General features: G+C 61.6%; 39 protein-coding genes, 1 pseudogene and 1 riboswitch (1 of these 41 only partly in view). Of the genes and pseudogenes, 24 read left to right on the top strand and 16 right to left on the bottom strand.

Annotated features, from left to right (window positions below; all coding sequences use genetic code 11):
- Positions 1-121: 121 nt before the first annotated feature.
- Positions 122-913 (top strand): annotated as a pseudogene (locus FME68_RS10185) (IS3 family transposase); the annotation flags it as partial.
- 262 nt (positions 914-1,175) lie between these two features.
- Here the strand turns inward: FME68_RS10185 and FME68_RS10180 are convergent.
- The 4 genes from FME68_RS10180 to FME68_RS10165 form a co-directional block, all read right to left on the bottom strand.
- The gene (locus tag FME68_RS10180) at positions 1,176-2,411 is read right to left on the bottom strand and encodes an MFS transporter (RefSeq protein ID WP_158397473.1); all 1,236 of its coding nucleotides are present in this window, start codon (positions 2,409-2,411) and stop codon (positions 1,176-1,178) included.
- Positions 2,412-2,432: 21 nt separating this feature from the next.
- Positions 2,433-3,494 carry a HesA/MoeB/ThiF family protein gene (locus FME68_RS10175; protein WP_083280739.1) on the bottom strand — a complete coding sequence of 354 codons (1,062 nt, stop codon included), beginning with the start codon at positions 3,492-3,494 and terminating at the stop codon, positions 2,433-2,435.
- Positions 3,495-4,978: 1,484 nt separating this feature from the next.
- Positions 4,979-13,945 carry a type I polyketide synthase gene (locus FME68_RS10170; RefSeq protein WP_158397472.1) on the bottom strand — a complete coding sequence of 2,989 codons (8,967 nt, stop codon included), beginning with the start codon at positions 13,943-13,945 and terminating at the stop codon, positions 4,979-4,981.
- A 448-nt stretch (positions 13,946-14,393) separates the two neighbouring features.
- Entirely contained in the window at positions 14,394-14,567 is a 174-nt protein-coding gene (locus FME68_RS10165) for a hypothetical protein (RefSeq protein ID WP_158397471.1), read from the bottom strand.
- Between the two features lie 227 nt (positions 14,568-14,794).
- On the opposite strand from FME68_RS10165, the gene FME68_RS10160 reads away from it, so the two are divergent.
- Positions 14,795-15,244, top strand: coding sequence for a hypothetical protein (locus FME68_RS10160; protein ID WP_158397470.1), 450 nt, complete (start codon positions 14,795-14,797; stop codon positions 15,242-15,244).
- Here the strand turns inward: FME68_RS10160 and FME68_RS10155 are convergent.
- A complete protein-coding gene (locus tag FME68_RS10155) occupies positions 15,241-16,980 on the bottom strand; it encodes a long-chain-fatty-acid--CoA ligase (RefSeq protein ID WP_049154639.1) in 1,740 nt (579 codons plus the stop codon). The genes FME68_RS10160 and FME68_RS10155 overlap by 4 nt on opposite strands.
- Before the next feature lie 178 nt (positions 16,981-17,158).
- Positions 17,159-18,871 carry a long-chain-fatty-acid--CoA ligase gene (locus tag FME68_RS10150; RefSeq protein ID WP_158397469.1) on the bottom strand — a complete coding sequence of 571 codons (1,713 nt, stop codon included), beginning with the start codon at positions 18,869-18,871 and terminating at the stop codon, positions 17,159-17,161.
- Between the two features lie 76 nt (positions 18,872-18,947).
- Between FME68_RS10150 and mshA the strand changes: the two genes are divergently transcribed.
- The 4 genes from mshA to FME68_RS10130 all read left to right on the top strand — a co-directional run bounded on the left by mshA (position 18,948) and on the right by FME68_RS10130 (position 23,088).
- Positions 18,948-20,213, top strand: coding sequence for a D-inositol-3-phosphate glycosyltransferase (mshA, locus tag FME68_RS10145; protein WP_158397468.1), 1,266 nt, complete (start codon positions 18,948-18,950; stop codon positions 20,211-20,213).
- 89 nt (positions 20,214-20,302) lie between these two features.
- Complete coding sequence (locus tag FME68_RS10140) at positions 20,303-21,052, top strand: phosphoglyceromutase (protein ID WP_158397467.1); 750 nt, start codon at positions 20,303-20,305, stop codon at positions 21,050-21,052.
- Positions 21,053-21,127: 75 nt separating this feature from the next.
- Positions 21,128-22,393 carry a sensor histidine kinase gene (locus FME68_RS10135; RefSeq protein ID WP_071406923.1) on the top strand — a complete coding sequence of 422 codons (1,266 nt, stop codon included), beginning with the start codon at positions 21,128-21,130 and terminating at the stop codon, positions 22,391-22,393.
- Positions 22,390-23,088 carry a response regulator transcription factor gene (locus tag FME68_RS10130; protein ID WP_070821181.1) on the top strand — a complete coding sequence of 233 codons (699 nt, stop codon included), beginning with the start codon at positions 22,390-22,392 and terminating at the stop codon, positions 23,086-23,088. The genes FME68_RS10135 and FME68_RS10130 overlap by 4 nt, the downstream gene beginning before the upstream one ends.
- Here the strand turns inward: FME68_RS10130 and FME68_RS10125 are convergent.
- On the bottom strand, positions 23,085-23,966 hold the full coding sequence (locus tag FME68_RS10125) for a DUF3109 family protein (protein ID WP_328287810.1): 882 nt from the start codon (positions 23,964-23,966) through the stop codon (positions 23,085-23,087). The genes FME68_RS10130 and FME68_RS10125 overlap by 4 nt on opposite strands.
- A 33-nt stretch (positions 23,967-23,999) precedes the next feature.
- Here FME68_RS10125 and FME68_RS10120 point away from each other — a divergent pair, with 33 nt between their 5' ends.
- The 5 genes from FME68_RS10120 to FME68_RS10100 all read left to right on the top strand — a co-directional run bounded on the left by FME68_RS10120 (position 24,000) and on the right by FME68_RS10100 (position 27,496).
- On the top strand, positions 24,000-24,929 hold the full coding sequence (locus FME68_RS10120; RefSeq protein WP_083312729.1) for a Ppx/GppA family phosphatase: 930 nt from the start codon (positions 24,000-24,002) through the stop codon (positions 24,927-24,929).
- Between the two features lie 9 nt (positions 24,930-24,938).
- Complete coding sequence (locus FME68_RS10115) at positions 24,939-25,808, top strand: Rv0497 family membrane protein (RefSeq protein ID WP_328287809.1); 870 nt, start codon at positions 24,939-24,941, stop codon at positions 25,806-25,808.
- Between the two features lie 162 nt (positions 25,809-25,970).
- A complete protein-coding gene (proC, locus tag FME68_RS10110; protein WP_049154646.1) occupies positions 25,971-26,762 on the top strand; it encodes a pyrroline-5-carboxylate reductase in 792 nt (263 codons plus the stop codon).
- Positions 26,763-26,962: 200 nt separating this feature from the next.
- Positions 26,963-27,151, top strand: a complete 189-nt coding sequence (locus FME68_RS10105) for a helix-turn-helix domain-containing protein (protein WP_010189818.1) — start codon at positions 26,963-26,965, stop codon at positions 27,149-27,151.
- A 243-nt stretch (positions 27,152-27,394) separates the two neighbouring features.
- Positions 27,395-27,496: a 30S ribosomal protein bS22 gene (locus tag FME68_RS10100; protein WP_003855542.1), complete on the top strand. Its 102-nt coding sequence runs from the start codon at positions 27,395-27,397 to the stop codon at positions 27,494-27,496.
- A 119-nt stretch (positions 27,497-27,615) separates the two neighbouring features.
- On the opposite strand, the gene FME68_RS10095 is transcribed toward FME68_RS10100, so the two are convergent.
- Complete coding sequence (locus tag FME68_RS10095) at positions 27,616-28,890, bottom strand: HNH endonuclease signature motif containing protein (protein ID WP_328287808.1); 1,275 nt, start codon at positions 28,888-28,890, stop codon at positions 27,616-27,618.
- 152 nt (positions 28,891-29,042) lie between these two features.
- Between FME68_RS10095 and FME68_RS10090 the strand changes: the two genes are divergently transcribed.
- On the top strand, positions 29,043-29,621 hold the full coding sequence (locus FME68_RS10090; RefSeq protein WP_049154870.1) for an LURP-one-related/scramblase family protein: 579 nt from the start codon (positions 29,043-29,045) through the stop codon (positions 29,619-29,621).
- Here FME68_RS10090 and FME68_RS10085 read toward each other — a convergent pair.
- Positions 29,618-30,673: an HAD-IB family hydrolase gene (locus tag FME68_RS10085; RefSeq protein ID WP_230308970.1), complete on the bottom strand. Its 1,056-nt coding sequence runs from the start codon at positions 30,671-30,673 to the stop codon at positions 29,618-29,620. The two genes, FME68_RS10090 and FME68_RS10085, sit on opposite strands and share 4 nt — an antisense overlap.
- Positions 30,674-30,740: 67 nt before the next feature.
- On the opposite strand from FME68_RS10085, the gene FME68_RS10080 reads away from it, so the two are divergent.
- From FME68_RS10080 to FME68_RS10040, 9 genes are all read left to right on the top strand, one after another.
- Positions 30,741-30,980 carry a glutaredoxin family protein gene (locus FME68_RS10080; RefSeq protein ID WP_070513456.1) on the top strand — a complete coding sequence of 80 codons (240 nt, stop codon included), beginning with the start codon at positions 30,741-30,743 and terminating at the stop codon, positions 30,978-30,980.
- A 105-nt stretch (positions 30,981-31,085) separates the two neighbouring features.
- On the top strand, positions 31,086-32,462 hold the full coding sequence (locus tag FME68_RS10075; protein ID WP_070547303.1) for a glutamyl-tRNA reductase: 1,377 nt from the start codon (positions 31,086-31,088) through the stop codon (positions 32,460-32,462).
- Positions 32,463-33,353: a hydroxymethylbilane synthase gene (gene hemC / locus FME68_RS10070; protein ID WP_158397465.1), complete on the top strand. Its 891-nt coding sequence runs from the start codon at positions 32,463-32,465 to the stop codon at positions 33,351-33,353. It begins immediately after the preceding gene.
- A gap of 178 nt (positions 33,354-33,531) precedes the next feature.
- A complete protein-coding gene (locus FME68_RS10065; RefSeq protein WP_158397464.1) occupies positions 33,532-35,214 on the top strand; it encodes a bifunctional uroporphyrinogen-III C-methyltransferase/uroporphyrinogen-III synthase in 1,683 nt (560 codons plus the stop codon).
- Between the two features lie 85 nt (positions 35,215-35,299).
- The gene (gene hemB, locus FME68_RS10060) at positions 35,300-36,277 is read left to right on the top strand and encodes a porphobilinogen synthase (RefSeq protein WP_049154862.1); all 978 of its coding nucleotides are present in this window, start codon (positions 35,300-35,302) and stop codon (positions 36,275-36,277) included.
- A gap of 10 nt (positions 36,278-36,287) precedes the next feature.
- The gene (locus FME68_RS10055; RefSeq protein WP_328287807.1) at positions 36,288-37,001 is read left to right on the top strand and encodes a hypothetical protein; all 714 of its coding nucleotides are present in this window, start codon (positions 36,288-36,290) and stop codon (positions 36,999-37,001) included.
- On the top strand, positions 36,998-37,495 hold the full coding sequence (locus tag FME68_RS10050; protein ID WP_046647804.1) for a hypothetical protein: 498 nt from the start codon (positions 36,998-37,000) through the stop codon (positions 37,493-37,495). Before FME68_RS10055 ends, FME68_RS10050 begins: the two co-directional genes overlap by 4 nt.
- A gap of 38 nt (positions 37,496-37,533) precedes the next feature.
- Complete coding sequence (gene hemE / locus FME68_RS10045; protein ID WP_158397463.1) at positions 37,534-38,574, top strand: uroporphyrinogen decarboxylase; 1,041 nt, start codon at positions 37,534-37,536, stop codon at positions 38,572-38,574.
- Positions 38,575-39,957: a protoporphyrinogen oxidase gene (locus FME68_RS10040; RefSeq protein WP_158397462.1), complete on the top strand. Its 1,383-nt coding sequence runs from the start codon at positions 38,575-38,577 to the stop codon at positions 39,955-39,957.
- 192 nt (positions 39,958-40,149) lie between these two features.
- Here FME68_RS10040 and FME68_RS10035 read toward each other — a convergent pair whose 3' ends face one another.
- The 5 genes from FME68_RS10035 to FME68_RS10015 all read right to left on the bottom strand — a co-directional run bounded on the left by FME68_RS10035 (position 40,150) and on the right by FME68_RS10015 (position 43,927).
- A complete protein-coding gene (locus FME68_RS10035; protein WP_158397461.1) occupies positions 40,150-40,404 on the bottom strand; it encodes a Txe/YoeB family addiction module toxin in 255 nt (84 codons plus the stop codon).
- A gap of 5 nt (positions 40,405-40,409) precedes the next feature.
- Entirely contained in the window at positions 40,410-40,667 is a 258-nt protein-coding gene (locus tag FME68_RS10030; protein WP_158397460.1) for a type II toxin-antitoxin system Phd/YefM family antitoxin, read from the bottom strand.
- Positions 40,668-40,735: 68 nt separating this feature from the next.
- A complete protein-coding gene (locus tag FME68_RS10025) occupies positions 40,736-42,247 on the bottom strand; it encodes an ABC-F family ATP-binding cassette domain-containing protein (RefSeq protein ID WP_158397459.1) in 1,512 nt (503 codons plus the stop codon).
- An 85-nt stretch (positions 42,248-42,332) separates the two neighbouring features.
- On the bottom strand, positions 42,333-43,352 hold the full coding sequence (locus tag FME68_RS10020; RefSeq protein WP_230308969.1) for an ABC transporter permease: 1,020 nt from the start codon (positions 43,350-43,352) through the stop codon (positions 42,333-42,335).
- A complete protein-coding gene (locus FME68_RS10015) occupies positions 43,349-43,927 on the bottom strand; it encodes an ABC transporter ATP-binding protein (protein WP_158397458.1) in 579 nt (192 codons plus the stop codon). The genes FME68_RS10020 and FME68_RS10015 overlap by 4 nt, the downstream gene beginning before the upstream one ends.
- A 217-nt stretch (positions 43,928-44,144) precedes the next feature.
- Here FME68_RS10015 and FME68_RS10010 point away from each other — a divergent pair, with 217 nt between their 5' ends.
- On the top strand, positions 44,145-44,282 hold the full coding sequence (locus FME68_RS10010) for a hypothetical protein (RefSeq protein WP_010189784.1): 138 nt from the start codon (positions 44,145-44,147) through the stop codon (positions 44,280-44,282).
- Positions 44,283-44,341: 59 nt separating this feature from the next.
- Entirely contained in the window at positions 44,342-44,530 is a 189-nt protein-coding gene (locus tag FME68_RS13070; RefSeq protein ID WP_195914105.1) for a hypothetical protein, read from the top strand.
- Positions 44,531-44,570: 40 nt separating this feature from the next.
- On the opposite strand, the gene FME68_RS10005 is transcribed toward FME68_RS13070, so the two are convergent.
- Positions 44,571-45,410 (bottom strand): NAD(P)-dependent oxidoreductase, encoded by an 840-nt coding sequence (locus FME68_RS10005; protein WP_158397457.1) that lies wholly within the window; start codon positions 45,408-45,410, stop codon positions 44,571-44,573.
- 25 nt (positions 45,411-45,435) lie between these two features.
- Positions 45,436-45,506, top strand: a riboswitch (guanidine-III (ykkC-III) riboswitch).
- An 11-nt stretch (positions 45,507-45,517) separates the two neighbouring features.
- On the opposite strand from FME68_RS10005, the gene FME68_RS10000 reads away from it, so the two are divergent.
- A complete protein-coding gene (locus tag FME68_RS10000; RefSeq protein ID WP_046647795.1) occupies positions 45,518-45,832 on the top strand; it encodes a DMT family transporter in 315 nt (104 codons plus the stop codon).
- Between the two features lie 1,003 nt (positions 45,833-46,835).
- Here FME68_RS10000 and FME68_RS09995 read toward each other — a convergent pair.
- Positions 46,836-47,027 carry the 3' portion of an ABC transporter permease gene (locus FME68_RS09995; RefSeq protein ID WP_158397456.1) on the bottom strand. Its footprint extends 1,104 nt past the window's final position, so 192 of the gene's 1,296 nt are visible here — the last part of the coding sequence; its start codon lies beyond the right edge, outside the window — the gene reads right to left on this strand; its stop codon occupies positions 46,836-46,838.

Below are 47,027 nucleotides of genomic sequence, written 5' to 3'. Positions count from 1 at the left end.
GTACGCGCCGCACCCGAGTGGTGCGGCTACCGGAAGTATCACCCCGAGCGCCGCGAGCTGCTACCAGAAACCCACTGAAGCGCTACCAGATAGTCACGACACTGCTACCAAATAGCCGGTCGCAACACCGCGGCGCCGTGCGCGCCTTTTAGATGACGCTGTGGTGGCCGCGGAGATCCAGACCATTTTCGACGCTGAAAACGGCGTGTGGGGCGCTCGTCGCATCACCGCCGAACTCAACGACCCCACACGTCGCGACGGTGCTACAACCCCTGCCAAGCGGATCAATCGCAAAAAGGTGGCACGTTTGATGCGGGCCCAGAACCTGTTCGGATTTCAAAAGAAGCGCAGGGTCTAGACCACTGTGCGCGACAAAGGCCGGCGCGTGTTTGCAGACTTGGTCAACCGTGACTTCACAGCCTGCGCTGCAAATCGTGTGCTTGTTGGCGATATTACGTATCTGCCGATCGCAGACGGAACGAACATGTACTTGGCAACAGTGATTGATTGTTTTTCCCGCAAACTTGTCGGCTTTGCTATCGCAGATCACGTGCGTTGCGAACTGGTAGAAGAAGCCCTCGAAAACGCTTCCCATCTGCGTGGAGGTCTTGATGGTGCGGTTTTCCACTCGGATCATGGAAGCGTGTATACCTCGTCGCAGTTCCAGGCAACATGCAAGCGCTTGGGCGTTACCCAGTCGATGGGCGCGGTGGGAACCAGCGCGGATAATTCGCTGGCTGAGTCGTTCAACGCGGCTCTGATACGGGAGGTCCTCAAAGATGCGAAGACATTCGCCAATCAACTGATCTGCCGCCGAGACGTCTTCCGGTGGTGCGTGCGCTACAACACGTGCCGTCGGCACACTTGGTGCGGGTATAAAACTCCCGATGAGTTCGAGTCCCAAGCCGCTTAAGGTCTGATAGGCTTACACCAACATTTTGTTCACCCCACGGTGTCTACTTTCCGGGGTCGGGCTCCTTGAAACCGTCGCTCACCAGCCGCCCAGAGTTCTCTTTCTGGAAGTCCTGAATTTTGATTAGGTCTGGGAGCATTACGGTGTTTCAATCATTCCAACTGGACGGGGAGATGAGGTATACGTCGTCGAAAGTTATTTGGCTTAATCGTTCTATGGGGTAATCCTTATTTTAAGAGCATTACAGTGCAGAGTGGAACTATCAGGATTGAACTTCGTCGAGTTGAGATAGCAATGGTATTCCGCGAACCGCTGAGGTTAGCGTCATCATGGTGGCAATGAGCGCGATTGTTGAAATGAGTCCGAGTGTTGTTGAAGCTCCCCAGTGCTCAAATCCAAAGCCAGCGAGAAATGCTCCGAATGGCATGAGAAATATTCCAGGAATGGTAGAAGCTGTGGTTACTGCGCCCATTCGGTAGTCAGGGGTAATGGCGGCAGTAAAAGCCCCAATTGCAGTATTAAAAGACGCTAGGGGTAGACCCGCGATAAACAAAGCAATGATGGTGGCGACCGTATTGCTATGTAGTGTGGTAAGCACAATAAGGCTTATTGTGAAGGTAAGTAAAGCTATAGTGCCAAGTTTTCCTAGTGGTACAACCTCTGCTAGCTTGCTGGCCAAAAAAGAACCTACGATGACACCGGATCCAAAAGATGCTGAAATCAAACCGATAATGAATGCAGATTCTCCTGTAGCGCGGTATGAAAAAATCAGTACCAAGATAAAAGCTGACATTGGAATGTTGGCAACGGCTGCCACGAGAGTGATTGCGCGCAGCCCTGTGTGGCTAAATACAAAACGGAACCCATCAGTCGAGGACTTTAGAACAGAAACATTTGTGTCGTGTTCTTCGTGTAGCTGATTTGCTGACGCTGAATTAGGCTTTCGAGGAACGAGAGCGCAGGCGATGGCATGGAATGCTCCCTGGACAAAAAGAGCTAAGTGGGGGTTTAAACCGTAAAGAAGTCCGGCGCTCGGTCCGCCGAAAACTTCCGCAGTGGATTCACGTCCATGCGCGATAGCATTTGCTGTACCTAGATCGCTTGTAGGGACCATCTGCTTGATGAGACTTTGTTCGCTTGGTGCGTCGAATGCAGAGAGCGCGGAAGCGAGAACGATGCATAAAACTATGGGGAGTAACGGAAGATCACTAAAGGAGAGCATGAGAGCAATGCTGATCCAAATGATCGTTTGAGCGAGAGTAACTCGTTTTAGCACTACTGAGGGATGAAACTTATCTGTTAATGCACCGGCAAACAGGCTCAAAAGAATAAGCGAACCTGTTCCAAAAGCTGATACTGATCCTGCCAGTGTGGCGTTTTTGCTTATGTCAAAAATCAATAGTGGAACTATTACTGAAGCCATTGCATAACCAGTTTGGTTGAACGCCATTGTTCCGACTAAGCGGCGATAGCCAGGAATACTCATTAAGGTGGCCATTTCTTAGTCCTTTCATGAAGGCTAATGTTGGCAAGACGAGGGGAAATCAATGGAATATTGATTTGAATAGTCTGCAAGGTTTTGATGTAGAACTTTGCCCATAGATAAGTTGGTTCTTGAGACTAAGAACCTTAAGGCTTCGAGTGAAGCCAATGCACTGGCTATTGACACGATAGGTGCTATCGCAGCGTTAATTCCAAGAGGGGTTTCCTCATAGAGTCCAGAAATATTATTCTGTTGCAGCCGTTGTTTTTCACTTTCTCGAAGGCATCGGTAGCACCCTGTCGTTCCGGGGACAAAAGTCGCGCAAACCGCCATCGGCCCGGCGTAGCTGCAGTCAATCCAGGGCCTTTTGGTGGCTATTGCGGCTTCTGATACCCAATATGCCGATTCGGGTGGGTTGTCGATTGCTCTTATAACTAGATCTGCTTCCTTGAAAATGGGAATTAATTCCTCTACTCCTTCAATTTTTCGCTCGATCGTACGTACTGAGCAATCGCTATTTAACTCTCTAATCCTATTTTTGAGTTCATCAGTCTTTAATTTGCCGATAGATTTTTCCGAATAAGCAATTTGTCGATTCAGGTTGGACAACTCGACAGTGTCAAAATCAACGAGAGTTATTTTTCCTATTCCACTTGCGGCCATCTGTAATGCGATGCTAGATCCAATGCCTCCGGCCCCTAAAATGCAAATGCTCGACGAGCAGATAATTTCTTGAGGAGCCCATCGATCAAATTTCCCAAATCCGCCTAGCCATGAGTAGAGCGCAGTACTGCGAGAAAAACGAGTCTGTTGTTCTGGGGTTAAGTTGGGTTGAGAAATGGCCTCAATGTGTCCTAGCTGGATTAGCTTCTCGAGCAGAGTATGTGCATTAAAGGGAGAAATTCCCGTTTGCTTAGCGATCTGTTCGGTAGCTTCTTGCTGATTTAGGGTGCCGTTTAAAATTTTATTCAATTTTTGGAGATGGTGGTCTGGATCTTGGACATAGTGGCCGATTCCTGCCGTGTTTGATCCAACAACTGACCTGCCATCCCCTAGAGGCCTAACTTCATGGGCGGTCCGGAATGATATCAAGGACATTGTTCTCCTTAAAGTAAAAAGGGGGCCCGAATGTATTCAGGTCCCCGTGGTTGTCTGATGTTTTATGCCTGTCCAACGCGGTGGGCTTCCATCAGATTCTGGGTGGAAATCACTTCAAAATCGAATGACATTGGCCTCCTCCTTTCATAAGTGAAGTTACAGACAAGGTAGCAGGGATCCAAAGCACAGTCAATGAAAAATATAATTTAAATCTCTAAGGGGTGAACGTAGGGCATATATCATAATGTTTAAAAGGCATCTCATGTGAAGGTTGTCTGGGGTGGTGGTTTGTTGCTGTGACGTCTTTCGAATTTCCAGGGTCACAGCTTTGACTATGGCCAACTTGCCCAATGATTGCGGTGGTTGAGTGGTGTTTTAGTGTTAGTGTTATGACGTTAAAACGCTAACGTTTGACTTCAGTGATGTCGGTAATCGGGGGGTTCGCATTCTCGATGAATTGTTAGCGGACATGAAAAGCTGACCGGAGGCGGACATAAAAAAGTCCACCTATGGCCATGAGAAACTGACCAGTGGCGGACACCACGGGGGCAGGGCGTGTTCGAATGATTGACTCGTCCTCTTGGAGTATGGTAAGCGAACTTATCCCCTCTGGTTCAGAGCCCTGTTGTGACGTCGATCTAGCGCTGGGATGCTCCTCGAGTCCGAACGACGATGACGTGGTGCATCAGCCGACCGATGGGAGCCGTGTTGTTCGGTGTCGGGCGCACCTGTGGCATGAGGTCCGTGAAGCTTGGCACATGTGATTTCACGGAACGTGCCGACGGCGCGCGGCCGCGTGCTGTGGTTGCCTTCGATAGGCACGAGGAACCCGGTGTTGGAGTCACCATCGGCGACGGCGGGGCCACAGGCCTGACATCTCAACTTCACCCCTGCTTCTTCTAGAAGACAATTGCTGCTGATTAGAGACGGAGTCAGGTCCGTCCATGCTTTTCGCTAGATGAGTCCGGTTAGACTCTTCTATCGAACATCGGATGAAGACCCCTTATTTTCCTACCCCCAATAAAAACTCCCCAAACCCCTAAATCCCGTGTCCGCCACTGGTCAGTTTTTCATGTCCGCCAACATGAATTGAACCGCGTAGCCTTTGACGAAACTCGTCACTTACGGAATGGTGATGATGCGGATAAATTTAATGAGGGAAACTCAAAAACCGGCTGGCACGAGTTGTTGAAGTAGAACTTCCAGGACCAGCGAATAGTGAACTGCGTAGTTTTGTTCGTAAGGCAGTTTCGTTAGCTCATTCGATAAAACACGCACCGAACTCATCGCGCCGTGATGCTGGCATAATCGCTGATTCCGTAATCATGCTTGTCAATATTTTTCGGCGGATGTTTGAAAGCGTGTGATGGAACATTTAATTGAAAAGCGTTGGTGAGCAAATATCGTCGCGACATAGAGCGAAACGAGGTTAGTCCGAAAGGAAAGGGCCAGTTCGTACTTGAACTGGCCCTAATTGCTAGAGGTTACGCACCCGGGAATTCACCGTTGCTGCCCAGGCGCGCATCGGCGTCGAGGAGCATGGAGATTTCCGCGGCCTTGTCGGCGTCGACGAGACCGTAGCCGTCAATCATCACCTTGGCGTCGGCGTGCGGTAGGCGGCGGCCCTCGATGACCTCGAAGAGCGGGGCGCGGCCCAGCATTCCGGCCTCGAAGTGTGCGCGGCCAGCACGCAGGCGCTGCTCGGCGCGCTCACGCCACTGGGCGGCGGCATCCGCCCCGCGTTGCTGGGACACAGCCTGCTCGAACACACCTGGGTGGGCGTAGACGATGAGCGCGCTGACGTGGCCGAAGCCGAGCGAGGTCAGTGCCGCGGCCTTCACGCTGTGGCCTGCCGCAGCGAGGTCCAGCGGGGAGCGAAGCCACACCAGGTTCGGCGCCTTCGGAGCGATGAGCGGGTCGACGCAGTCCAGGGACACGTTCGCCGGGATGCGGTGCGTGCGGAAGACGTCGATGATGCCGCCGGTCTGGAAGAGCGCGGCGCCGGCTTTGGAGTGGCCGGTGAGCGTCTTTTGCGAGATGACGAACATCGGCTGGTCCGCGTCGCGGCCGATAGCTGGCCACAGGATGGAGTGCAGCTCGGACTCGTTCGGGTCGTTGGCGTTGGTGGAGGTGTCGTGCTTGGACAGGACCGAGACGTCGTTTGGCGTCAGGCCCAGTCCGCGCAGCGAGCGTGCGAGACGAGAGTTCTCGCGACCACGGCCAGCACCCAGCGCACCCAGGCCAGGGGCCGGGATGGAGGTGTGGGCGCCGTCGCCATAGGAGGCCGCGTGCGCGACCACCGCGAGCACCGGCAGTCCTAAGTCGGCTGCTAGTGAGGCGCGAACTAGCAGGACCGTGCCGCCGCCTTCGCCTTCGAGGAAGCCGCCGCGGCGGCGGTCGTTGGCGCGGGAGATGAAGCGATCATCAATTCCCTTGGCGGTCATCTTCGCGGTCTCCGCGGTGGCGTTCATGTCGCCGAAGCCCTGGAGGGATTCCACCTGGACATCGTCGATGCCGCCGGCCACGACCACGTCGGCCTTGCCCAGGGCAATCTTGTCCACGGCCTCCTCAATCGACACCGCTGCGGTAGCACAGGCGCCGATGGGGTGAATCATGGAACCGTAGCCGCCTACGAGCGACTGCATGGTGTGCGCCGCGATGACGTTCGGCAGGGCCTCCTGCAGGATGTCGGACGGGCGCTCCTCACCGAGGAAGCGGGTGACGAAGACCTTGTGCAGGGATTCCATGCCACCGATACCGGTGCCCTGCGTGGTGGCCACCTGGCCCGGGTGGATGGAGCGCAGCAGCTCCGCCGGGGAGAAGCCGGCCTGGGTGAAGGCATCCACCGCACTGACCAGGTTCCACACCGCCATGCGGTCCAGGGAGTCGAGCATGTGCTCCGGGATGCCCCACTTAGCGGCGTCGAAGTCATCCGGCATCTGGGCGGCGACGGTGCGAGTCAGCGTAGCCTTGCGCGGCACCTTGACGGTGGCACCCTGGCGGCGGGTGACCTGCCATTCGCCGTCCACCTCGACGATGCTGACGAACTCCGGGTCCGCGTCCTGAATATCGCGGGCGGTGGCCTCCGAATCCACGGCGAAGGTGACGTCGCGGTCCAGGAAGACGGTGGTCAGGTCGATGGAGCCGCGGTCGGTGAGGTGGTACTTATCCGTCAGCGTGCGCACACCGGAGCGTGCAACGACCTCATCGCGGAAACGCTCGAAGATGTCCTCCTCGGCGATCTCTTCATCGCTCTCCACCACGAACCAGCCCGGGTGCGGGTCCTCGCGCCATTCCACCAGCCCGGTCATCCAGGCCAGCTCCAGCACACCAGCTGCGGTGAGCTCCGCGGAACCATCGCGCTGCAGGCCATACTCGGCCTCGAAGCGCGTGCGGCCGGAGCCCCACGAGGAGACCTCGCCGATACCGGCGATGACCACCATGTCCTCCAGGTCCGTGGTGACCTGGCCAACTTCTTCCTCCAGGCCAGGCTGCACTGCTTGTACCTGGTTGGGCAGTGCCGCGATTGTGATGGGGGCTTCTATATCTTCGTGCGGAACTGCGCCAGCGGTTTCCGCACCTGCGGCAAGCTCCTTGAGGGAGAAGCCCTCTAGGCCGCCGGTGAGGTCCTTCTCTACCGGGGCGTGAGCTGCCTGCTCGCGCGAGTCGGCGCTGGCCAGGTCCATAAGCTCGGCGGAAATCTCCTCCGGGCTCCACACCTTGATTCCGGCCTTCTCGGCGGCGGGCACCAGCCCATCGTTGCCGCCCATGAGGTGCGTGCCGGCGACCCAGCCGATCTTGGCCTGCGCCAGGGTGACACCCTGCGGCCAGCCGGCCTCGACCTTCCACTTGTTGAGGATGGCATCGAGGGCGGCCTTGACCTCGCCGTAGGCGCCGTCGCCACCGAAGGTGCCGCGGTTGGGCGAGCCCGGCAGGACAACGTGGCAGCGCTTGTCGACGTCTTCCTGGCTCAACCTTGCCAGTCCCGCGATGGTGCGCTCGACGGACCACAGCAGCAGGCGGGCCTGAGCCTCGGTGGTGCCGGAGGCATCCGCCAGCGAGCCGGAGACGCTCGGCGCGGCGAAGGGGAAGGCCAGCGTCGGAGTGAGGGCCGGCTTGAGGATCTTTACCTCGTTGCCCACAGACTCGCGCTGTTCAGTGCCGATCCAGTCGATGAGCGCGTCAATATCGCGGAAGGTCGACAGGTTCGCCGGGACCAGCCACAGGGCGGAACCAGCAGCGCCGTGCTCAGCGTAGAGCGTGCGCGCGAATTCCTTGCGGGCCTGGCTGACACGGGAGGCGGTCATGATGACGGTCGCGCCACCCTCCAGCAGGCGCTCCACCAGCGCGGTGGCGATGGAACCAGGAGCAGCACCCGTGACCAGGGCAACCTCACCGGCGAACGCGCCAGGGGTGGTGTCCACGGCGGCCTTGGCGATGTCCTCGCGCTTCCACCAGCGTGCCTGACGCGCTAGGTCCTCGCCGGTACCGCGGAAGCTGTCCACCGGGTACTCGGCCTGGCCCAGTGCCAGACGGGCGAGGCGCTCGCGGGCGATAGCCCAGGAGTCGTCGAAAAGCACGGCCTTGTTCGCATCAAAGGACGGCGTGACGGACTTGAGCCAACCGGAGCCGAGCTCTGCCTCCACGGCATCGATGACGGTGGTATCAGGTGCCTCGATGAGCTCCGGTTCGGAGTCCAAGCCCAGCTGGGTAAGAACCTGGCGGGCGACAGTAGCCAGCACGCCGCTCTCACCGGTGACGGTCTCGGCGAAGGCATCGAGCGCAGCGGAGTCGACCACGGCACCGCCACCGGCACCACCGGCGGCCGCGCCCTTGGACACGGATGCACCGTGGGTAGCGGCGACGGCTTGGACGGCGGCGTCGATCAGCTCGTGTGCTGCGGACTTGGAGGTAGCGCTCGCCGGCACGGTGCTCAGCGAGCCGCCGCGCACGGAGTCCTCCTCGCGGGAGCCCAGCAGAATCTCAGCCTCGACGTGGGCAACCCAGGACTCGGGCAGGCCCCAGGTGCCGGTGACGTAGTCCGCCACGGCGGTGGGCTTGAGGCCCGCAGCGCCGAAGAGCTGGCGCAGGCGCGCGCCGACGGCCTCACCCAGCACCGGGCCGAAAGCGGAGTAGCCCGGGGCGGCGGTGGCGACCTTCTCGCGCAGCGTTGCCACGTCGGCATCGGCGGCGCCATCGATGGCCGGCACGCCGATCTCCGCGGACATGTCCATGAGCAGCTGGTTACGGCGCGAGGACACACCGTTGGTCAGCTCCTCCACGGTGTCGGAGTCCGCGATCTGATCCACGCGGATCTTGTTCTGGAAGGCGAAGAGCACCATGATGGCCTCCGCCGCACCAAAGCGCAGCTCGGGGGCGTCGCCGGAGGCGGCGGCTGCGGTAGGCGCAGGAGCAGGTGCGGCAGCTGGCGCGGCCGCAGCCGGAGCCTCGGCAGCCTCGGCTGGTGCCTCGTTGGTTTGTTGTGCCTCCTCGGCGTCGGATTCCGCAGCCGGTTCGGCGGCTGGGGCTTCGGAGACGTCGGCAAGCATGACCTGCTCCTGGTCGCGCTCCACGTTGAGCACGCGGATGGTGCCCTCCGGGATGCCGGCGACGGCCAGCGAGCGGGTAGCCAGGTTGGTCAGCGTCGGGGAAGAAGCCAAGCCGACCTCGATGATCTGCTCGACCTTGCCGAAGAGGAGCTCCTGGGTCTCAATCCAGCGCACAGGCGAAGCGAACTGCCAGGACAGCAGCTCAATGAGCAGCAGGCGGGCGAGCTCGTGCTCGGAGAGGTCCTCCACTTTCAGTCCATCCAGCTTGCCGGAGGGAGCCAGCGGTGCCACGGCATCGACGAAGTCCTGGGTGAGCTCGAAGGGGCGGGCCACCAGGTTCGGGATGTAGCGGCCTACCAGGGCGTCCAGATCCAGCTCCTGCGGCAGGAGCTCATCGAGCTTCTCCGCGAAGGCCGGAACGCCCTCGCGCAGCACGCGGGAGTGGAAAGGAACGTCGATGCCCGGGACCATGACGGCTGCGCGCGGGGCGATGACATTGGCCTTGTCCACCAGGGCCTTGAGCCCCTTCTTGGTGCCGGCGACGGAGTACTGCTGGCCGCGGATGTTGTAGTTAACAATCTCCAGGAACTCGCCGGTGCTTTCTGAGACCTCAGCGACCCAAGCGTCGACGTTGTCGCCGTCGATGCCGGCCATGTTCGGGCGCAGTGCCGCCATGGCGTACTCGGAGTTGCCCTCCGCATCGCGCGGGACCAGGCTGCCCATGGCGGAACCACGGGAGTAGACGATGTCGATGACACCTTCAAGGTCGAAGATATTCGCCAGCGAGGCCAGCGCGGTGTACTCGCCCAGGGAGTGGCCGGCGAAGTAGGAGGTCGGGGCCAGGGCGTCCTCGGCGCGCAGGCGCTCGGTCTGGGCATAGGCCACCACAGCCAGGGCCACCTGCGTGAACTGGGTCAGGTGCAGCACACCCTGCGGGTGGCGGAAGGTGGTGCCGCGGACGGTGAGTTCCGTCGGGTTCTCATCGATGATCTTCTGGATGCTAAAGCCCAGGTTCTCGCGGGTATGCGCATCAGCACGGCGCCACGCTTCGCGCGCTGCCGGGGAGGCCTGGCGGTCGCCCTTGCCCATGCCTTCGGCCTGGATGCCCTGGCCGGGGTAGACGTACGCCGTGGTCGGCGCGGCAAGCAGGGCCTGGCCGCGGGAGACCACCTCGCCGTCGATGCGGCAGGTGACTTCGAGAGCCTGGTGGATGCCCTTGCGGCCGACGCGTTCAACGGTGACCTCGATGTCATCGCCCAGCTGCACCATGCCGTACATGGAGTAGGTCCAGCCCACCACGCGGCCATGGCGCCCGGCCACTTGCTGCGCGGCGGCCGAGAGCCACATGCCGTGCACCAGCGGTGCCTGCAGGTTCACCAGCTGGGCCGCGTTATAGGAAGTGTGAATCGGGTTGTAGTCACCGGAGACTAGAGCGAAGGGCGTCATGTCCTGCGGGGCGGTGACGGTGGCGCGGTCGACGAAGGAACGCGGCGTCGGCACCACCTTGGTGGCGGACTTGCCGCCGCCCCACTCCGGTGCCTGGCTCGGTGCGGCGGTGCCGGTGGCGCGGCCGCGGATGGCAAAGCGGTGCATCTGCGTGGCCACAATGTCGCCGGAGGCGTGATCCTTGAGCTCGAGCTCCACCGTGACGATGCGCCCGGAGGCGGATTCCTCGATGGCGGTGCAGGAGGAGGTGACGTCGATCTGGCGGCCGTCGGCAAGCTGCTCCAGCGGCACGCGCAGGTCGATGACGTGGTCCAGGTGCACCGCATTGAGCAGGCCTTCGATGACCGGGTAGCCGTCCTCCAGGCGGCCGGAGCCGAGCGCGGCATAGATGGCCGGCCAGCACGGGCCGACCAGAACATCCGGGGTGCCGGCCTTCTCGGCTGCAGCATCGCCGCAGGTCACCGCACTGTGTGCGGAGAGCAGCGAGGCGGGGAAGTGGAAGGAGTAACCCGACTCGACGGTGGGCATCTTAGTGATCTCATCGCCCTGTTCCGCCGTGGAGCCGACACCAGCCAGGCCCTCCAGGAGGGTAAAGACGGAGTTAGGCAGGCGCTCCTCGGAGACCACCGGGGAGCTACCCGTGGCTACTTCCTCCGGCAGGTCCACAGGGACGGTGACCTCGCGGACGTAGAAGGGGCGCTGCTCCTCCGGCAGGTCATCCCAGTAGGAGTCGGCCGTGATGACGATCTCCCAGTTGCCCTCGGCATCCTGGCGCAGGTCGAAGGCATTCTCATCCATCTCATAAGCCGGGTTGGCCATGAGGTGGCCGTGCCACAGCAGGGTCGGGGAAGTACGCAGGAACGCGGCCTCATCGGCGGCGGAATTCAGGCGGGAGAAAGCCTTCTGCGGGGTCGATCCCTGCTCCAGCAGCGCATCCGTGGTGGCCTGCTCGAAGCGGGCAAGCAGGTCTGCCACCGGCTCGTTCTTCTTGGTAATACCCGCCACGGCCACGGGGCCGGGGATGATGCGCACCTGGTCAGCGGTGTAGCGCTCATCCTGCGCCTGCCAGAGCGTGTCCTTGCCGAACCAGGACTTCAGGTCACCGTCCAAGGCCGGTACCCACGGCATGGGCTTGACGTGCTTGTAGTGCAGGGAAATCCACCAGGCGGCATCGCGCGCCGAGACTTCGGTGGTGCGTGCGGCGGGGTAAGCCTCCAGCAGCTTCGCTGCGGCTGCGGGGGCGTCGTGGACGTCGTCAAGGCTTGCGAAGAGGGTTTCAATCTGGCCGTGATCCGCCGGGTTCAGGCGGGCTTCGACGCGGTGGAGAAGATCGAAGAAGCGGTCATCCCACGTCGGATCCACAAACGGGTGGGCCAGCTTCACGAAGCGCTCGATCCACTCGGCGTAGGTCATGGACTCGACATCGCCGAAGTAGGGCTTGCAGGTCTTGGCCAGGGCGTCGATGATTTCCTGGCGGTGTGCCGGGTACTCCTCGATGCTCAGGCTCGTAATCAGGCGAGAAGCCGCGGCGAAGGAATTATCGAGGTCGTGGATATCCGCCAAAAGGTGGGACTGCGAGGATGCCACGCCGTTCGCACCGGTGCCGCGGCCTACCCAGCCGTCGTTCTGCTCCGGGCTGATACCGGCGGTGTTGACCAGCAGGTCCTTCACCGAATCGGTGGCCTTGGCCTCCTTGGTGGCCATGGCGACGGTGCCGAGGAAGACGGAGTCGACAGGCATGGCCGGCATACCGTGCTTCTTCGCCCACTCACCGGTGAGGTAGGAGGTGGCGCGGTCGGGGGAGGCGATGCCGCCGCCGACTGCCAGGTAGACGTTGGGGTGCTGGCGGATTTCGGCGTAGGTATCCAGCAGCATGTCATCCAGGTTGACCCAGGAGTGGTGGCCGCCGGCGTGGCCGTCCTCGACCTGCATGATGATGCGATCCTCCGGGTAGGCCGTGGCGATGGCCAGGACATCGCGGATCTGCTTTGCGGTACCGGGCTTGAAGGAGATGAAGGGGAAACCGTCGGCGTGGAGGCGGTCCAGCAGCTCGCCGGCCTCCTCTACTTCCGGAATGCCGGCGGAGATGCACACGCCGTTGAAAGACGCACCGGCCGCGCGTGCCTTGGGCACGATGCGCGCCTGGCCGAAGTGCAGGTTCCACAGGAAGCGGTCGAAGAACATGGTGTTGAACTGCGCCGTGCGGCCCGGGCGCAGGTGCTGTTCCATTGTGGCCAGGTGGGCGCGGAAAACCTCATCGGAGTACATGCCGCCGCCGGCCATCTCCGTCCAGTGGCCGGCGTTGGCTGCCGCGGCGACGATCTCGCCATCAGCGGAGGTCGGCGTCATGCCACCCAGCATGATCGGGGACAGGCCCGTGAGATCGGAGAAGCGGGTCTGGGTATAGGTGCGGCCGTTCGGAAGCTCGATGGTGCGCGGGGCGAAGTCAGCGTAGTTCAGGGCCTTGGGCAGTTCATTGCCCGGCGTCGCCAGCGCATCGAGCTCCTGCGGGGTGGCGGCCGAGACCACCGTCACCCCGGTTCCCTGCACCACGCGGCGGGTGATGTTCGCCAAGGCGCGGTCGAGGACGATGAGGTGCTCGGAGCTGAGTGCGGCCAGAGTGGCCGGCCAGTCGTGTTCCTTGACCAGGATGGCCTCGGCCTGGGTGCGGGCCTCATCCACGTCGAGGCCGCACTTTTGAGCGAGCGCTACGGTGCGCTCAGCCGCCGGCGCGAGAACCGCGTTGTGGAAGGGAAGCGCTACGGACAGCTCGTCAAAGAGGGGGCTGAGCTCGTCGCCGCCGACGGTGCGCTTCTCCAGCTCGGCATTGAAGCTCTTCACGGCCTCCTCGATCGCGGTGCGGGTGGCAGCCAGGTCCTCCGGGCTGCCGGACAGCGCGAAGTGGCGGCGACCGTTGACCACGGCGATGGCGGCGGTGCCGTGCAGGTGCTCAGTGACGAAGCTGCGCTCCAGGCCCCGGATGGACAGCATCTGGGGGCGCGGGTCGGAGCCGTTGACCGCGCTGGCTGCGGTTCCCATCAGGATGGCCAGGGCTAGGGCTTCTACTGGCTTGTCGACGGCCATCTCGCCCAAGCTTCCCTGCGAATGCCCAGCGCGCTCGTCGATGTCGACGCCGAGATCGCGCAGCTGCTCGATGGCAGCAATCTGGCCAAGGACGATTCCGGGGATGGACACTGCCGGCAGAGAGTCGAGGGCATTGGGCTCGACGGAACCATCAATGAGCTGCTCGAGGCGCTCAAGTGCGCCAGGGCACGTGGAGGCAATGGTGCGTGCGGCGGGGCCAGTGAGGCTGCGGGCCTGGGCGAGGGCCTCGCGCAGGGAGTCAGCGGTGGCGGCAGTCTGCGCGGCGGTGGTGATGAAACCCTGCCAATCGGAGCCTTGTCCGGCGAAAAGCACGGCCGGGCGGGGCATGGAATGCAGCATAGTAACAGGCATCTTTCCTCTTTTGAGCTGATGGGGAACGGTTTTATGAAGAGCTGTGGGCAGGATTAGTTAGCCCTACAGAACAATCATGATGTGCCACCGTAGTCGAAGCTTTCGCGCAAAGCTGTCTCCCGCGCGGAAAATGTGAGGTTTTTCTCACGTTTGGTCGTGGGGGCACTCTTTCTCAGCGCTCGCCGCGCGAAGTTGCCCAACCTTTTGTATCCTCGGGCTCACTGCAGCGGCTCGGGGAGGAGCAGGGGTGGCTCGGCATCGGCCCGCGCAGCATGAATGAAAAGAAAATCTAGGGGGGACTATGTCTCAATCAACACCAGAGAAAACGACTAAGACACCGGCTCGGCTCAGCAAAAGCCGAGTTATCAAAACCATGACCAAGCTGGCTGGAAAGCTTGAGGAGGATTCCTCGACCGGCATGCCCACCATCAAGATTGCGGGCGGATTCTTAAGCATCGACGTCAACGAAGAGATGGGCGGCCTCTGCGTCCTTGGGTATTGGGGCGGCGCGGTGTGCTTCGACCCGGACCGGCAGCCGTTGCGTATGGAAGTCAACGATCTCAACGGCGGTGCAATATCCGGCAGCCTCGTGGCCGAGCCCTGTGGAAGCTCCGCTATGCATACCCACCTGCGGGTCTTCGCGCCGCCCTATCTGCGTCGACGGCCACGAACGCTCAGCTCAAGAGCATTATTGCGGGCTATGCGGCCGAGATGGCAGCGGTCTTCGCGCGCTTGGATGAGCAATTTCCAGAAGATCGCTCAAAGCCGAGGAAAGGGTCAGGGCTCAAGCCGGTGTCGCCCCACTATTTCAGTGAGGCCTATGGGGTGTCAGTAGTGGGGATGTGGCGGGTGCACGAGCGTGCCACACGCTTGGCGATGATCGGCACGCCCATCCACGTGGTGGACAACAAGAACGGGGCCGTGAGCATCCTCATCAATGAGCACACGATCACCATTGAATCCGCCCTCGATGGCTCCGGGGATATTGAGCTCAGCCTCGTCACCCCCTCCGGCCGCTGCGCGTGTGACCTGGATGCGCTCGTGCGCTGGGCCGAGTTTATGAACGATGATCAGTATGTCTACTCCGCGCGCATCGAGGCGGTAAACCTCGATGGCGGCCAAGAGCAGGACCTCGTCTTGGTGACCACGGCCCGCATTCCCACGAAGTGGGGCTACACCGACGAACAGCTAGATTGGCAGCTCAGCACGTTGGTGAGCCAGCTTGTCCGGGCTGGTGAAGCGTTCTACCGAACCTTCAACCCCACGCGCGTGATGCGCTATATCGACCGCGCGGCCTAGGCGGGAGCCTCTTCTCCGAGCAGTTTCAGCAGGTCCTTCTGCACTTCGCGGCGGCGGACCTTGCCCAGCTGGTCGGAGGCCAGGTGCTCGAAGTGGTAGAAGGTGCGCGGCACCTTGTAGCGGGTCAGACGCTCGCGGCAGTAGTCCTTGAGGCCCTCCGGATCGAGCACCGCGCCATCCTCCAGGATGATGCAGGCCACGACATCCTCGGAGCCATCCGCGCGCGGGCGGCCGACGATGGCCACGTTGGTGACGTCCGGGTGCTGGCGGATAACGTCTTCCACCTCGGCCGGGTACACATTGAAGCCGCCGGTAATGATCATCTCCTTGATGCGGGAGACGATCTTGATGAAGCCATCGGATTCCATGATCGCCATGTCGCCCGTGCGGTACCAACCATCGTGGAAGGACTGCTCGGTGGCCTCAGGCATGTTGAAGTAACCCTTGAATACCTGCGGCCCGCGCACGAGGAGCTCGCCCGCGGTGCCATCCGGCTGGGTCTCGCTGAGGTTGTCTGGGTTGCCGATGCGCACCTCGGTATCCGGGAAGGGAATGCCGATGTAGCCGGGGCGGCGGCTCTTGTTGAGCGGGTTTGCAGCGACAATCGGCGAGGTTTCCGTGAGCCCGTAGCCTTCCACGAGTAGGCCACCGGTGAGTGTTTCCCATTCCTCAACGATGTCCTCTGGCAACGCCGCTGCACCCGAGAGACTGTTTTCGATGCCGTGGAGATCGATGTTCTGTTCCTTGGCTGCCTCCATGACCTTGGAGTAGATCGTGGGCACACCAGGCATCCACGTGGGGCGGCGCTTCTTCATAATGTCGAGGAGCAGCGGAATCTTTGGCGCCGGGGTGAGGACCAACTCGCCGCCAATGTGTACGCCGAGGGCTGCGATGAGAGTGAGGCCATAGACGTGGAAGAGGGGGAGGGCAGCGAGCATACGCTCGGGCTTCTTGCCGATTTCGGGGACCCACGCTTCCGCCATCTTCATGTTGCAGTACAGGTTGGAGTGGGTTAACTCCGCGCCTTTGGGCTTGCCAGTGGTTCCGGAGGTGTAAAGGATCAGCGCGGTATCTTCGCGGTTGACCTTGGCATCCTGTAGCTTCTGGCCTTGTCCGCCGATGGCGCGCCCGGTGAGCGTGCTCCACGGAACGGTGTTAGGGGCGGGAACTGAGAGCTCGGCGCGCTTGTCCTTAATGATGGGAAGTGGCAAGCGCAGTAGCAGCTGCTTGGGGCGCGGCATGGCCTCGATCATGTTGACCGTAACGATCGTTTCGAGCGGCGTGGTATCACGCAGCTCCTCAAAGACCGGGCTCGCCTTATCCCACACCACGGCCACGCGGGCGGCGTGATCTTGGAAGAGGGGCTCGAGCTCAGCCGCGGTGTAGAGCGGGTTGTGCTCCACGACGGTCGCCCCGAGCTTCAAGATGGCATAGAAGACCGCCACGTGCTGGGGGCAGTTGGGGAGCGCTACGGCGACGCGATCGCCGGGGCGAATACCGAAGGCCTTGAGGCCCGCCGCGGCGGCGCGCACGTGGGTATCGAGTTCGCGGTAGGTCATTTGGTGGCCAAAGAACCACGTGGCGGGCCTTTCGCCGAACTCTTCCACGGTTTCTCGGTAGGAGTCCAAGAGCGTTTCGGTGCCGTAATCCAGATTGGGCTTAGTCCACTCAGGGTAATACTGGAGCCAGGCTTTCGACTCAAAGGCGGAGGAGGCCTGGGCAGGGGATTCGGTCATGTTCGCGAACTCCTTAGGTGGTCAAACTTGTTATGTTTGGAACAGTATAGCCAATCTGTGACAGAAGTCTCGCAAAACTTAGCAAAGTTGCTTAACGTAACGAAATCTTTTCGGGACAAATCAATAACCCCGGCGATGTGCGTCTATCACGCAGGGATCGCTCCGGGGTTATGGAGTGCTACTTCTCGGCCTTGAGACGCTCGAGCAGATCCTGCTGAACCTCGCGGCGGCGAATCTTGCCCAGCTGGTCCGTGGCCAGCTTCTCGAAGTGGTAGAAGGTGCGCGGAACCTTGTAGCGGGTGAGGCGCTCGCGGCAGAAGCTCTTGAGGCCGTCGGGATCGAGCGCGGCGCCGTCGTTCAGTACGATGCAGGCCACGACGTCCTCGGAACCGTCCGAACGCGGGCGGCCCACCACGGCGGCCTCCGCCACGTCTGGGTGATCAAGCAGCGTTTCCTCAACCTCGCCGGGGTAGACGTTGAAGCCGCCGGTGATGATGATCTCCTTGATGCGGCTGACCAGACGGATGAAGCCGTCCTCTTCCATCACGCCCATATCACCCGTGCGGAACCAGCCATTGTGGAAGGCCTTCTCGGTGGCTTCCTCATCGCCGAAGTAACCCTTGAAAATCTGCGGGCCGCGAGCGAGAACCTCGCCCTCCTGACCATCGGGCATGGTCTCATCCAGGTTGTCCGGGTTGGCGATGCGAATCTCCGTGTCCGGGAAAGGGATTCCCACGTAGCCGGGGCGGCGATCATCGCTCATGGGGTTACCCACGATGATCGGCGAACACTCCGTGAGGCCATAGCCTTCCACGAGCATGCCGCCGGTGTACTTCTCCCACTTCTCCACGGTGTTGACCGGCAGGGTGGACGCACCGGAGAAGGCCGCGCGCACGCCGTCGAGGGAAACGTCGTCTTCTTCCGCCTTTGCCACGATGCGCTCGTACAAGGTCGGTACACCCGGAACCCAGGTCGGGGTGTGCTTCTTCATCAGGTCCATGATGAGCGGCATCTGCGGGCTAGGAAGCAGCACCAATTCGCTGGCGATGAGCGGCGCCAGGGTGGCGTTCATGGTCAGGCCGTAGGCATGGAAGAAGGGGAGTGCGGCGAGCATGCGCTCGGGGGAATCACCCAAGCCCGGTACCCAGTGCTTGCCCATCAAGAGGTTGGAGAAGAGGTTGCCGTGGGTCAGCTCCGCGCCCTTGGGGTTGCCGGTGGTGCCGGAGGTGTAGAGGATGAGCGCGGTGGTGTCCTTGGTGACTTCTTCCGGGGTGATGACATCGGAACCATCGCCGCCGATGGCGTTGCCAACGAGGGATTCCCACGGCACCGTATTCGGGGCCGGGGCGGTGAGCTGATCGCGCTTGGACTTCAGCGGCGGGATAGGCAGACGCAGGGCCAGGCGCTGCGGAGTCGGCATCGCGTTGATCATGTTGATGGAGACGACGGTCTCCAGGGACGTGGTCGGGCGTAGCTTCTCCAAGGTGGACGCCGTCTTATCCCAGGCGATGGCAATGCGTGCGCCGTGGTTCTTGAACAGCCCCTCCAGCTCATGGGCGGTGTAAAGAGGGTTGTGCAGCACCGCGATAGCGCCCAGCTTGAGCACGGCCCAGAAAGCGGAGATGAACTGTGGGCAGTTGGGGGCGACGATGGCAACGCGGTCTCCCGGGCGCACGCCGAAGGCGCGGAGGCCGGCGGCTGCGCGGCGGACCTGCTTGTCCAGCTCGGCGTAGGTTTGCGTGCGACCGAAAAAGTAGGTTGCCGGCTTATCGGGATGAAGCGCGAGGTTGTTGTCGTAGACGTCGAGAAGCGTGGTGTCTCCGTACTCCAGGGTGTGCGGGGTCCATTCTGGGTAGTACTTCAGCCACGCCTTGGACTCGTATGCCGACATCGATTCACCTTTCGGTCGCGTAGGTTAAGGTACGGGCCAGTATAACGCGGGTTGTTTCGGGATACACTGGAAAACTATGCGCATCGCGATGATTTCCATGCATACCTCGCCCCTCGAGCAGCCCGGAGCCGGGGATGCGGGCGGCATGAACGTCTACGTTCTCAACACTGCCCGTCAGCTCGCGCGCCTCGGCGTGGAGGTCGATATTTTCACTCGCGCCACGCGCCCCAGTCAGGGGGAAGTGGTGGACGTCGAGGAGCGCCTGCGCGTCATCAACATTGTGGCGGGGCCCTATGAAGGTCTCAGTAAAGAGGAGCTGCCCACCCAGCTGGCCGCGTTCACGGGCGGCATTTTCAACTTCGCGCGCTGTTTTGATGTGGAGTATGACGTCATCCACTCACACTATTGGCTCTCCGGCCAGGTGGGATGGTTGTTGCGCGATCTGTGGGATATCCCTCTCGTCCATACCGCGCACACGCTGGCCGCAGTGAAGAACGTGCACCGCACGCTCGATGACACCCCGGAAACCGAAGCCCGCCGCATCTGCGAGCAGCAACTGGTGGATAACGCCGACATCCTGGTGGTCAACACCGCCCAGGAAACCCGCGATCTGATCGAGCACTACGACGCCTCGCCGGAGAATATCGTCGTGGTCTCCCCGGGTACGGACACCGAGCTGTATACCCCGGGCACGGACCGCATGACGGAGCGTGCCCGCCGCCAGCTGGGCATCCCGCTGCACACCAAGGTGGTGGCGTTCGTGGGCCGCCTGCAAAAGTTCAAGGGCCCCGAGGTTCTGATCCGCGCTACCGCGGAGCTGATGGAGCGCGATCCGGACCGTAGCCTGCGCGTGGTCATCTGTGGCGGCGCCTCCGGGGCGAATTCCTCGCCGGATGCCTACCACAACCTTGCCCGCGAGTTGGGAGTGGAGCGCGTCGTGCGCTTCCTGAGCCCGCGCCCACCCCAGGAGCTCGTGGCCATCTACCAGGCTGCGGATATTGTTGCGGTGCCCAGCTATAACGAGTCCTTCGGACTGGTGGCCATGGAAGCGCAGGCCTCCGGAACTCCCGTGGTGGCGGCGGCCGTCGGCGGGCTGCCTATCGCCGTCGCGGACGGTGACACGGGCTTGCTCGTTCACTCACACTCAGCGCAGGACTGGGCGGACGCATTGGAGCAGCTGCTTGACGACGACCCCCGCCGCATCGCCATGGGCGAAGCCGCCGTCGATCACGCCCAGCAATTCAGTTGGGCAGCGGCCGCCACCCAGTTGGAGAATATTTACGCCGATGCGATGAGTATCGAGATTCCGGATTGCCACGCGCGCCGGGCAATCGGATATTAATCCCACACAAGTGGGCATAAAACCACACTTAGGGGTGATGTGCTCGGGTTCACAGGCGGGCCGCCGAAAAACGTGGCATGCTGGTGTTTATGAGTAACGGAAAGCTGATTCTACTTCGACACGGACAGTCCGAATGGAACGAGTCCAACCAGTTCACCGGTTGGGTTGACGTCAACCTCACTGCCAAGGGCGAGGGCGAGGCCAAGCGTGGCGGCGAGCTGCTCAAGGAACAGGGCATCTTGCCGAATATCGTCTACACCTCCCTGCTGCGCCGTGCCATCCGCACCGCCAATATTGCACTCAACGCAGCGGACCGCCACTGGATCCCGGTTGTGCGCGACTGGCGCCTCAACGAGCGCCACTACGGCGCCCTGCAGGGCCTTAACAAGGCAGAGACCAAGGATAAGTACGGCGAGGAGCAGTTCATGGCATGGCGCCGTTCTTACGGCACCCCGCCGCCGGAGCTGGAAGACGGCGCCGAGTACTCCCAGGCCAACGACGTCCGCTACGCCAACCTGGACCAGGTTCCGCGCACCGAGTGTCTGAAGGACGTCGTCGAGCGCTTCGTTCCTTACTTCGAGGAGGAGATCCTCCCGCGCGCCAAGAAGGGCGAGACCGTTCTCATCGCCGCGCACGGTAACTCCCTGCGTGCGCTGGTCAAGCACCTAGACCAGATCTCCGATGAGGAGATTGCCGGCCTCAATATTCCGACCGGTATCCCGCTGGTTTACGAGATCACCGAGGACGGTTCGGTTGTGAACCCGGGCGGCACGTACCTGGATCCGGAAGCTGCTGCTGCCGGCGCCGCTGCCGTGGCTGCCCAGGGCGGAAAGAAGTAACCGCCCAGGAAGCTGCGTGCTGCGCACGATCCCCAGGGAGCTTATACTCCTTGGGGATTCTTTGTAGGGGTGTGAATGATTGTGGAACTGGTACTCGCTTTCCTCGCCGGCGTGGTGGCCTGTGGCCTGGCCATACCGGTGATCACCCGGATCCGTGAACGGATGGAGCGCCGCCGCGTCCGCGATGCAGACGCTAACCAGGTCACCAGTGTTAGCCAGGTTCTGCACCTCGCCGTGGGTGGTTCCCCATCTGGAATGACCGTGCTTTCGCGCACGAAAGAGGTCATCTTCTCTAACCCCGCTGCCCATGAAATGTCGATGGTGCATGACCGCGCGGTGAACCCCGACATTTGGAAGGTCGCGGAAGAGGTCTTCGAAGACAAAGAGACCCGCACACTGGACCTTGCTATCCCCAAACGGCGCACCGGCAACCGCGTGATTCAGGTGCGCGCAGTGGTCCAGCCGCTGACGCTCAACGATGATCGCTTCGTCATCGTCTACGGCACCGACGAATCCGAATCGGTGCGCATGGAATCCGCTCGTCGTGACTTCGTGGCCAACGTGTCGCACGAGCTGAAGACCCCGGTGGGCGGCATCGCCCTGCTAGCCGAGGCGCTCCTCCAGGACACCGGGGACCCCGAGCACGTCGAGTACTTCGGTAGCAAGGTGCAGAAGGAAGCGGCGCGCATGGCGGACATGGTCAGCGAGCTCATCTCCCTGTCCAAGTTGCAGGGGGCGGAGGCCCTCCCGGAGATGGAGCCGCTCGACCTCGATGAGGTCATTGATGAGGCCATCACCCGCAATCAACTCGCTGCCGATTCCCACCACAACCAGCTCACCCGCGGCGATTCCGCAGGCGTCAAGGTAATGGGAGATAAGTCCCTCTTGGTCACGGCGATTTCCAACCTGATCTCGAACGCCATCCACTATTCGCCGGATGATCTACCGGTGTCGGTAACGCAGAAGGTGGTCGGCGAGAAGGTCGTTCACATTCGCGTCACGGATCGCGGCATCGGCATCGCCCCAGAGGATCAAAAGCGCGTGTTTGAACGCTTCTTCCGCGTGGACAAGGCGCGCTCCCGGCAGACCGGCGGAACGGGCCTGGGCCTGGCCATTGTGAAGCATGTCGTGGCTAATCACGGCGGTAACATCAAGCTGTGGTCGCGCCCCGGAACTGGCTCGACGTTCACTATCGAGCTCCCTATATATGCGGAAGAAAAGCCAACAGATAATCTTATTAATCGGGATAACATAGAAGACGGAGCCGTCAGCTCTGCCGCCCCTGGTTTGCAGCGCGCCGTGGCGCGTGTAGCAGCTCGTCGAAAGGATAAAGCGCAATGACCACCATCCTCATCGTTGAAGATGAAGAGTCGCTGGCCGATCCCCTCGCCTTCCTCCTTCGAAAGGAGGGATTCGACGTACTCCTCGCCCCAGACGGGCCCAGCGCGCTCGAACAGTTTGCGGCAAATAACGTAGACATCGTCCTGCTGGACCTTATGCTGCCGGGAATGTCTGGAACCGACGTCTGCAAGCAATTGCGCACGACGTCCTCCGTTCCGGTGATTATGGTGACCGCGCGCGACTCAGAGATTGACAAGGTCGTGGGCCTGGAACTTGGTGCTGATGACTACGTAACTAAGCCTTATTCCTCCCGCGAGCTCATCGCCCGCATCCGCGCGGTGCTGCGCCGCGGCCACGACGTTTCCTCTGACAACGCCGAGGAGGAGCCGGACGATCAGATTCTGGAAGGCGGTCGCGTGCGCATGGACGTCGAGCGCCACACCGTGCTTGTCGCCGGTGAACCGGTCTCCATGCCACTCAAGGAATTCGACCTTCTCGAGTACTTGCTGCGCAACGCCGGGCGCGTGTTGACCCGCGGTCAGCTCATCGACCGCATCTGGGGCGCCGACTACGTGGGTGACACCAAGACTCTCGACGTTCATGTCAAGCGCCTGCGCTCCAAGATCGAAGCCGAGCCTTCCCACCCGCAGCAGCTCGTGACGGTGCGCGGCCTCGGCTACAAGTTCGAGGCTTAAGCGCGAGGATCCGCCGGGTGCCGCGGGAAGTCGACTCCGGAGCGCGCCCGAGCCTCGCAGTGCTTGGCCAGAATCTCGTAGCTCTCCTCGCCGAGTAACGCGATGAGCTCGGTTTTCTGAGACTTCCACAGTGGCTCATCCGCTATGTGGCAGGAGGGATCCGCCGAGCAATACCAATCGAAGTCCTCGCCACCGTTGCCCCACCCGCGGCGGTCATATTCGCCGATAGTGGTGCGCAGGATTTCCTCCCCGTCGGGACGCTCCTCATAGTCTTCGTGCCGGCGAATCGGCAGCTGCCAGCATACTTCGGGCTTGACCACGGTAAGTTCCTCGCCCGCCTCGAGCGCCCACTGGTGGATAGCGCAGCCCGCGCCCGTGGGCCAGCCGGCGCGGTTAGCGAAGATGCAGGCGCCGTCGACAAGCGGCGTCTTCAGCGCCGGTTCTGGTTCGCCATCGTCGCCGTCGAGCTCATCCCACTCCAGCCACGGCTCCAGCTCCTCAGGTTCTCCGTGTTGGAGGAACTTATCTACCCCCGCAGGACGGTGCTGCCAGAAGCGGGCGGGCATGCGGGAGACGGCGTCGTGAAGCTGCTCCCTGTCTGTCTCATCAGCCATGTACGCACCGTGCACGCAGCAGCCGACGTCGGGCTGTTGCTTATCGATGCCGTGGCACCTCTCCGTTCCAAACTGGCAGGCATAGTGCGATTCGAGCCAGGTCAGGTCGATAGAGAAGATATGGAGTGGATCGTTCGGATCAGTAAATTCAAACCACTCTCTGGGGAAGTCGGGGGCCTTTTCGCGGCCGGCCAAGATGGATGCTGCCGCGGGGGAGGAGGCAGGAAAACCCAGGTAAACTTCATTCGATTTCGGGCGATTCACACCTACCCACGGTAGACCTACTACTCTGGAAGCGTGCGATTAGGTGTATTAGACGTCGGAAGTAATACCGTCCACCTTGTTGCGGTCGACGCCGCAACCGGTGGGCGGCCTTCGCCGATGAGCGATTGGAAGACCCCGCTGCGTCTGGTGGAACAGCTAGACAAGGACGGCAACATCCACGAGAAGGGCATGAAGAAGCTCATTTCCGCCGTGGGTGAGGCCGCTGAGCTGGGCCAGAAGCTGGGCTGTGATGAATTCATCGCCTTTGCTACCTCCGCCGTGCGCTCGGCCACGAACTCGGCCAAGGTTCTCGACGAAGTGGAAAAGCAAACCGGCGTGCGCCTAGAGATTCTGTCGGGCGAAGAGGAAGCGCGCTTGACCTTCCTGGCAGCGCGTCGCTGGTACGGCTGGTCCGCTGGCCGCATTACCAACCTCGATATTGGTGGTGGCTCGCTGGAGCTATCCACCGGTACCGACGAGCATCCGGAGATGGCCTTCTCCCTCGACCTGGGAGCTGGCCGCCTGACCCACAACTGGTTTGATACGGACCCGCCGGAGAAGTCCAAGGTGAACTTGCTGCGGGATTACATTGACGCGGAACTGGTCGGCGTGGCCGATAAAATGCGCGCGCTGGGCCCCGCTGGTTTGGCCGTGGGAACCTCGAAAACCTTCCGCACGCTGGCTCGTTTGACCGGTGCCGCACCGTCATCGGCGGGTCCCTACGTCAAGCGCACCCTCACTGCACCGGGTCTGCGCCAGCTGATTTCCTTCATCTCTCGTATGACTGCAGCTGACAGGGCAGACCTTGAGGGTGTAAGTTCTACCCGATCGCATCAGATCGTCGCCGGCGCCCTTGTAGCCGAGGCGAGCATGCGTGCCCTGGGAATCGAAAAGTTGGAGATCTGCCCCTGGGCCCTCCGAGAAGGTGTCATTTTGCGCCGTACCGATAAGGGACTGGAATAGGAAAGAAACGTGGCTGACAAGAAACAGTTGACAGTTGCGGAGCTGCTGGCCCGTAACGCGAAGAACCGACCCGGCGAGGAGAAGACCCCGCGCCGCCGTCGTCGCAGCCTTGATGAAGGCGGCATCTCGGTTGCGGAGCTGACCGGTAATCTTGAGAAGGTCAAGGCAACTCCGGCCGAGGCAAAACACTCCAGCGTCTCCATCGATGAAACGGCCCCGGTCATTCCTGCGCCGAAAAAGGAGCAGAAGGAACAGCCTAAGCAGGAGACTCCTCAGCAGGAGGAATCCAAGAAGAAGGCTGAGAAGCCTCAGGCTGCCGCTGTCCCCGTAGAGAAGCCAGCTGAGTCGGAGACCAAGCGCTCCCAGCCCTCTGACGAGGACACGCGCGTTATCCAGAAAGTCAAGGACGAGCCTAAGAAGAAGGCTGAGACAAAGCAGACAGAGGCTAAGGCCGAGCCGAAGGTCGAAGAAAAGACCGACGATAAGGCCGAAACAAAGGTCGCAGACAAGATCGCGCCACAGGCTGCGGAGGAAGCCGAGGATGACACCTTCACCACGGGTGAGCTCGAGGCAGTCGATCAGGACCTTGAAGAGTACGACGAGGACTACGACGACGAGGAGGAGGGCAAGCTCAACCCCTTTGCCGTCGTCCTGCTCGCCCTCGTGGGTATCGTGCTCGGTGCCATCGTGTTCAAGGGCTTTGAAATTCTTTGGGACCGCTTCGACCGCCTAGTCGTCGTCGTGCTCGGCGTCGTTGTCACCGGCGTCATCGTCGGAATCGTCCACGCACTGCGCACCAGCCGCGATGGTTTGTCGATGTTCCTCGCAGCCGTCGCTGGCCTCGTGCTTACCTTCGGCCCGCTGCTCGTTGTGATGTAAGCATCTGTTCCACAAGACACTTTCTATAAGGCATCTGTCAGAAGGCATCTGTACCCCTGGAAAACGCCTTCTGACAGATGCCTTTTGCATGCGCGGGGTCAACCTGCGGGCAAAGCCTTGACCTGGTGGCCGCGTTCCAGCCTTTCTGGCACCCTGGGAAGCATGACAAAAATTGCAGTACTTGGTGGAGGACAAATCGGCGAGGCCCTAGTTTCCGGGCTCGTGAATGCAGGCTACGAGGCCGCAGACATTGTGGTGACCAACCGCCGCTCCGAGCGCGGTGAGGAGCTGAAGAACACTTACGGTGTGAGTGTTACCAGCGATAACGCCGCGGCGATCGACGGCGCCGACTACATCTTTGCGTGTGTGAAGCCCTATGCCATCGTCGAGCTTCTCGAGGGCCTCGACATCCCCAAGACAGCTGTGGTCGCCTCCATGGCGGCTGGTCTGACCCTCGACACCCTGGAGAAGGCCTCCGGCGAGGGCGTTCCCGTCGTCCGCGTCATGCCGAACACCCCCATGCTGGTGGGCAAGGGCATGTGCACCTGCGCGGGTGGTTCCCACGTCACGAAGGAGCAGCTCGACGGCGTGGTCAAACTGCTGGAGGCCGTCGGTGAGGTCGCCGTCATCGAAGAAAAACACATCGATGCCGCTACCGCCCTGGCCGGCTCTGCACCTGCCTACTACTTCCTAGTCACCGAAGCGCTCATTGATGCCGGCGTACAACTCGGCCTCACCCGCGACGTTGCCGAGAAGCTGGCCACCCGCACTGCACAGGGCGCGGGTGAAATGTTGGCTGAATCCGGTAAGGATCCGGTCGCTTTGCGCGCAGGGGTAACCTCCCCGGGGGGAACCACTGCCGCTGCCCTTCGCGAGCTCGAGGAGTCCGGACTTCGAGGCGCCTTTTTCCGCGCCGCTGAGGCATGTTCCCAGCGTGCGCAGGAACTTGCCTAGAGTTCTCCACCGCCCTGGGAGCGATGTGACACCTGTTGTCATTCGGGCTTGATGGGGAACAACGGTGTGAAAGAGGAAAAAATTAGCACTTGGGTCGCATTAGTCACAGGTTTCACGCTAAGCTGGCAGGAGCGCGTGCGTGATAGTCCTGTGGGAGGGGAAGCCTACAGCGCGTCACGTGCTGAAGGGTTAAATAAACTATGACGAATGAAGATAAGGGAACTTTCCTGACCATCGCCGAAGTTGCGGAGATCATGCGTGTCTCCAAGATGACGGTGTACAGGTTGGTTCATGCAGGTGACATGCCGGCAGTGCGCGTGGGACGCTCGTTCCGCGTTCACGAATCCGCCGTCAAGGAATACCTTGAGGCTTCCGTGTACGGAGCCTAGCGCACACCTCTCTCTGACAGCGCCCACCACTGCGGACCCTCGCGGTCCACGGCGGTGGGCGCTGCCGTTAGTTTTGGTGCTGGGCAGGCCACTAGGTAAGATAGTGAACATTCGTTTCGGCACTGGTATGCCTGTGTCTCCCCGTTTCGCGGGGGCCGCCTCGAGTGCACCGTGGGTGGTTTTATTCCAGGCGTTGCCGGCCGGGTTACGTACGTACTGATACCGAAAGTGAGGAAACCTGCTATGGGTTCTGTCATCAAGAAGCGCCGCAAGCGCATGTCCAAGAAGAAGCACCGCAAGATGCTTCGCCGCACCCGCGTTCAGCGCCGTAAGCTGGGCAAGTAAAGCTTCGCCTGCAAACTCCCCGCATGGTCCTTTTGGGATCGTGGCGGGGAGTTTCTGTTATCTTTTCTCCTTCCCGTCATTTCAGATGACCGCGCCGTCGTTTCAAACGACGACACCGCTTAGAACGGAATATCTTCCTGCGGGGTGCTGGGGGTGCGGGGTTCCTCGGCAGCGTCGTGCGCGTTGTGAGCCTCTTGTGCTTCCTCGTAGGCGCGCTCGCGGGTGGCCGTGATCTTTTGGGCTACCGTCTGGGCCCAACGCTTCGTCTTCTTTGCCAGCGGGCCAGTCGGCTCCGTCATGGCCCACGTTCCGTCCTCGTAGAGCCACACGATGTCCCCAGTATGCGGATCCATGATGTAGTGCGCGCGCCCATCAGTCTTCATGTTGTGGTGGTGCTGGCACAGGCTGGCCAAGTTGCGCGGGTGCGTGGCGCCACCATCGGCGTAGTTAATGCGGTGGTCCATTTGGCACAGGTAGGCCGGCCGGTTGCATCCCGGAGCGCGGCAGGTGCCGTCCCGGCCCTCCACGTATTTGCGGATGAGCTCTGAACAAACGTAGCTGGCTGACTCCGGCGGCTGCGAGGAAAGGTCGCGCGTGCGTGTTGCGGGAATGTCCTGTGACGTCCAACCATGCCCTTGGACGAAGGTGGGAGCGTTGTCGATATCGCTGGCTTGATAGGTGAGCAGAATGACGGTCGCGGGCGGAGAGATACTGCCGGCGATGAGCTTCTTCAGGGCATCGGCCTGTGAAAGGCCGTTTTCCTTTGCTGCCTGCTTGATGTAGCCATCCAAAATCATGCCCGTGGCGCTATCGGTATTGAGCTCGAGGATGCCGCGCTCGCCAGTATCGGTAAAAGTATATGAGTCCTTCTTCGGGGAATCGCGGAAGGAAAAGGACTTGTTGATGCTCTTGCAGATATCGCGCACCTTGCGCCCAATCTGCGCCGGGGTAGGAAAGACCTGGTTCGGTGAGGTAGGGGTGAAGAAGGCGACAAGGGCGTCGTCGATAAGCGCGAGTGTTTCCGCAGGCAGCGCGCCCAGCTTGGTCAAGGTGCGGTCGATGGTGATGAGCGCTTTCATGTCGAGCAAGAACTGGCTGTCTTGCAGGGCCTTGACCTGCGGTAGCTCCGTGAGGCGGTGCACGGCTAGACAGCATTCACTAACGGTGTAGTCCCCGACGCCAAGCTTGGTGACGAGCCTCTGGCACGCGACACCGAAATCCTCATCGAGGTCTGGCATGGCAGCTACCCACGAGCGGTAGTCTGCACGGCGAGCGGCGCTGCGCTCCACGGCGAGGGCGCAGTCAGGGTTCATATGGGAAAAGTAGGCGGTTTGGGTGGCGGTATTCACGGTATCCCCCGGGTTTGACGTGTCGATGATATGTTCTAAACGCACTATAAAATATGCCCCGGACATCTATCTCTACCAGGCATTATTGGGATATCTGGGTGAGAGTTATGGATCGTGTATTTGTCACTATAAACCGAGTGGGGAGTGTCATCCTTCTCACCCCACAGGAGCTCATCGCGTACGTAAAATGGCGAACTATGTTGCCTCGACTCCTCACTCTTGACAGCCTGGTTATTTCGCAGACCAAGTCCTTCATGCAGGATGAATTCCTGATCGCCGATGACGAGGGCGTGCCCGTCGGGACGATTCTGCAGTCGACGAGCCTGAAGGACATGTTCTTCAACGCCTCCCGCAGCCTTCAAGTTGCCTTCACGGATGAGCAGGGAAACCCGCAACAGCCGCTCATGGTGATCAAGGATCCGCCCAACTTCGTGCAGGATACCTATGAGGTGTATCTGCCGGGCGTCGAGAAGCCCATGGCGATCGTGACCAAGCGGTTTGCCATGTTCAAGACGCGCCTGAGCCTAGAAATGGAGGGCTTCCCGGAGATCGAGATTGAAGGCGATGTCTGGGATTGGAATATCACGATTACCAGCCAGGGGCAGCCGCTGGCAGAGGTGCGCAACGAGTGGGGAGGCGTGGGCAGGTTCCTAGCCGGTAAGAATACCTACCGCCTCAGCATCGCGCCGGGGCTGGACCCGCAGCAGCATGCAGGGTTGATTGGTGCGGTCATGTGCATGGACATGCTGCGCACTAAGGCTCAAAACAGCAGTTAGCGGCGCACGAAGCGCCAGCTGCCATAGGAGAAGAGCGCGGTGGCGAGTGCCGGGAGGCCGTAGGTGCGCACGGCCTTGCGTACCGAGCGGTAGTCGCGGATGAGCCAACCTTTTTCCTCGGCGATATCGCGCAACTTGGAGTCGGGATTAATGGCCACGGGGGTCCCCACCATGGAGAGCATCGGGACATCGTTGGCGCTGTCGGAGTAGGCAGTGCAACGCTCAAGGTCGAGGTTCTCCAAGGTGGCCAGCGCCGCCACGGCGTGCTTTTTACCTGGGCCGTGGAGGATATCGCCGACGAGGCGGCCGGTGAAGCGACCATCTTTAACCTCCGCCACGGTGCCGAGCGCGCCCGTGAAACCGAAGCGCTGCGCCAGAATCTGCGCCAGCTGCACGGGGGTGGCGGTGACCAGCCACACCTGCTGGCCGGCGTCGAGGTGCATCTGCGCCAGCTGCTTCGTGCCCGGGTAGGCCTTGCGGGCCATGGATTGGTCCACGATGCTCTCGCACAAAGCCACCATCTCATCCACCGAGCGGCCCTTGACAAACTCGAGCGCTTGCACGCGCCCAGCAGCCACGTCAGCCGCATTCTCCGAACCGGAGATGCGGAACTTGAGCTGCTTCCAGGCGATGGGCAGGATCTCTGAGAGCTTGAAGTAGCGACGCCGCGCGAGGCCCAAGGCAAACGACACGAGCGAGGACCCTTGGACCAAGGTGTTGTCCACGTCGAAGAAGGCGGCAGCGCCGACGTCCTGGGGGATGTCCGGGTCGGGCTTGGTTATGGAGCGCGACCCCGCCGATTCGAAGGACCCCTGGACGGAATCGATGCCGGAGGAGAAGGCGTCTAGATCGATGCCAAAGAGGTGCTCTACGGCGGCGGCTGCCGATGCCTCACCGGCCGCGCGCTGGTGCTCTTCGCCGAGTGGGGCGAAAGCCTGCTGCTCCAGGAAATTGCGCAAGTTTCCCCTGCTTGCGGTCCAATTGGCAAGGAACTCGCGGGGAGAATCGGGCATACCAGGCGGGAGCGGGAGGGGCACGCGTTCAGCTTTCATAGGGTGGGCAGACTAACGTGTCCATAGTAAACCGCGAAACGTTCTACGTCCTACCGAGGAGAGCTTTATGTCCCACGTCGTCGAACTGATGGTGCGTACCACGTGCGGCTCTTGCGCGCGCGTTCTGGAGCAGATTACCCCGGTGGTCCGTCACGCTGGGGCAGAGCTTAAAGTGTGCAACGTCGATGAGGATGCAGAGCTGGCCATGGAATACGGCGATCGCGTTCCTGTTGTGGTTATTGATGGAGAGGAATTCTCCTGCTGGGAAGTGGACAATGAGGAGTTAGCTCAGGCGCTGGCGGACTAGCTTTCTGTGGGCACTTCCGTGAGTTTCGGAAACGAGATGACAACTAGTAGTCTTTTGGATGATCTATGTCATCCAAAGGGATGATGCAAAACTGGAGGGTTGTGCATGAGTGTGCTCGTCGTGGGCATGTCGCATCAGTCGGCGCCGGTGGCGCTGCTGGAAAAGCTGAGCATGGACGAGACCGTGCAGAATGACACTTGCCGGGCCATGGTGTCGGCAGGCTCGTTGAGCGAGGCGATGATTATCTCCACCTGCAACCGCCTCGAGGTCTACACCGTCACCAACTCTTTCCACACCGGGGTCCAGGATGTCGTGCGCAACCTCGCTGAAGTTTCCGGGGTGGAGGAGGAGAAGCTGCGCTCCTATCTCTATGTGCGCTATGCCGACGCCGCCGCTGAGCACCTCATGATGGTGGCCTCAGGCTTGGACTCGATGGTGGTAGGTGAGCAGCAGATCATCGGTCAGGTGCGAGCCGCCTACCAGTTTGCTTCGGAGCAAGGAACCGTCGGCCCGTGCATCCATGCGCTGGCGCAGTCCGCTCTGCGTACCGGCAAGCGGGTGCATTCGGAAACCGAGATCGATGAGGCGGGCTCCTCCATGGTCTCCTTTGCTTTTGATCAGGCGCTGAGCCGCATGGGCAGGGAAGATCTCGCGGGCAAGCGCGTGCTCATCTTGGGCGCAGGCGCGATGGCCTCGCTCGCGGCAACGCACGCGGGGCGCCTGGGTGCGCAGCTAATTATCGCGAACCGCACCATTGCCCGTGCGGAGCGCGTGGCACAGCATGCCCATGAGGCGGGCGTGTACGCGGACGTTATCGACTTCTCGGAGCGCGCCCAGGCCTTGCGGGATGTGGATGTGGCAATTTCCGCCACGGGAGCCCAGGGTTTCACTATTACGGCGGCCGACGTCGAGCGCTATCACGTAGCCGACCGCGAGCTGATGCTCGTGGATCTCTCTCTGCCGCGCGATATTGATGACGCTGTGGCAGAGGTCGAGGGAGTCGATTTGGTCAACATCGAGAGGCTCAGCAACTCCCTGCAGGCAGCCGACACCGACCTGGCAGCCGGCACCAGCCCGCACACGCAGGCGCGGCGCATCGTTAGCGAAGAGCTGGAAGCCTATGCCTCCGAGCAGCGCGTCCGCGACGTCGTCCCGGCGGTATCAGCACTACGCAAGCGGGCGGCAAACCTGGTCCAGTGCGAGGTGGCGCGAATGGAGCAGAAGCACCCGGAGCTGGACGAGCGCCAGATGGGAGATATCAATCGCGCGCTCAAGCGTGTTGCGGATAAGCTGCTGCACGAGCCCACGGTTCGCGCGAAGCAGCTCGCGGCTAACTCTGGAACCGTGAGTCATGAGACCGCGCTGCAGGAACTCTTTGGACTCCAGCTGGAGGGCAGCGGCGTCGCCGTGGACGTGGCGGAGCTGCCGGACGCCGCGCAGATGGAAGCCGCGGAAAGCACTAAGGAAGAAAAGGACGCATAGATGTTGAAGATCGGTACCCGAGGATCCCTCCTGGCCACGACTCAGTCTGGCCACGTGCAAGAGTGGCTGCAGCAGGAAGGCTATGAAGCCGAGTTGCACATCGTCACCACGCAGGGGGATGTCAACATGGCTCCCGTGGAGCGCATCGGCGTGGGCGTGTTTACCCAGGCCCTGCGTGAGGCCGTCGACCGCGGCGAGTGCGAGATCGCAGTGCACTCTTTTAAGGACCTGCCCACGGCTGCCGACGAGCGCTTCGACCTCGTGGTTCCGCAGCGCCAGGACGTGCGCGAAGCACTTATTGCCCGCGATGGCCTGACCCTCAAGGAGCTGCCGGAGGGTGCGCGCGTGGGCACGTCTGCGCCGCGCCGCATCAGCCAGCTGCGCGCGATGCGCCCGGATCTAGACATCCGTCCGCTGCGTGGCAATATCGATACCCGCATGGGCAAGGTCACCAGCGGAGAGCTCGACGCCGTCCTCTTGGCCTACGCCGGCCTCGTGCGCGCGGGTTACGCGGATCGCGCCACCGAGGTCTTCGATCCGGAGTTCTTCATGCCTGCTCCTGCGCAGGGTGCGCTGGCCATCGAGGCAGTGAAGGGAACCGAGGCGGCGAAGGCCATCGCCCTGCTTGCCGACGCCCCCGCTACCGCCGCCACCCGCGCCGAGCGCACCGTACTTTCCCAACTGGAGGCTGGGTGCACCGCGCCGGTGGCCGCTACCTCCCACTGGGACGGCGAGCAGCTCGTCGTCCGCGGCGGAGTCTTCGCTCTCGACGGCTCCCGCCAGCTCATCGCTCAGGCTCAGGGAACAGCGGATGAGGCTGAAGAATTGGGGCGCGCGGTCTCCAAGGAGCTCTTCGCGCAGGGAGCTGCAGACCTACTGGCAGCGGAGTAATCGCACGTAGATTTTTGGTTTCGGGCCTTTTCCTTTAGTGTGTATCTAGCACACGATCATTGAGAGCAATGATTAAGGGCCCCTTAACTCGCGAGTGAGGGGCTTTCTTATCTCCATCCCGCGCCTGCCACGCTTCGGCGCCGGGGCACTCGGAACCCACAAACTAGAAAAGAACCTTATGAGCAATGCCGTGCCGGATACCCAGCCTGAGCTGGGTAAGTCTGATCTGGGCAAAGTCGTCTTCGTCGGTGCCGGCCCAGGTAATCCTGATCTGCTGACCGTCCGCGCCCGCGAGGTTCTGGAGACCACCGCTAACGTTGTCACCGACGCGGGGGTTTCGCAGGGCGTGCGCGACATGGTAGCGCAGCAGGTGCCGGTTCCGCAGGAGCTTCTCGACGCCGCCGAGGAAGAGTACGAGCGTATCTGCGCCGCGGCCAAGGAAGCAGGCGCGCGCCGCAAGCCGCCGCGCCCAGCACCGCCGACGGCGGCGGTCTTTGAGGAGGTCGAGGGGGACGTCGTCAAGCAACTGCGTAACGCGCTCGAGCGCGCCGAGGGCCACGACGTGATCCGTCTAGTTACCGGTAACCCGCTCAACCGCGAATCCATCAAGGCGGAGATTACCGCCGTGGCCAACGCGGGCATGGAATTCCAGGTGGTCCCGGGCATGTCCCTGCCTTCGACGGTTCCCTCCTTCGCGGGTATCGCTCTCGGCGCGACGTATACCGAGGCCGACATCTCGGAAGGGGCGGACTGGGACGCGCTGGCCACCGCGACGCAGCCGCTGGTCCTGCAGGCCACGGCAGATGACCTGCCGGTAATCTCCGCCGAGCTGGTGGAGCGCGGAATGCCCGCGGAGACCGAAGCATATGTCACCGTTCACGGCACCACTCGCCTGCAGCGCACCCACGAGACCACGCTGGGAACGTTGGGCAAACTTGATGCTGAGCTGCCGGGCGAGCTCGTGGTGACGCTGGGGCGTAGCTTTGATGATCGCTCGAAGTACTCCTGGTGGGAGAACCGTTCGCTCTATGGCTGGCGCGTGCTGGTGCCGCGCACGAAGGAGCAGGCCGCGGCAATGAGCGCGCGCCTGGCTGGTCACGGCGCCATCCCACAGTCGGTGCCCACCATTTCCGTGGAACCGCCGCGCAACCCGGCGCAGATGGATCGCGCCATCAAGGGCATTGTCGAGGGCCGCTACAAGTGGGTCGTGTTCACCTCCGTCAATGCGGTGAGCGCGGTGTGGAAGAAGATTGCGGAGCTCGGCCTCGATGCCCGCGATTTCGCCGGCGTGCACCTCGCCGCGGTGGGGCAGAAGACCGCCGATGCGATTCGCTCCAAGGGCATGGTCCCGGAGCTGCTGCCGCCGGCAACGAAGCAGAACGCCGAGGGTCTCGTCGAGGTTTTCCCCAACTACGTTGAGGACATCGACGCCGTGGGCCGCGTGTTGCTGCCGCGCGCCGATATTGCCGGCGAGGCGCTGGTGACTGGCCTGCTGGAATTGGGCTGGGAGGTCGATGATGTCGTGGCTTACCGCACGGTTCGTGCGGCCCCGCCGGCCGCGGAGATCCGCGACATGATCAAGACTGGCGGTTTCGACGCCGTGGCCTTTACCTCGCCGTCGACGGTGCGCAACCTCGTCGGCATTGCCGGCAAGCCGCATGCTCGCACCATCATCGCCTGCATCGGCCCCTCCACTAAGGCGGCGGCCGAGGAGATGGGCCTGCGCGTGGACGTGGTCCCAGAGGTCGCGGACGTGCCGATGCTTGTCGACGCCCTCGCTGACCACGTCGCGGCCCTGCGCGCTGCCGGCAACCTTCCTGCTCCGCGCAAGAAGCGCCGCTCGCGCAAGAAGACGGCGTAGACCGCTTCTGGGCGGGCAGGAGAGGGGCGACTAGAGTCGAGAAGGTAGTTCAATTTTCTCGTAGCTCAAAGGAGAGTTTTTACTCATGAGCATTGCTCGCCGCCCCCGCCGCCTACGTCAGAACCCGGCTTTTAGGGATTTGGTTGCGGAAACCTCGCTGCGCCCCTCCGACCTCATCCTCCCGATGTTCGTGGTCGACGGTCTGAATGAACCCCGTGATATCCCCTCCATGCCGGGCGTGCAGCAGCACAGCCTGGATTCCCTCAAGCGTGCTGCGCACGAGGCCCTTGATGCGGGCGTGACCTGCGTTGACCTCTTCGGCGTGCCGCGCGAAGAGGATAAGGACGCGACCGGCTCCGTGGCCTGGGACCCGCAGGGCATCCTCAACGTGGCGATTGCGGAGCTGCGCCAGGAATTTGGCGATGACCTCATCGTCATGGCGGATACCTGCCTTGATGAGTTCACCTCCCACGGCCACTGCGGCGTGGTCGATGACCAGGGCCGCGTGCTCAACGATGAAACCGTGGAGCTCTACCAGGACATGGCCCGCTCCCAGGCACGTGCTGGCGCGCACATGGTCAGCCCTTCCGGCATGATGGATGGCCAGATTGCCGCGATCCGCGAGGCCCTCGATGAGGCCGGCCACGAGGATGTTGCGATCATGGCCTACTCGGCCAAGTACGCTTCGGCCTTCTTTGGCCCCTTCCGCGATGCCGTGGGCTCCTCCCTAGAGGGGGACCGCCGCACCTACCAGCAGGACCCGCGCAACTTCCGCGAGTCCATGCTGGAGGTGGACCTGGACATCGAGGAAGGCGCGGACATCGTCATGGTGAAGCCTGGCCTGCCGTACCTCGATGTGCTGGCCGGTGCCGTCGAGCGTTCCTCCGTGCCGGTAGCTGTTTACCAGGTCTCCGGTGAGTACGCGATGATTCAGGCCGCTTCCCAGAACGGGTGGATTGACGGCGAGGCCGTTATGCTGGAGTCCTTGACCGCGTTCAAGCGCGCGGGTGCGGATCAGATCCTGACCTATTTCGCCACGGACGCCGCCCGCTTGCTCAAGTAAAAGGAGAATCGTGACGTTCAGCCCGAACACTACGCCGTCGGTACAAAAGCCGACGGGGCAGAATAAGGAGCCGGATAAGGAGCACGCCAAGCGCACCGAAGCCGTCTCCCTCATGCTCAAGGTGTGGACCGTTGCCCTGGTGCTCGAGGTGGTGCACCTGGTCTTAAGTATCGTGCTCACCTTGCTGAACCGCGATGAGCTCTTTGCCCAGGCCCGCAAGACCGCGGAGTCTGCGGCGGAGAAGTCCGGGCAGGACGTCAGCGATGCCTTCGTGCAGCTCGTGGGTTATGGCTCGGTGGCGTTCAGCTCGCTGATTTCACTCGCCATCGTCGTGCTGCTGGGCATCATGCTGGGCTTTATCCACAAGAACTCCAAGGCAGCCGGTACTGGTCGGCGCCTGTGGTTCGCTTTTTCCCTCTACTTTGCTCTCCGCGTGCTCATCGTTTTCATTAGTAGTCCCGCCGGGGCGAACGTGCCGGACTGGCTATTCCTGCTCGATGGTGCCGTGCAGATCCTTGTCGGCGTGGCGGCCGTGATGGGCTTGATGTTCTCCACCAAGGAAGAGGTGCTCGAGTACACCGGCGAGATGGAGCAGCTGCGCCAGATGCGCAAGGAGATGGAGGAACAGCGCCGCCAGGAAAACCTGGAGGAGCGCGAGAAGAAGAATAAAGATAATAAAGAGAAGGACAGGGAGAAAGAGGACAGCAAGGACGGCAAGCGATGAGCGAGCGCCCCGGTCCCGCGGACTATAACCGCCGCCCACGCCGCCCTAAGAAGCAGGGTGAGCAAGACTTTTCCACTTGGCCTTCGCAGCTGCGCATTGCCTACTGGGTCTGCGTGATTGCCGCAATTGTCATGCTCACCGCCGGAATGGTGGGGATCTTTGGTTCCTATACATCGGTGACGAACACCCAGCTCAGCCCGGAGCAGGTGGACTATATCCGCTTCAACACGCGTTTTGCGGCCATCTCCAACGTGGTGGGTGCCGTCATCATCGCGGCCTGCTCCGCGCAGCTGGCAAGCGGCTCAGTATGGGCGCGCCGCATCATCACCGCGGTGTCTGCCTACACCATGTTCGTCAGCATTGCGGCGCTGATCGCGGGCGTGGGCGGGCTGCTCTTGCTGCTTATCCCGATGGCGCTCATGGTGGCCATCTACTTCCTCTTTCACCCGGATTCAACGGCTTTCATCAAGGCCCGTCGCGCCCAAAACTCCTGATTGGCGCCTACTCCAACTTTTGATTCATAATGGACGGTATGTCTCGACTGTCTGATGCGCCGCTGATTGCTGCCGCTACTGGCCACACGCCCTCCCGCCCGCCCGTCTGGTTCATGCGCCAGGCGGGGCGCTCTTTGCCGGAGTACCGCAAGGTGCGTGAGGGAATCAGCATGCTGGATTCCTGTTTCATGCCGGAGCTCCTCGCGGAGATCACCCTGCAGCCGGTGCGCCGCCACGATGTCGACGGCGCCATCTTGTTCAGCGATATCGTTGTTCCGCTCAAGGCCGCGGGCGTCGGTGTGGAGATCGTCCCCGGCCGCGGCCCCGTTATGGATGCACCCGTGCGCACCACGGAGGACGTGGACAACCTGCCTATCCTCGACGTGGATGTGCCCGAGGTCCGCCAAGGCATTGAGATCATTCTGAGCGAGCTCACCGACAAGCAGGCCCTCATCGGTTTCGTCGGTGCTCCCTTCACCTTGGCCAGCTACCTCATCGAGGGCGGCCCTTCGAAGAACCACGAGCGCACCAAGGCCTTGATGCATTCCGATCCGGACACCTGGCACAACCTCATGGAGCGCCTCACCCCGACGATCATCTCCTTCCTGGAGCTCCAGCTGGATGCCGGCATCGACGCTATGCAGCTTTTCGACTCTTGGGCGGGCTACCTCAACGAGCGCGATTACCGCGAGTTCGTGCTGCCTTATTCGGAGCAGATCCTCAAGGTCGCGGAGGGCCGCGTGCCGCGCATTCACTTCGGCGTGGGGACTGGCGAGCTGCTCGGCGCGATGTCGGAGGCCGGTTCTGAGGTCATGGGCGTGGACTACCGCGTGAGCATGGATGCCGCCGCGGCCCGCGTCAACGCGGACATCCTGCAAGGCAACCTCGACCCAGCCCTGCTGTTTGCCGGCGAGGATGCGGTGCGCAAGGAAGTACGCGCCATCAAGGCTGAAGTAGATGCCGCCCGCGCGGCAGGCAACCTGCGTGGACACATCTGGAACCTTGGCCACGGCGTGCTGCCGACCACGGAGGCGGAGGCCATTACCCGTGCCGTCGCCATCATCCACGAGGAGGGCTAAATGAAGATCGCGATCATCGGTGCGGGCCTCGCGGGCCTCACCGCGGCATGGGAAATCAAGCAGAACACTGAGGGCTCCCACGACATCTTCGTCTTCGAAGCAGCCGACCGCATCGGCGGCAAGCTGCACACCGTGGCCTTCAACGGCGGTCCGACGGACATGGGCGCGGAGGCCTTCATCCGCCGCCGCCAGGACGCCGTGGACTTCTTCACGGAGCTCGGCCTGCAGGATTCCTTTGTGGAGCCCAATCCGGAGTTGCGCCCGCGCGTGTACACCGGCGGCGAGCTGCACTTCCTGCCGCAGGGCGGGGTCATGGGTATTCCTTCCGAGCCGCAGGACTTCTTCTCCGAGGCGACCAACGAGCGCATCACCAACGAGCAGCCCTTCGAGTGGGAGATCGGCGGGGATGTCTCTGTGGGTCAGCTCGTTCGCCAGCAGTACGGCGATGACGTGGTGGACCACGTGGTCTCCGCGCTGCTCGGCGGTGTCTACTCCTGCTCGGCCGATGACCTGGGCCTGCGCGCCACGGTCCCGCACCTGGCGGCCACGCTGGACACGCTGGCGAAGGACGGCCCCGTCACGCTGTCGGCAGCTATTAAGCAGATTGAGTCCGGCCGCAGCCCAGCCGAAGGCTCCGTCTTCGGCACCTTCAAGGGCGGCTACGCCGAGCTCTACGAAGCCCTGGCTGAGAAGTCCGGCGCACAGATCCACCTGGACACCTTCGTCTCTGGAGTGACGCGCAAGGGCGATGCCTTCGAGGTCAAGGGCGCGCCGGGGGATATCGGCCCCTTCGACCGCGTGCTCTTTGCCACCCCGGCACCGACCACCGCGCGCCTGCTCAAGGCCGTGGCCCCCGAGGCCGCCCAGGAGCTGTCCACCGTCCAGCTGGCTTCCTCTGTGGTCGTCGGTTTCAACTTCGCCTCCGCCACGGATCCGGAGGGCAACTCCCTTCCGGAGGCCACCGGCATCCTCGTCGCCTCCGACGAGCCCGGTGTGCGCGCCAAGGCTTTCACGCTCTCCTCTAATAAGTGGCCGCACCTGAACGAGCGCGAGGGCTTCCTCGTGCGCGCCTCCTTCGGCCGCTTCGGCGATGACGCCCTCGTGCGCGCGGAAGAGGATGACCTGGTGGACTACGCCCTCGATGACCTGCAGAAGATCACCGGCTTCGACGGCCGCGCCGCCGGCGTGGAGGAGATCTACACGCAGCGCTGGTTCGGCGGCATCCCCCGCTATGACGAAAAGCACCTGGCCACCGTTGCCGCGGTCCGCGCCAAGCTTGCCGACGTCCCCGGTATCGCCACCGCCGGCGCCTGGGCTGATGGAGTCGGCGTGCCCGCCGTTATTGCCGGCGCCCGCGCTGCCGCGCAAGCACTCGTCAGCTAGCTCGCTGTCGGCGCCTGCCTTTTGGCGCCTCGCAAAAGGCGCCCCGCAAAAGGCGTCTGATAAAAGGCATCTTTGGGCGTAAAAACGCCATCTGCCATGCATAAAAGGCGTTTTTAGCCGTAAAAACGCCTTATGACTGATGCCTTTTGTCAGCTGCCTTTTGGCAGAGGAGATACGGGAAGTTGACGCTAGCTAGTAGTGGTATCTGCACCCAGCAATCTCGATGGTTGCGCCCTTAATGCGATAGATCAGTCGGTGCTCTTCGGTAATTCGCCGAGACCAGAACCCGGCTAACTCGAACTTGAGTGGTTCGGGTTTTCCTATCCCGACATTGCCGTTTCGTGCAATGTCTTTAATGAGGCTATTGACTCTCTTGAGGATCTTCTTGTCGTGAGCTTGCCACCAGAGGTAGTCCTCCCATGCTTCCTCTGTCCACGAAAGAATCATGAAGCTTAGTCTTCCTCAATGAGCTCGTGTTCCGTTGCTGCTCCGGCGTTGAGGCTCTCGATGGAGTCAAGCAGGCGCTGGGCATTGCGAGGGGAACGCAGAAGGTATGCGGTTTCGCGAAGAGAGTTGTAGTCATCTAAGGAAACGATGACTGCAGACTCATGACCATTGCGAGTGATGATGACTTCCTCACGGTCATCAACGACCGACTGTAGGACCTCGGCGTATCTTGCTCGCGATTCCGAGTAAGACATGGTTTTCATAAGCTATCTCCCTTCTTGTACAAGAAACTGTACAACGAAAAGGGGATGAGCGCTAGAGAGGTTTCAGTTTATGAGGCCACGTGAACAGTGCGCGTTAGGTTTAGCCGCTCGCATACGTGCTCGTCGTGGCTGACCAGGATGAATGCCCCGCGGTAGCTCGTGAGCACCTCAATCAGCCAGTCGGTGGTGGGGATATCGAGGTTGTTTGTCGGTTCGTCGAGAAGCAGGAAGCGCGGTGCCGGATCGCTGAGCAAGACGCGAGCGATTTCGACGCGGAAGCGCTCGCCACCAGAAAGCTGGCCCACGGGCTGGTGGATCTTGTCGTTGATAAAGAGCATCTGGGCCAGCTGGTCGCGCAGGAACTGCGGGTCCGCGCCGGGGTTGGCCTCCCGCACGATGTCGAACACCGATTTCTCCGCGGGCAAGACGATGCGTTGGCGGATGTACCCGCAGGGCAGCGCGTACTCGACGTCTCCGCGGGCGATGCGGTTGAGGAAGGTGGTCTTGCCGCTGCCGTTTGGCCCGGCGAGGCGAACACGCTCGGGGCCAGTAATACTCAGCAGATCGCTGACCAGCACGCGGGTGCCCGCGGGCAGCTCAGTGCCGGGGAGATCGATGTGGACCTGGGTGTCGTCGCGAAGCGCGCGCTGCGCCTTGTCGTGCGCCGACTGGGCGGCAGCCACTGCATCGTTGGCCTGTTGGGAGCGCCCAGCGGCCGAGCGCTCGGAACGGTTCTTGTCTAAGCCCATGGCCATGCCGGGTTTGCGCTTCGAGGCGGCGAAGTTCTTGCCGCGGCGGGCATCGCGGGCGATGCGGGTCTGCATAGCGGCGCGCTCGCGGATTTGTTTGCGGTGTTCGGCCTTAGTTTCCCGGACCTTGGCCTGCGCGGAATCCTGCTCGGCATCAATCGTTGCGCGGTAGGAGGAGTAGTTTCCCTCGAACTCGCGAAGTGTTCCGTGGTAGAGTTCCGCGATGCTTTCCGCGTGCTCGAGGAGCTCGCGGTCGTGTGAGACGACGAGAACCGGCATCGGCGCGGTGCGAATGAGCTCGAGCAAGCGTTGGCGCGATTCGGAGTCCAGGTTGTTGGTGGGCTCGTCGAGGATCAGGAAATCCGGCTTGCGGAAGAAGGCGGCGGTCAGCGCCACAGTCACGGCTTCACCACCCGACAATGTGCCGATAGTGCGATCCAGCGGGAAGGGGATACCCGCAGCGTCGAGAGCCGCCTCGATGCGTTCTGCTAGATCCCACTGCTCACCAACAGCGGCAGCGAGCTCTTCCGAGTATTCGCCAGCCTCAATGCGGGCAATGGCACTGAGGATCTCTGTTGCGCCAAAGACTTCGGCGATGGTGTCAGACGTATGGAGACCTAAATCCTGGTCGACATAGAGGACTGAGCCCGCGGATACCGTTCCCGAAGTCGGGGCAATGAGACCAGCAAGTACCTTGGCTAGCGTTGATTTTCCGGAACCATTCGCCCCAACTAAGCCCGTGAAGTGGGAGGAAAACGTGCCGCTGAGGTCCGTGAAACAAGGGGTGCCGTCGGGCCAGGTGACGGTGAGATGAGAAAAAGAAATAGGCATGAAGAAATCCACCTTCGAGTAAGTCGCGTAAAAAGTGTGACGTCGAATTAGGAAAAAATCTTCATGCCCGAAAGACTAGCCCCGACTAATACCCCAGCGCAAGGGCCGCCACGCCAAGGCCGAGGGCGCCGCGGGTGATGTAGTGCAGCACCTCGGGGGAGAAGGAGACACCGAAGCCGCCGCTGTCCAGCATGGACATGCTGTCTACCTGTGCCGGGCGGGAACGCTTAAACGACGCCCAGCTAAGACCGGCGATGATGAGCACCACTGCGATGGCGGAGAGCTTCCACACCAAGAGGAGGACACCGGCACCAAGAAGCGCCGTGCCCACAGAAGCGATAAGGGGAAGGCCCCAGTCGGGCCATGCATCGTCGCTGACGCGGCCGAAGGAGGCGGCGCGCCCAACCGCCGCGCCGACGATGCTCCACGCGGACATGAATCCAACGATAGCCAGCGCCCCGAGCTGTGGGGCGAACCCCAACGTCAAGCCGAGGGCCGCGAGCGCACCGACGCCGATGTACCATCGTCGTCCCAGACGACGGAAGAAGAGGCCCGTCAACGTGGAGGGCGCATGGGCGCGACGAGGAATCCACGCGGACTGGCTCGCAATGGCATCAGAGGTGACCTCCGAATCAAGCAGGCCAAGGCCAGATCCACCGACCAGGCGCGTGCGCCCAGCGCTGAGAAGCGAAGCCAGCGTGAACGAGCGCCACCCCACGACGAAACGCAGGGCTGGCACCACAAGCGCGAACCACGGGGATAGCCCGGTGGACACGCAGATGCCGAACCCCAACACCCCGAAGCCGACCAGCTGCGCCCACGTGATCCAGTCTGTACCCCGGAGCCTGCCGCGCGGGCGATCGACGTAGACCCAGCGTTCCCGCGACAGTGCGCGCAGAGGATAGAGAACCTCGGTGAGCACCATGAGCGCGAGCAGTCCCACGACGGCGGCAATCGGGGCGACGCTAGTTAGCGCGATGCGGGCCGGGATGATAGGCAGGACTGCGCCGACTTCTTGCCAGACTGTGTAACCGAAGCCGAAGACGATGCCGGCGAGGATGAGATACCAGATACCATCGCCCAGCCGGGACAGTACGCGCATCATAGCTGTACCACCTCGTCGCAGGCCTGGGTGATGGTGTCGGAATGCGAGGCCACGACGATGCAGCGATTCTCCTCGTCGGCTAGGTGACGTAATTCGCTGGCGAGGAACTCGGTCCAGGCGGCGTCGAGGTGGCGCTCGGGCTCGTCGATAAGCACTGCACGTGCCGGCTGGTACAGCTGCGCGGCCAGAAAAACGCGCTGGCGCTGGCCCGAGGACAGGTGCGAGGCAGGGTGCGGAAGGAGAGGCTCAAGCGCCCAGAGTTCGCAGAGCTTGGCGACGTCCACCCCTGCCGCCTTCCCCATCAAGTCCAGGTGCTCGCCCACGGTGAGGTCGGGGAGGAAAACCGGCTCGGCAACCGTAATCACAGCACCCGGCTGTTCCTTCGTACCAACGCTATGGCCGTCGCACTCAACTGTTCCATCGAGAGGGGCAAGCTCTCCGCCGAGCGTGGCCAGCAACGTGGATTTACCGGAACCGTTGGGCCCAGCGAGGCCATAGATGCGGCCTGGGGCGAAGTCCTTCTCAAGGTGTCCAAGGGGCGTGGAATGCCCATAATCGGCGTCGATGGAAAGCATTGCTGGGCGGCGAGCTCCTTACGTTGGGCGGCTGACAATAGTCAAAACTTATTGATGTAGTTTAGCAAAATGCACGCCCCGAACGTTGCTCTCGAGATGGGAAACACCCTTGGGATTGGTGCTATGAGCTGCTAAAATGAGAGCAACTAAAGCTGGTAATTCGGGGAGGGCGTAGTTGGCAAGGGCAGCAAGTCAACAGAAGAGCGTTGAGGAAAGCGTGACTTTTGCGAAGGGGGTTTCTCTGTTGGCTGGCCACGAAATGACTGCGGAGCAGGAAGCGCTTGTCCGTGCCGTCGTTTCAGGTGAGATGACGGTCGAGGAAGCAATTGCTATCGCTAAGGCGCAAGTTAAATAGGGATTGCTTCAATTATCGTGCCGCCAGAAATGCTATTTCGTCGCGTTAGGAGTCGTGTGTTGAATTCGAATCAAGTACAAAATGAAGACCCTGAGCGGGATCCGCTAGCGCTGAGTGATGCTGCACTACGTTTGGCAGGCCACGATGTTACTGATGAGCATGTGCGCCAGCTGGGTCGCGAGGTAGCCGCAGGGGCACTATCTGCCGACGAAGCTATCGCTCGTGTTCGGCGTGCTTCGCTGAAGTAGAGCGAGAGTTCGTCGGAAAGCGCAGCACCTAGGTGCGGGGCTAGCCCTTGTTGCGGAAGACGAAGATGGAGGAGAAGTCCTGGTCGCCGTGGCCCATGGCCTGCTGCTCCTCAAAGCGCTCGATGGCGGCGGCCACCGCAGGCAGCGGCTTGTTGGCGGTCATCTCCATGAGCTTGGCGTCCTTGCACAGGGCATCCACGGTGAAATCACCAGGAGTGGTGTTGCGCTCACCGGTGATGAACGGGCCCTTCATGTTCTTCATGAAGGCCAAGCCGGTGATATCGAGCATCTCGAGGACGACTTCGGAATCAAGGCCCTCAGACTCACCGAGGTGCAGTGCTTCCAGCACGCCCTCCGCAGTAACGGCAAGGGCCAGGTTGGCCAGGAGCTTGCCAATCGCTGCGGTGGCGGCGGATTCTACGCCGATGAGCTTGTTCTCGTCGGCCCAGGACTCGGCGATGGTCATGGCGAGCTCGCGGCGGTCGTCGTCAGGCGTGCCCACATAGACGCCGAGCTTGCCCTCGCGCGCCGGGCCCAGCGAGCCAACGACGGGCGCGTGGACATAAGAGTCGACTGCGGCGGCGAATTCGCGGGCGGCATCGGGGGAGACGGTCGTGGTATCGATCCAGGTCACGCCCTCTGGGATGAGATTGGTCTCGATGATCCGCTCGCGGATGTCGTCGGGGCCAAAGAGCGAGGTAATGATGACCTCTGCGTCTTCCACGGCGGCGGTGGGGGAATCGGCGAGGGTAGCGCCGGCATCGACCAGCGGCTGCGCGCGCTCGGCGGTGCGGTTCCAAACGGTGAGCTCGTGGTTCTTGAGGAGGTGTCGGGCGAGCTCCGTGCCCATGCGGCCAGTACCTAGGAATGCAATCTTCATGCCGCCCAGTGTGCCATCATTGTGGGCAGGCTCGCCGCGATTCATGCGAGCCCCGGACGAGGGAGCCGTACCCGGTGACGCGACAAGACGGCCAGAAAGGGCTGGCCATGTCGTGGTTTGTGTTGATTTTCTCCGGTGCCTTCGAGGCTGTGTGGGCGGCGGCGCTGGATAAGTCGGAGGGCTTTAGCCGGCTGTGGCCCTCGGTGGTCTTTTTCGTTGCCTGCGCCATTTCGATGGGCGGGTTGGGCTGGGCCATGAAGTCTATCCCCGTGGGCACGGCCTACGCGGTGTGGGCCGGTGTGGGCGCGGTGGTCACCGTCATTTACTCCTTCGCCGCCGGGCACGAGGCGGCAACCGTCTGGAAGGTGCTGTTCCTCGCCATGATCATTGGTGGGATCGTGGGCCTGAAGGTGGTGCATTAGGAGGCGTCGTCGTTTGAAACGACGACGAAGAAGAATCATGATATCGGTGGGTGGACGCCTGTGTACTTACGTAGTAGGCTTCTGGATATCAAGCCGCAAGGCAAATAGGCTCTGGCCCCAGCATCGCTGGGGCCATCTTTTATTTCGCCGGGAATTGCTTTAGCGCTTCAGGAATCCACCGTTCCGAGCGCATCCAGACACCCATTTGGGGATTTATGGCCTTAGCTAGCTCGATAGAGAACTGATGGGTCTTCTCTAGTTTGGGTATGTCTTTTATGAGAGGGCGACGGTGCGTCGCTCGGTTGCGCATGTCTTTTACCAGCATTGCGTACTGCTGGAATTCAACTCGGTTTAGTTTGTGAACATGTGGTCCGAGAGCCTCATTTCAGAGAACCACTCGTGGGTTTTTGTTTCCAGCGTGAGGTTTAGGTAGTAGGTGAACCCAAATACCGAAGGTCAAACCAGCAACATAATCATCGTGACTCGGTGGGCTGAAGGAGCTATCGCAATGCGCTAGGTCCGCAAGCCGACTGCGGCCTTCCGGTAGCACAAGTTGAGTAAGCGGTGCTTCTGGGTGCTCCAACCAGTCTGGCGAGCCATTTCTTGGAGGCGAGGAGTTCCACTCTCTAAATCTTGAATCGATAAAGTTGCGCAAGAGAACCTCAACTTCACCAGTTGTTCTGTCAACAACAGATGCCATGAAGCCATTCCAAACATAAAGATGAGCTGCGAGTATATCGATGTCGGTACCGGTGTCTCCGTGCTGTTTAGCCAAGTTGAGGTAGGTGCTTCGGCGAGGCAACGGCAATGCGCCAAGTATGGTCTCTGCTTCAGAATGACCTAGTTCATGCTGTATGAGTTTCATGAGTGCCTCTTGATAGTGGAAGTACCGGCAAGAGGGGATTGGGGTGCGAAGAACTCAAAACGCACCGCTTATCCAAGATGGAGTCCCCCCGAACTTTTGGGCTTCAGAATACCTGATAAGTCGGGAGGATGAGTGGGATCATTCGTAGCGCAGTGCCTCAATCGGGTCCAGCTTCGCGGCCTTGCCCGCGGGGTAGTAGCCGAAGAAAAGGCCAATAGCTAGCGAGAAGAGCAGCGAGAGGATGACCGCCCACAGCGGCGGTGCCACGAGTGAGCCGATGGCGGCCGCGCCCGCCATGCCGGCGGCGGTGCCGATGGCGATGCCGATGAG

The sequence above is a fragment of the Corynebacterium hiratae genome (assembly GCF_009708045.1).
Classification (GTDB): domain Bacteria; phylum Actinomycetota; class Actinomycetes; order Mycobacteriales; family Mycobacteriaceae; genus Corynebacterium; species Corynebacterium hiratae.
This window is presented reverse-complemented; position numbering and strand designations above follow the sequence as displayed.

Coding starts and splice junctions, on each gene's coding strand:
- FME68_RS10180 (WP_158397473.1), bottom strand. CDS start 2,411: ATGGCCACCTTAATGAGTATTCCTGGCTATCGCCGCTTAGTCGGAACA.
- FME68_RS10175 (WP_083280739.1), bottom strand. CDS start 3,494: ATGTCCTTGATATCATTCCGGACCGCCCATGAAGTTAGGCCTCTAGGG.
- FME68_RS10170 (WP_158397472.1), bottom strand. CDS start 13,945: ATGCCTGTTACTATGCTGCATTCCATGCCCCGCCCGGCCGTGCTTTTC.
- FME68_RS10165 (WP_158397471.1), bottom strand. CDS start 14,567: ATGCATAGCGGAGCTTCCACAGGGCTCGGCCACGAGGCTGCCGGATAT.
- FME68_RS10155 (WP_049154639.1), bottom strand. CDS start 16,980: ATGACCGAATCCCCTGCCCAGGCCTCCTCCGCCTTTGAGTCGAAAGCC.
- FME68_RS10150 (WP_158397469.1), bottom strand. CDS start 18,871: ATGTCGGCATACGAGTCCAAGGCGTGGCTGAAGTACTACCCAGAATGG.
- mshA (WP_158397468.1), top strand. CDS start 18,948: ATGCGCATCGCGATGATTTCCATGCATACCTCGCCCCTCGAGCAGCCC.
- FME68_RS10140 (WP_158397467.1), top strand. CDS start 20,303: ATGAGTAACGGAAAGCTGATTCTACTTCGACACGGACAGTCCGAATGG.
- FME68_RS10135 (WP_071406923.1), top strand. CDS start 21,128: ATGATTGTGGAACTGGTACTCGCTTTCCTCGCCGGCGTGGTGGCCTGT.
- FME68_RS10130 (WP_070821181.1), top strand. CDS start 22,390: ATGACCACCATCCTCATCGTTGAAGATGAAGAGTCGCTGGCCGATCCC.
- proC (WP_049154646.1), top strand. CDS start 25,971: ATGACAAAAATTGCAGTACTTGGTGGAGGACAAATCGGCGAGGCCCTA.
- FME68_RS10105 (WP_010189818.1), top strand. CDS start 26,963: ATGACGAATGAAGATAAGGGAACTTTCCTGACCATCGCCGAAGTTGCG.
- FME68_RS10100 (WP_003855542.1), top strand. CDS start 27,395: ATGGGTTCTGTCATCAAGAAGCGCCGCAAGCGCATGTCCAAGAAGAAG.
- FME68_RS10090 (WP_049154870.1), top strand. CDS start 29,043: ATGTTGCCTCGACTCCTCACTCTTGACAGCCTGGTTATTTCGCAGACC.
- FME68_RS10085 (WP_230308970.1), bottom strand. CDS start 30,673: ATGAAAGCTGAACGCGTGCCCCTCCCGCTCCCGCCTGGTATGCCCGAT.
- FME68_RS10080 (WP_070513456.1), top strand. CDS start 30,741: ATGTCCCACGTCGTCGAACTGATGGTGCGTACCACGTGCGGCTCTTGC.
- FME68_RS10075 (WP_070547303.1), top strand. CDS start 31,086: ATGAGTGTGCTCGTCGTGGGCATGTCGCATCAGTCGGCGCCGGTGGCG.
- hemC (WP_158397465.1), top strand. CDS start 32,463: ATGTTGAAGATCGGTACCCGAGGATCCCTCCTGGCCACGACTCAGTCT.
- FME68_RS10065 (WP_158397464.1), top strand. CDS start 33,532: ATGAGCAATGCCGTGCCGGATACCCAGCCTGAGCTGGGTAAGTCTGAT.
- hemB (WP_049154862.1), top strand. CDS start 35,300: ATGAGCATTGCTCGCCGCCCCCGCCGCCTACGTCAGAACCCGGCTTTT.
- FME68_RS10050 (WP_046647804.1), top strand. CDS start 36,998: ATGAGCGAGCGCCCCGGTCCCGCGGACTATAACCGCCGCCCACGCCGC.
- hemE (WP_158397463.1), top strand. CDS start 37,534: ATGTCTCGACTGTCTGATGCGCCGCTGATTGCTGCCGCTACTGGCCAC.
- FME68_RS10040 (WP_158397462.1), top strand. CDS start 38,575: ATGAAGATCGCGATCATCGGTGCGGGCCTCGCGGGCCTCACCGCGGCA.
- FME68_RS10035 (WP_158397461.1), bottom strand. CDS start 40,404: ATGATTCTTTCGTGGACAGAGGAAGCATGGGAGGACTACCTCTGGTGG.
- FME68_RS10030 (WP_158397460.1), bottom strand. CDS start 40,667: ATGAAAACCATGTCTTACTCGGAATCGCGAGCAAGATACGCCGAGGTC.
- FME68_RS10025 (WP_158397459.1), bottom strand. CDS start 42,247: ATGCCTATTTCTTTTTCTCATCTCACCGTCACCTGGCCCGACGGCACC.
- FME68_RS10020 (WP_230308969.1), bottom strand. CDS start 43,352: ATGATGCGCGTACTGTCCCGGCTGGGCGATGGTATCTGGTATCTCATC.
- FME68_RS10015 (WP_158397458.1), bottom strand. CDS start 43,927: ATGCTTTCCATCGACGCCGATTATGGGCATTCCACGCCCCTTGGACAC.
- FME68_RS10005 (WP_158397457.1), bottom strand. CDS start 45,410: ATGAAGATTGCATTCCTAGGTACTGGCCGCATGGGCACGGAGCTCGCC.
- FME68_RS10000 (WP_046647795.1), top strand. CDS start 45,518: ATGTCGTGGTTTGTGTTGATTTTCTCCGGTGCCTTCGAGGCTGTGTGG.